The following is a 57671-nucleotide window of genomic DNA, read 5'->3' as shown; positions in this document are numbered from 1 at the left end:
TTGGTTCTGATGAAGTAGGTACTGGAGATTATTTTGGACCAATGACAGTTGTTGCTGCATATGTAGATGCAAAACAAATTCCACTTTTAAAAGAACTTGGTGTAAAAGATTCTAAAAACTTAAATGATGCTCAAATTACTGCCATTGCAAAACAACTTCTTACCGTCATTCCTTATAGCTCTCTCGTGCTTCATAATGAAAAATATAACGAGCTATTTGATAAAGGAAACAACCAGGGCAAACTAAAAGCTTTACTGCATAATAAAGCGATTATCAACTTATTAGCGAAAATTGCACCGACAAAACCAGACGGTATCTTAATCGATCAATTCACACAACCTGATACATACTATAAATATTTAGCAAACCAAAAACAGGTACAGCGTGACAATGTTTATTTTGCTACCAAAGGCGAAAGTATACATTTAGCTGTTGCAGCGGCATCTATTCTAGCTCGTTATTCATTCGTAAAACAATTTGATGAACTCAGTAAAAAAGCAGGTATGCAACTTCCAAAAGGTGCAGGCAAACAAGTGGATATTGCTGCCGCTAAACTCATTCAAAAATTAGGAAAAGAGCGTCTTCCTGAATTTGTGAAGCTTCACTTTGCTAATACAGAAAAAGCGTTTCGTTTATTGAAAAAATAGCTATATTTTAGTATCGACAATATGTAAACGAACTAAACAAAGAGAAAAGAAGTCTTATTTCTTTTCTCTTTTATTTTTTGTTATAATTAGAATATACAGAAATACCCACAACTTTAAACTCATATATAAAGGGTGATTTCATTGCTATTTTTACAAATAATTTTAAACATTTTGATAGGAAATCCATACGAAAAACAATTAAAGATTCGTGAGAACATACGATTACTAAATGAACACCCCGAGTTCAATTCAATATTGGAACGATATGGAAGATCTGTTTTACTAAAATTCCGAGTGAGAAAACATATTAGTAAATATGATGCCCAAACATTGATTCATAACCCAATACAACTTAAAAAATTTTGCAATGAGCTTGAAGATATTATTAAAAAATAACATCTTGATAACAACTAAGGAAAGACAGCAACGATAAAAAACTATTCAGTTTAAATGGATATTTTGAATAAAAAGGAGCCATGTGAAATGACTCATACGAAAGTAAAAAAATCACTATACATACTCGTCCATTTTATCAGTCCTCTTACTTACTTTATTATTTCCCTTATCTGAGGCATCCTTTTCACTTCTAAACCTCTTACGGAAAATATAACAGATAGTCTATGCATTATGGCGATATATTGCTTGTTCGTTAGCTTATTATGGTTTTTCTATTTTGAACACTTAGACAAAGACATAGATAAAATGATAAAAGAAATAAAAATAAAAACATATAAAAGGAGTCATTCGAACGAATGACTCCTTTTATATGTTAACTTCGCTTCTGTTTCTTATTTGATGAAGGTACTTTATAAGCACCTGTTTCATGCGTCGTTGTTCCTTGCCCTTCTACTTCTGGAGAACCTAAAACTGCTCGTGAAGGATCTTTTTTCACCTTTTTACTCATTCCTATTCACCCCTTCACGTTACTTTTTGCTTTTCAATAAAAATCTATACGAAAAAGCGAGAGGGCCTTCCTCTCGCTTTTTTCATATTTTAAAACTCCGCAGAACCTGGCGTTCTTGGGAATGGAATTACGTCACGGATATTCCCCATACCAGTGATGTACATTAAGAAACGTTCAAAGCCTAGACCGAATCCAGCGTGTTTTGTACCGCCGTATTTTCTAAGTTCTAAGTACCACCAGTAGTCTTCTTCTTTCATGCCTAATTCTTTGATTCTGTCTACTAAAACATCCATTCTTTCTTCACGTTGACTTCCGCCGATTAATTCGCCGATGCCAGGAACAAGAAGATCAGTAGCAGCTACTGTTTTACCATCATCGTTCATACGCATGTAGAATGCTTTAATATCTTTTGGATAGTCTGTTACGAATACAGGACGTTTAAAGACTTGTTCTGATAAATATCTTTCATGCTCTGTTTGTAAATCAATGCCCCATTCTACTGGGTATTTGAAGTCAGCACCTGATTCTTGAAGTACCTTAATTGCTTCTGTGTATGTGATGCGACCAAAGTCAGAGTTAATGACATTGTTCATGCGCTCAAGAACTGTTTTATCAACAAATTTGTTGAAGAATTCCATTTCTTCTGGTGCATGCTCTAACACGTATTTCATTGCATATTTTAGCATATCTTCTGTAAGATCCATTACATCTTCCAGTTCAGCAAATGCAATTTCCGGCTCCACCATCCAGAACTCAGCTGCATGACGAGTTGTGTTTGAGTTTTCCGCACGGAATGTAGGTCCGAATGTATATACATCACGGAACGCTAATGCATAAGCTTCAGCAGGAAGTTGACCACTTACTGTTAAGTTTGTTTCTCTACCGAAGAAGTCTTTCGAATCGTCTACTTGTCCATCTTCTCCTTTTGGTAGGTTGTTCATGTCATGTGTTGTTACGCGGAACATTTCACCTGCACCTTCTGTATCGCTACCAGTAATAATTGGTGTATGAACATGGACAAAGCCGCGCTCCTGGAAGAACTTATGAATCGCGTAAGCTGCGATAGAACGCACACGGAACGTTGCAGAGAATGCATTTGTTCTTGGACGTAAGTGAGCGATTGTACGTAAGTATTCAAACGTATGGCGTTTCTTTTGAAGTGGGTAATCAGAATCTGATAAGCCTTCAATTTCGATTTTTTCTGCTTTAATTTCAAATGGTTGTTTTGCAGTAGGTGTTGCAATGAACTTCCCTTCTACTCTAATAGAGGAGCTAAGCGGTAATTTTGTAATTTCCTTAAAGTTATCTAATTCTGTATCAAAAACGATTTGTACACTTTTAAAGAAGCTACCATCATTTAATTCGATAAAGCCAAATACTTTTGAATCACGTAAGTTACGAATCCAACCAGATACTTGCACTTTTTGATCTACATATTTATCTGTTTCTCTGTACAGACTTTTTACTAATGTGTTTTCCATAGTGAATGTCTCCTTTACGAATATTTAAATACAAAAAAACCTTTCATCCATAAAGGGACGAAAGGTTAAACTTCGCGGTACCACCCAATTTGTCATAAAGACCAACTTTCATTCGTATGTAATCCATACTTTCCAATTTGTAACAGGTCGGACTCCCGTCTAAGTCTACTCTTGAACAGTAACATTCAATTTCGGTTAGCAACTCCAAGGTGTTCTTCATATATACCGCCTCACCAGGCTCTCACCGTCCCTGATTCGCTATGGATTATAGTATATACTACTTTTCCTTATCATCGTCTTTCATTTTGTTAAACTAAAATTAATGTACTACATTCGCGGGAAAGATGCAAGACGTCAGAAAATATATCAGCTATTTTTCTATTGTTGATTCGATATAGAAAAATAGCTGCCCAACATCATTCATATAAGGTAAAATTTTAATCAGCGGGGAGCTTCATCCCCATTGATGATGAGCTCTCACCAACCCGGCTGTTACTGCCCTAAAATAGCGAGATAAAAAAATTGCCGGATTGATTCCGGCAATTTTTTTATTATTTACGTAACTCCGCACCAAATCTCTCTTCTACCACTGCTAATACACGGTTATGTGCTTCTGTTACTTCTTCGTCTGTTAATGTGCGTTCTGGATCAAAGTAATTCATAGAGAATGCAAGTGATTTCTTACCTTCTTCCATTTTTTCACCTTCGTATAGATCAAACAACGTTACTTCTTTTAGAAGTTCTCCGCCCGCTTCTGCAATAACTTTCTTCATTTCACCAGCTTTTACATCTTTTGCTACAACAACAGCCATATCACGTGTCATAGATGGAAAACGTGGAATTGTTGAGTAATACGTTTCTTCTACCTCTGCACTAAATAGTTTTACAAGAGAGAGTTCGAATACAAATGTATCTTTTACATCTAATTGTTTTTGTGCTTCTGGATGCAATTGACCGATAAAACCAATTACTTCGCCATGTAATAAGATATCAGCTGTACGACCTGGATGCATACCTTCACGTTTGGCTGGTGTATATGTGATATGATTTGTAACGCCAAGTACGTCAAATAATCCTTCTAATACTCCTTTTACAACAAAGAAGTCAACCACTTTCTTTTCACCTTGCCATGCATGATGAAGAGCAAGACCTGTCATAACACCCGCAAGATGCTGTTCTTCTTTTGGAAGCTCTCCTTCTGCTGTCGGTAAAAAGATAGAACCTACTTCATATAAAGCAACGCTATCATTTTTACGAGCAAGGTTGTAAGAAACTGCTTCTAACAATTGTGGTACTAAACTTAAACGAAGCTGACTACGCTCTTCACTCATTGGAAGTGCCAAGTTCACAGGAGTTTTTTCATTTGGTTCAACGATATATTGTTTCGCTTGATCCGCACTTGTTAATGAGTACGTAATTGCTTCGTATAAGCCAGCCCCTTCTAGGAAGCGGCGCACTTTACGACGTTTTGTTTGTGCTTCTGTTAACTGCCCACGTGTCATTGTACCTTTTGGAAGTGTTACTGGAATATGATCGTATCCATACAGACGTCCCACTTCTTCCACTAAGTCTTCTGCAATTGTAATGTCAGGACGACGAGACGGTACATTTATATGGAATGCTCCTTCTACTTCTGTGAATGGAAACTTTAAGTTTGTGAAAATTGTCCCCATTTCACTTGCAGTAATGTCTGTACCTAATACACGGTTGACTTTTTCTACTGTAATTGATACTGTATGTTCTTTTACTTGTAGGTTATCAACTTCTACTACACCTTCTAACGCTTCACCACCAGCGTATTTCACCATTAGAGCAGCGGCATGTTGAATCGCTTCAAACGTGCGTGTTGGGTCAATTCCTTTTTCAAAACGTGCACTTGATTCACTGCGAAGACCTAAATCTTTTGATGCACGGCGCACTGTTTGACTTGTAAAGTATGCAGCTTCAATTAGAACGTTGACTGTACCATTGGTAACTTCAGAATTTGCCCCGCCCATTACACCTGCAATACCTACTGCTTCGTTTCCATTTGTAATCACAAGGTGATGTGCTTGTAATGTACGTTCTTGATCGTCTAATGTTTGAATCTTCTCGCCCTCTTTTGCAAGACGAACAACGATTTGTTTTGAACCTAATTTATCATAATCAAATGCATGTAATGGTTGACCATATTCCATTAAAATGTAGTTTGTAATATCAACTACATTGCTAATCGGACGAATGCCAGCTGCCATAAGACGTGTTTGCATCCACATTGGCGACGGACCAATCTTTACATTTTTCACCATTTTTGCAATGTATAATGGATTCTCTTCTTTTGCTTCTACACTCACAGCAATATAATCCGATGTTTTTTCTGCTGACTCTTGTAAATCAATAGCTGGAAGTTTTACTTCGCGACCGTAAATAGCAGCTACTTCATAAGCAACACCTAACATATTTAAGCAATCCGCACGGTTTGGTGTTAAACCAAGTTCAAGAACTTCATCGTGTAAGTTTAGAATTTCAAGTGCATCCGCCCCCACTTCAACGTCACTTGGGAAGATGAAAATACCATCTGCATAATCCTTTGCAACTAGTTTCGCATCAATGCCAAGCTCTTGTAGAGAACAAACCATACCATGAGACGCTTCACCACGTAATTTTGCTTTTTTAATTTTGAAGTTACCAGGAAGAACAGCGCCAACTTTCGCAACTGGTACTTTTAATCCTTTTGCAATGTTAGGAGCACCGCAAATAATTTGTACGGGCTCTTCTTCACCGATATCGATTAAACATTTACTCAATTTATCAGCTTCTGGGTGTTTTTCACATTCTAATACGTGACCGACTACAACACCTTTTACACCTTTATTTAGTACTTCAACGCCTTCTACTTCAATACCACTTTTCGTGATTTTGTCTGCTAACTCTTGTGCTGTTACATCTTTAATATCTACATACTCTTGTAACCAACGATATGATACGAACATACTTATCCTCTCCTTCCCTTACGCTCGTTTGAATTGTTGTAAGAAACGTACATCATTTGTATAGAAATGACGAATGTCATCTACGCCGTATTTCAACATTGCGATACGCTCTGCACCCATACCGAATGCAAAACCTTGATATTCTTTTGAATCATAACCAGCCATTTCAAGTACGTTCGGGTGAACCATACCTGCGCCTAAAATTTCAATCCAGCCAGTTCCTTTACAAGTGCCGCAACCTTTACCATGACACATCATACAAGAAATATCCATCTCTACAGATGGCTCTGTGAATGGGAAGAAACTTGGACGAAGACGAATTTCACGATCTTCACCGAACATCTTTTTCACGAATACTTGAAGTGTACCTTTCAAATCACTCATACGAATATTTTTATCAATTACAAGACCTTCAATTTGCATGAACTGATGTGAGTGTGTCGCATCATCATCATCACGGCGATATACTTTACCCGGACAAATAATTTTAATCGGACCTTTTTCTTTATTGTTTTCCATTGTACGTGCTTGCACAGAAGATGTATGTGTACGTAGTAACGTTTCTTCTGTAATATAGAATGTATCTTGCATATCACGTGCTGGGTGATCTTTCGGTAAGTTTAATGCTTCGAAATTGTAGTAGTCTTTTTCTACTTCTGTTCCTTCAGCTACTTCATAACCCATACCGATAAATACATCTTCAATTTGTTCAACAACAGCTGTTAACGGATGGTGACAACCTGTTTCAACAGGACGACCTGGCAGTGTAACATCAATTGTTTCAGAAGCTAGTTTCGCTTCCATTACTGCTTTTTCTAAGTTGCTCACTTTTTCTTCTAGACGAGTTTGAATTGCTTCACGCACTTCATTTACTAATGCTCCCATACGTGGACGCTCTTCTGGGGATAATTTCCCCATGCCGCGTAATACTTCTGTAATCGGGCCTTTTTTACCTAAATACGCTACGCGTACGTCGTTTAAACTCTTTAGCTCTTTTGCTTCTTCAATAAGCTTTAACGCTTTTTGCTTTAGCTCTTTTAAACGTGCTTCCATTTGGAACCCTCCTAATTTTAAAAATAAAAAAACCTCGCTCCCAAAAAGGGACGAGGTAAATTCGCGGTACCACCCTAAATTGACAGAACAAGTCTGTCCACTTCATTAGTTATAACGATCAATTCTGACCGGAACGCCTTTACATATACATGGTCCTGGCGTCAACTCCAGAGGTGAATTCACTTCCGTCTACCATAAGAATGCTTTCAGTCTAAGGCATTCTCTCCCTATATGGCGATTTTGAAAGTTACTCTTCTCTATCAATGTTTTTCATTCTATTCTTTTTATTATATGTTCAACTTATTATAAGAAGTTTTTTAACGATTCGCAACCGGGCTTTGTAAATAATACGTTAAAATTCCAGCAGCTACTGCTACATTTAGCGACTCGGCCCCGCCATAAATCGGAATATATAAGTTTTGATCACATTTTGCAAGAATATCTTGGTGCACACCATTTCCTTCATTTCCTACAATTAATGCGAAACTTCCTGTTGGTGTTATTTCGCCATATGGAACACCATTTTCTAGCGCTGTTCCGTATACAGGAACGTTATGTGTTTTTAACTTGTCTATCCATTCTTCTAAATTCCCTTTGACAACTGGCAAATGAAAAATAGAGCCTTGTGTAGAGCGGAGCACTTTACTATTATAAGCGTCTACACATCCTTCTCCAAGTACAACAGCATGAACACCTGCTGCATCAGCCGTGCGAATAATTGTCCCTAAATTGCCTGGATCTTGAAGACCATCGAGCAAAAGAAATTTCCCATTTGAAAGCTCTACTTCTTTTTCTTGTTTCTCGCAAACTGCAAATACACCTTGTGTTGTTTCTGTTTCCCTAAGCACCTTTACAATCGGTTCAGGGACAATATACATTTCGACATCAGAAACGATCCAATCTTTCGGAAGGTCCGTTTGATCTGAAACGATAAGTTCTGTAACAATGTCTGCTTTTAAAGCTTCTTCTACTAAATGGAATCCTTCTACAAAGAATAGTCCTTTCTTATCGCGTTCTTTTTTTGTTTGTAACTTTTTCCACTGCTTCACACGCGGATTTTTTACTGAATCAATATTTTTCATTCTATGCATTCCCTCTCTTCTTGTCTTCTCATTATAGCCTATTTTTCATACATATTTACATAAAAAAGAACAAAAACTAATGGCAGTTTCAATTCCGAAAATGAGGTGACTGAAATGAACTTTAATTTACGCGGGGCAGTATTAGCAAATATAGCTGGTAATACACAAGATCAATTACAAGAAACGATTGTTGACGCTATTCAAAGCGGCGAAGAAAAAATGTTACCGGGACTTGGTGTTTTATTTGAAGTAATTTGGAAAAATGCAGATGAAAATGAAAGGCACGATATGCTCGAAACACTAGAACAAGGATTAAAAAATAAGTAATATCACAAGCCTGTCTCCAAAAAAAATTTTTTTTGGAGACAGGTGTTTTTTACCTTGTATACAAAATCATCGTATATCGGCGATTTTTCAAATATATCGGCGATTCGACACAAGATATCGACCAGTCGACAAATTCCGTCATCTTATTACTACTAAAAATAATAAAAGCCCGTCTCTTTCCTCTAAATCTTTCTACTTTACTAATACTGCTTAATGGAGTACAATGTTCAAAATATATTTTAATCGGTTAAAAAAGGAGTAAATGTTTTATGCGCCACGTTACACTTGAACAAATTTTCGAACATCATATTACACAAAAGTACGTAAGCCGTTCTGGAATGGTTCATGCGATTGCCGTCGCTTATCATGCGTTTCACTTAGCGAAAAAGCATCACGCCTCAGTCGATGCGGCAACAAAGGCTGGCTTTCTTCATGACATCGGACATCATACATGGTATAGCGATGGAAAATGGGACTATGAATTATATAAAAAGAATGATATCCATGCAATTAAAGGAGCGGAAAGAGCTCATAAATTGTTGATTCGATTAGGAGAACACCCTAGACTTGCAAAAGAAATTTCCATTGCGATTCTTCTGCATACAGACTCTTTCCTAGTAAAGCAAGAGATTGAAAGAACACCTCTTCAACAGGTTATTAAATGGGCGGATGAAGCAGATGAAGAGCCGGGTGGAGCACATCATTACCGAACAATTTCTTATGAAAAAGCATTGAAAGCTATTCAACAATTAGATCAAATGGTAGAGCGTGAATTACAAACACAACAAACGAAATCCAATAAAAAAATAGCGCAAATTTGTCAATAAATAAGAGGTATCACTGCATAGCGATACCTCTTTTATTATTTTCCTGTTTTATCTTTTTTGGAACAGGACTACTAAGCGGCTTATTTATATTACTCCCACTGGCGATTTATACTGAAGGCATTTCAAATAAAAAGACAATTACTCTATATGAATCTCTTGGAAATGCTACAAGCATTTTTATCATAAAAATAAATTTATTTTTAATCATATCTAAAATAACCCTAACATTGTAAAATATAACTTATTAACTAGAAGGAGATTTTATATGGATATTTTGGCTTTTGTATGGATTTTCTTTATGCCTATCCTCGTAATGTCAGGCGTGATTGGTGGAATGTTTTTAATAATAGCAGGCGTGAATTATCGGAAGTTACTCGTGGTCTTAATGGGATTGCTCTCTTTTTCCTTTGTGGTACTCCCTTTTGTTTTCTGGGGCATGGGGATTGATAGTGATAAATTTCTTCGTATTCCAACCGTTCTATATTGGATTCTATTCTCTTTAACTGGTTTGTTAGCAGGAGTCAATGGCATACAATTAAAAGTGAAAAGTATACGCAATATGGGATTCATTATTTTTTCTACAGGAATGTTAGGTGCTATTTTCTATTATTTGATGTCCCTACCTAATTCATTCTCTATATAACAGAATCGTTTACAGTTATTGCTCATCAACTTCTCGTTACAGATTAACTATAAAAAAGCAGGGACATTAATTCCCTGCTTTTCGATTTGGCTTATTACCTGATTTCAAGAAGAATGATAATACCCAGGCAATACCCGCTAATATGGTTGCAATTAAGAACGCATCATTAATACCGTTAATTGCAGATAGCTTTGAAATTTGTCCGTATAATAGTTGCGTACTCATCACATCTCCAGCTTGTGCGGAACCAGCTAAAGCTGCTAAGCTTTGTCCCATTCCGTGTACTTTATCAACTAAAATCGGATTTGTCGTTGTTAACATATTTCCGTAATCTGCTACGTGATAGTTTGTTTGCTGCGTCATAATTGTAATTAAAATCGCTGTACCAATTGAACCGGCGACTTGTCTTGACGTATTTTGTGTTGCTGTACCATGCGAAATCAATTTCATCGGCAACGCATTCATACCAGCTGTCATAATTGGCATCATAATAAACGACATTCCGATTGAACGTATGATGTAGTCTCTCATGATTACACTATATGGTGTCTCCATTGTTAATTTCGTAAATTCATATGTTGCATATGTTGTAATTGCTAACCCAATGATTGCTAAGGGACGAATGCCATACTTATCAAATAGTTTCCCTGCAATCGGTCCCATAATCCCCATAATTAATGATCCTGGAAGAAGCAGTAGACCGGATTCAATTGGCGTAAAACCACGAATATTTTGCAGATAGACAGGAAGTAATAACATACCTCCAAATAGCGCCATTGTTACAATTGCGTTAATTAACAATGTGAAAGTAAATGTTGGATACTTAAATACATGTAAATCCAACATTTTATTATCCGTCGTCATTTCTCTCCAAATAAACAATGCAAGACCAATTGTACCGATGATCAGAGAAACAACAACTTCTGTACTGCTCCAACTATTATTGCCGGCTTCACTAAATCCATATAATAAGCTACCAAGTCCAATACTTGAGCTAATTACACCAAATAAATCCAATTTCGCTTTCGATACTGGCTGTGCTAGTGTAAAGAATTTTAATGATAATAAAGTAATGATTAGGCCAATCACAAACATCACATAGAACATTAAGTTCCAGCTGTAATTTTCAATGACCCAACCTGTTACAGTCGGTCCAATAGCTGGTGCTAAAATCATCGCTACCCCTAATAATCCCATCGCAGCTCCTCGCTTATGGGGAGGGAACAGTGTCATAAAAATATTCATACCAATTGGCATTAAAACACCTGCACCAACTGCTTGAATTACACGGCCTATCATCATCATCGTAAAGTTTCCAGATATAGCACAAATAATAGAACCTACTGTAAAAAATACCATTGCTGCTATAAATAAATTACGATACGTAAAGCGCGATACTAAAAAGGCACTGATTGGGACTAAAATCCCGTTTACAAGCATAAATCCTGTAATTAACCATTGCGCTGTTGAAGTTGAGACATTAAATTCATTCATTAATGGTGGCAAAGCAACATTAATAATCGTTTGGTTTAAAATCGAAACAAACATGCCAAGAATCAATACTGTCACAACTGCTTTTACATTTACATTTTCTATTGGCAAATGCTTTTTGGGTACTTCTTTCTTAGCTGCTTCTAATTCTACAAGATTGGAAGCTTTTTGTTCCGGTTGCTTCGTTTCTATTTTACTTACGGCTGGGACCTTCTCTTCTCCCGCGTTTGTTTTTTTCTTTCTAAAAAGACGATTTACCAGGAAGAAGACGATAATACAAAATATAGCATATCCTACTATTAAAGATGAGGACATTTTATCTCCCCCCCTTATTTATGAATACGAACTGTCACATTCATTCCAGGAACAATATTTACTGACTTACTGTGGTCTAAAGAAATTTTAACCGGTACTACTTGTGTCACTTTTGTATAATTTGCTGTTGAATTGCTTGATGGTAACATCGAGAACGTATTTGCTGTTGTTAAACCAATTTGTTCTACTTTTCCTGTTAATGTTGTATCAGGATACGCATCAACATATACATCTACTTCTTGTCCTTTTTGTACATCATCAATATCTGTTTCTTCAATGTTTGCTGTTACCCATAGATCATTCATATCAAATGCGTATGCAATTGGGCTACCTGCCCCAACAAAAGCATTTGTTGTTGCATTAGATTGTACAACTGTTGCACCTTGTGGAATTGTCACATCCATTGTTTGTTCACCATTTGAACCTGATGTCGTAACGGCACCTAGTTTATCATTTTCATTGTAGCTTTTACCTACTTCTGCTTGCCATTCTGTTAATTTCCCTGCTACTGGTGATGCAATTGGAATTACTTTCCCATCAATTTTCGCATTCTCTGTCTTTAAATAGTTTTCGGATTGGTTGTAGTAGTAGTAACCACCGATACCGCCGCCAACTAATACGATTAATGTGATGATGTTGATCATCACCATTCTTCGAAATTGATTCATTGCTTTTCTCTCCTTATATCGAATATAATTTTTCTCTAAACGATTTCTATCCTTTTGTTTATATTGTTTAATTATTAATTATATTAACAATTAAACAAAAAAAGCACACCTTTTGCATGATAAAGTAAGCTTTTCTATCCATCATACGAGTGGTGCTGTTTTCTAAAGGAATATCGTTTATAATTATAAATAATTATTTCAAATCTACAACCGACAAATTAAGCATATATGTTGTTTACCCAACATTTAATTATGTATATGTTGATTAAATAAATAAAACTCAACAAGGAGAAACAAAAATGTCTATTAAAAATACAAATGATCCACGTGTAAAACGAACGAAACAGCTCATACAGGATGCTTTTATTACTTTAGTAGGCGAAAAAGGTTTTGAAAATGTAACCGTGCAGCACATTGCGGAACGCGCTCCTGTTAATCGTGCTACTTTTTATAGTCATTATCATGATAAATACGACCTGCTTGAAAAAACGATTACTGAAATGTTAGAAACACTAACTGAAGCAATTAAACCAAAAAAGCGAAATAAAGAAGATTTTCAGCTCACATTTGATTCACCACACCCAAGCTTTTTAGCTCTATTTGAACATATCGCAAAAAACGAAAAGTTTTATCGCGTTATGCTCGGTGATCAAGCAGCTGGCAATTATGCATATAAAATGATGAAAACCATTCAAACTCATTTAACTTTAAGTTTATCCATCGCACAGCCAAATGATGAAAAACTTATCGTTCCACGTGATATTCTTATTAGCTATATCACTGGCGCTCACCTTGGCATCATTATGTCTTGGCTCAAAAAGGGAATGATTTACACACCTCACTTTATGGCACTTCAATTAACGCGTTTAATCATTTTAGGAGTACATACTGCAGCTGGATTAGAGCGCCCTTTTTAAATAACAAAAAGCGAAGAGACATCTCTTCGCTTTTTGTTTAATCAAATGTAATATTATGTACAGCCTCTTTATCAAGACGTTTAATCACTTCTACAATGAGTTTCACTGCATTTTCATAATCGTCACGATGCAACATAGCAGCATGAGAGTGAATGTAACGAGTTGCAATTGTAATTGCCATAGATGGAATACCATTTACAGAAATATGAATCGCCCCTGCATCAGTTCCGCCTCCAGCTACAAAGTCGTATTGATATGGAATATCTAGCTCATCAGCAACATCCACTACGAAATTACGAAGCCCAGTATGACCAATGACAGATGCATCATATAAAATGATTTGTGGCCCATCTCCCATTTTACTTTGCGCTTCTTTTTCTGTTACTCCCGGTGTATCGCCAGCAATTCCAACATCTACTGCAAACGCAATGTCGGGTTTAATATAGTTTGCTGACGTTTTCGCACCGCGCAGTCCTACTTCTTCTTGAACTGTTCCAACACCGTATACAATGTTTGGATGTTTTTCATCTTTTAATTGTCTTAATACATCAATCGTAATAGCACAACCAATGCGGTTATCCCACGCTTTTGCAAGCAGCAGTTTTTCATTTTTCATCACTTGGAATTCGAAATATGGTACAACTTGATCTCCTGGTCGTACGCCCCATTCCATTGCTTCTTCTTTGCTAGAAGCACCGATATCGATGAACATGTCCTTAATTTCAACTGGTTTTTTACGAGCTTCTGCTGATAAAATGTGTGGTGGTTTTGAACCAATTACACCTGTTATATCCCCTTTGCACGTTATAATTGTTACACGCTGTGCAAGCATAACTTGTGACCACCAGCCACCTACCGTTTGAAAACGAAGAAAACCTTTATTATCGATTTGTGTAATCATAAAGCCCACTTCATCTAAATGACCAGCTACCATAATTTTCGGACCGTTTTCTTCTCCTACCTTTTTAGCAACTAAACTTCCTAAATTATCTGTAGAAAGTTCATCCGCAAACGGTTCAATGTACTTTTTCATTACTTCACGTGGCTCACGCTCATTTCCCGCAATACCGCGCGCATCTGTTAGTTCTTTCAGCATTGTCAATGTTTTATCTAACTTTTGCATTGTCAATCCCTCCTTTTTCTTCATTTAACCTATTATATAATAAGTAAATTGAAATATTCAAAAAAACAAAGTGAAACTTTAATCAGTGGAGATTTTCTTTATGCTCCACTGATTATAAGCCTTCATCCATTAATATCCTTGCGTTTGACGTTGATGATTCACTTTATTTTTATCCAAATATGCTTTTTCAATTTCTTCTTGACTAAATTCAAGAACTTGTCCAAGACGAAGATAGCTTGTAAATAATTCGATATAGTTTGTAATAGACGGTTGATCCGTGAAACGAATTACTTTTGCATATGTGTCTAAGAAACTTTCCACCTGTGTTTTATTCGTTTGTGCACATTTATAAAATAGAAAGTTCTTATCAATTCCTAAATCAATACCAATTGATAAAATAAAATGTAAACCATCTACATATTCTTCTAGTATGACTTCACGTTCAGATGCTGGCTTTGTACTCCAATATTTAAAACAACGCGTTTCATTTGCAAGTTCTCCAATTTCAACAAGGAGCGCTAACATTTTTTCTTTTAATAGCTTCTTCGGCTGTAAGTCATGTTCTTTTGTAATATGATCATCTAATTCTTTTTGCAATTTAAATAGCTGTAGTAAATCCATTCCATCGTCCTCCTCTAACATCGCACAAAGACAATGTTGTTTCATCTCATATTTCACATAAGCTAAAAGCCCTACCCTTATTACCTATTTCGCTTTCTATTCCCTTATGAAATATCTTGTCCTTAAATCATGAATACATTTCAATCATCAGTAAATGATATGATAATACTTCTATATTATCTTTACATTATAACAGTGTCGTTTCTACTAGAAAAGATACCTTTCAGAAGCAATAAAAAAGTTAGAGAAGTCCCTCTTGACGTTTTATTACATAATTATAAAATTTATACACATTTTTCCGTTTATTCCATCAAGATGACGTGTTTCTATCATCGCTTCTACTTTTTCTTCCTCATCAAGTTTTTTGCGAGCTCTACTAAGGCTCCTTTTTCATATATCTACTTCTTTTCTTCATTTCCAGATAGGTTAATCTTAGGAACACATAAAAAAACCTTAGAAGAAAATCTTCTAAGGTTTTCAAGCAATTATTTTAAGTTGTTTTTTGCAACTGTTGCTAATTCAGCGAAAGCTTTTTCGTCATGAACAGCTAAGTCAGCAAGCATTTTACGGTTAACTTCGATACCAGCAAGTTTTAAACCGTGCATTAAGCGGCTGTAAGAAAGACCATTCATGCGAGCTGCTGCGTTAATACGAGTGATCCATAATTTACGGAAGTCACGTTTCTTTTGGCGACGGTCACGGAACGCATATAATAAAGACTTCATTACTTGTTGGTTAGCAACTTTGAATAAAGTATGTTTAGAACCGTAGTAACCTTTCGCTAATTTAATCATTTTTTTACGACGTTTACGAGTAACTGTACCACCTTTTACTCTTGGCATAATATTACCTCCTAGTGTGTTCTATATATCAACCGAACTTATTTTAAGTTGTCAAGCATTTGACGGATACGTTTGTAGTCACCAGCACTTACTAGACCAGCTTTACGTAGTTTACGTTTCGCTTTTGTAGACTTATTTGCAAATAAGTGGCTAGTATAAGCGTGATCACGTTTAAGTTTACCAGATCCAGTTTTTTTGAAACGCTTTGCAGCGCCGCGATGAGTTTTTTGTTTAGGCATAGGTATTTCCTCCTCTATCTATTACTTATCGTTTTTCGGTGCTAAAATTAAGAACATGCTACGTCCTTCCATTTTAGGCTTAGATTCAATTGTTCCTACTTCAGCACAAGCTTCCGCGAAACGATCTAAGACACGTTGACCGATTTCTTTATGAGTAATGGCACGTCCTTTAAAGCGAATAGATGCTTTAACTTTGTCGCCTTTACCTAAAAATTTAAGAGCGTTGCGAAGTTTTGTGTTAAAGTCATGTTCATCAATTGTTGGACTTAAACGAACTTCTTTCATGCTAATTACTTTTTGATTTTTACGCTGCTCTTTTTCTTTCTTTTGTTGCTCAAAGCGGAATTTACCATAATCCATAATGCGGCATACTGGCGGTTTCGCATTTGGAGCAACTAATACTAAATCAAGATTAAGATTTGCAGCCATATCTAAAGCGTCATTACGAGACTTAATACCAAGTTGATCACCATTTGCACCAACTAAACGTACTTCACGAGCACGAATTTGCTCGTTAATCATCATATCCTTGCTAATAGTAAGCCACCTCCAAGATTTTCTCAGAATATGTTTGCAGTCATAGAACCCGAACAAAAAAAGTGCGGGCATACGACACCCACACTTGTACTATCTTACGTAAGAAATACATTTACCTGTTAACTGCGAATGCGTCAATCAGGTGAGAAGCGGGTGCTTCTACTTGCTCTACAAAACAATATTCTATTATCCTTGATGAGTTTACCATAGGATATAATGTCTGTCAAGAAGACACGTTTTCCTAACAACAAGAAACATTGTAACAAACAACACGAATACATGCAATACTTTTTTATGATTAGTATCATTTCATTACTATATGTATTCAGCAAGAAAGTCGCGGCATGCCGCGACTTTCTTATCGTTTCCCTTCAACTTTAATCATATCAACAAAGGCATCTAATGCAATTGTTTCTGATTTTTGTTCACCATATTTACGTACATTCACGCCATTTTCAGCAACTTCATTATCACCTACTACAAGCATGTATGGAATTTTTTGCATTTGTGCTTCACGGATTTTGTAACCAATTTTTTCTTCACGTGTATCTACTTCAACACGAATACCAGCACGTTGCAATTCTTCTTGCACTTTCTTCGCATAGTCTAAGTGCACTTGCGGAGAAACTGGAATAACTTGTACTTGAACTGGTGCTAACCAAGTTGGGAATGCACCTTTATACTCTTCAATTAAGAAAGCAACGAATCGTTCCATAGTAGATACGACACCTCGGTGAATAACTACTGGACGATGTTGTTTTCCGTCTTCACCAACGTAAGTTAATTCAAAACGCTCTGGAAGTAAGAAGTCTAATTGAACTGTTGACAGTGTCTCGTCTTTTCCAAGTGCAGTACGAACTTGAACATCAAGTTTTGGACCATAGAATGCCGCTTCACCTTCAGCTTCATAGTATTCAAGTCCCATTTCGTCCATTGCTTCTTTTAACATTCCTTGTGCTTTTTCCCACATTTCATCATCCGCATAGTACTTTTTAGTATCTTCTGGATCGCGGTAAGATAGACGGAATGAATAATTTTCTAAACCAAAGTCTTTGTATACTTCTAAAGTTAAGTTCACAACACGTTTTAACTCTTCTTTAATTTGATCTGGACGGACGAAGATATGTGCATCATTTAAAGTCATTCCACGTACACGTTGTAGTCCAGATAACGCACCAGACATTTCATAACGATGCATTGTTCCAAGTTCTGCAATGCGGATTGGTAATTCACGATAACTGTGAATGTCGTTTTTATAAACCATCATATGATGAGGACAGTTCATTGGACGAAGAACTAATTCTTCATTATCCATCTGCATAGATGGGAACATGCCATCACGATAGTGATTCCAGTGACCAGAAGTTTCGTAAAGTTCTCTGCTTCCTAATACTGGAGTATATACGTGGTTATAACCTAAGCTTACCTCTTTATCAACAATGTAGCGCTCAATAATACGGCGAATTGTTGCACCTTTTGGTAACCAAAGAGGTAAACCTTGTCCCACTTTTTGATTATTTGTAAATAATTTCAACTCTTTACCTAATTTACGATGATCACGTTCTTTTGCTTCTTCAAGCATACGCATATGTTCATCTAATTCTGCTTTCTTCACGAATGCAGTACCGTAAATACGTTGTAGCATTTTATTGTTGCTATCACCGCGCCAGTAAGCACCTGCAACGCTTAACAATTTAAACACTTTAATCTTCCCTGTAGATGGAAGATGCACACCGCGGCAAAGATCGAAGAATTCGCCTTGTTCATAAATTGAAATAACAGCATCTTCTGGAAGGTCGTTAATCAATTCTAATTTTAGTTCATCATTAATTTCCTCATAACGACGAAGAGCTTCGGCGCGAGGCACTTCATGACGAACAATTTCTAAGTTTTCATTTACAATCTTTTGCATTTCTTTTTCAATTTTTGGGAAATCTTCAACGGTAATTGCTTCTTCCATATCAATATCATAATAGAAGCCGTTTTCGATTACTGGTCCAATACCAAGCTTCACATCTTTATATAAACGTTTTAACGCTTGAGCTAATAGATGAGCTGTTGAATGGCGTAAAATATATAAACCATCCTCAGAATCTAATGTAACAATTGAAATTGCACCGTCTTTTTCAATTGGTGTACGAAGATCAAGCATCTCATCATTCAATTTTCCAGCCACAGCTTTTTTCTTTAAGCCTGGGCTAATAGAAGCTGCGATTTCTTCAGTTGTTATTCCTTTAGGAAACTCCTTAACAGCTCCATCAGGGAAAGTAATTTTAACTACATCTGCCATCACTGGTCACTCCTCTTCTTCTCAAAATAAAAAACACTCATCCCCATAAAAGGGACGAGTGTTGAATTCGTGGTTCCACCCTTGTTCCAATTAACTAAACTGTTAATTGCTCAAGTTCAACATAACGGTGTTGTCCGTTAGCAATTACTAGACAAACGTTCACTGCTAAAGTTCAGAGGTGGTAAGTAATAAACCCGTATTAGGAAGCTCACACCTTCATACTTCCCTCTCTGAAAATCGTAGTAAATTACTCATGTCCTCATCGTGACATTTCAATATATTTCGTTTATGTAGGTAATTATATGCTCAAAAACTTAGAAAATCAAGGGCGTCACCCTTATTTTTTATTTTTTTCATATTGTGCTCAAATTCATGTAATGCATACAACTGCACCCTTTCCTGAAATACATTTTGCAGGGTAATAATCACATTGTGATCCTGTTCCTTTGCGTACAAATAAATCTTTTTTGGTGCAATCGACAAAAGCGGTGCAATTACCTTCGTATCAACATAGATATCTTTTTGATTTACTAAATCTTCATCTATATACTGCACTAATTTCTCTTGTTTTAAACGTACTCCTTTTTCATTATAAAAAATAAAACTTTCATCAAATACAAGGTGCAAACAAGACAATCGGGATTTTCTATTACTTACTTGTTGCCTTAGCATTTCAATAAACATTTGATATTCCTGCTCCATTTTATATTCATCAATCGCGACTATAGCGAGTCGATTGATCCTCTCTTTATATGCGCGAAGACGAAATTGAACGTAGGATGAAAATGAAAAGGATAAAGGGTCTCTTAGCCAATCTTTTAACGAAGAAACAACTTGAGACTCCATCTCTTTCTGCGTTAAATCTTGTGCGACTCCTTTTCGTTTCCCCTTTAAAATCTCATGTGCCATATGTAAAATTTGGCGACACTCTTCTTGATCCTCATAAAAAAACTTCTCTTTCAAAATCGTACGGAGCCATTCATTTTGTTTAATATTCACAATAAAATAAAGAAGCACTGGAATCAGAACTTTTCTAATATAGTTCGATTCACATATCGGAATATGGATTACTACTTTCTTTTCACTTACATAAATACTCGTTTCTTTATATAAAGCTTCCGTCCTTTTCATAAGTTGTCGATATACATATACAGCTTCATTTTTTTCTTCGAAACAAATTTCAATCACTTTTGTCCCCCCTTTTATCCCCGTTCCAAACAAAGCCTTCTCTTACGAAGAAGCGAAAGAGTCTACCATCCGGAAAGCTTTTACTCTTCGCTCGATATTTCTTGCTAATTTTATATATATTAAGGGCAGGGGAAAAAAATGATACAAGCTCATATGAATTTTGGTTGCTTTAATAAAAAAAAGAGCAAGCATCCACTTACTCTTTTTGTCACGATTTGCTTCGCAACTCGTATTCTTGATCCGAATCGTTGCAATCTCATATCATAGGTATGAGATATGTTTACATATGACGACGGTTCTTACCACCAATTGCAACAGGTTTTGCTAGGTATTTAATCCGTTCCATAATCCGAGCCGCTTTCATCTCTTCCGCTTCTCCACGTTGCGTATATGTTAAATGATGTTCTAATTGTTTAAAATCAAAATTAGATGTAAAAAACGTTGGTAAGTTCTCTAGCATTCGGAACTGCAATATCGCACCTAGGACATCATCACGTACAAAGCTCGACATCGCCTCTGCTCCAATATCATCTAGCATTAATACCGGTACATATTTCACCGCATCAATTTTCTCGCTAATTGTATTGTTCTGTAATGAGCTTTTTATTTCGCGTAAAAATTCCGGTAAGTAGACAATCATCGAGCTTATCTTTCGCTGCGCTAATTCGTTTGCAATTGCTCCTAAAATAAATGTTTTCCCTACACCAAATGGCCCATAGAAATATAGTGCTTGCACCTTTTTCCCTGGTTCATATGCATTTAAAAATTCATTGGCAGCACGTATCGCTTCAAAACGATCTCCATCTGATAAATCAAGCGAAGACATAGAAGCTTGCAATATATCCTTTGGCATATATACACTTTGAATTAACTTTTCTTGTTTCTTTCTCTCATCGTAAGCCACTTGTCGAACGCAGCGATCATATTGAATGTCTATCATTTTACCTTGAATAATTAATTTCGGTTCATATCCTTGAATGATATTTTTACACGATTCTAAGTTCGGACAATCCGCACACCCAACACTTTGGCCAATGTATTCATATAGTTTCACTAAACTTCTCTCGATCATGGAAGTTGTTACTTCATCTTTATGTTCTTCAATAAATGCCTTTACACGCGGATGTTCCATAACTTCTGCTTTCAATATTTCATATCTATTTTTAAAGTTTTCATTTTGCATTAATTTTGCAAATGAATTTTGAATATGCTCCATTCTTTCACCTCAAAGAGCGTTCATTCTCCTCTATTAATCACGCTTATATTTTTTCAATTCTTCTTCTAATCTCTTTCGTTCTTCTTCTAGCTTGTTCGTTTTTCGTTTTGAACTTGCCTTTTTCTTATCTGACGATGATTCTTTTGATTCTGCTTTCAGCCAATCCGGTACCATTTCTTTTCGTACTGTTTTTGTCGATGGACGTCCCTTTTTCTTTGTCTCCGCCCATTCTTGATATTGACGATTTTCTTCTTTCGCTAAAGCCATCGCTTCTGATACTGTGCTTACTTTTTTCCTTGCCCAATGACCTGCAATCTTTTCAACATATGTTTTAGCAAGTTTCATATCAGAACGCAACATTACATAATAAATAAGAACATTCACAACTCCCGGTGCTAATTTTTGATTCAACATAACATCTTCTACAATTTGTAAATCTGCCTTTGTTGCCTCTGCGCCACCTGAAATTTCTTTTAATAACTGCTTTGGTGAAATTTCTTCTAATTGTTTTATTAACAACTCTTCTTGCGTAGAAGGTTCTTTCTCCGCCATTGTTCGTGCTGAATGAGGTTGTACACGTTCACTTAATACCGGAAGTGCTTGTCCATGTTCAAATTGATACCAATCACGAGCCCCTTTACGAAGACGTTCCATATCAATTGTTTGCATTTCCGTCATTGCACCAAGAACAATATTTTGCATGGATAACACATCCACTCCGTATACATAAGCTAGTGTAATCACGCATTCACGAACTTGTTCTGTAATTGATTTTTTAGGAACAAGCGCCGATAATCCTTCAACAAATAGTGAAAAATCAAAGAAATCATTCCAAATTGCAGGTGCATTTCCTGTTTCATTTTTCGGCATCACTGTTACCTTTGGAATACGAAGTTCTTCTTGTACATGTTCAAACTGTTCTGGATTAAACGAACCAAATACATCATTAAAAGAATGCGTAATATTCTCATATGAAGTAAAATCAAACGTTTCTTCTAAGAAATATTTTTTTACTTGGTTGTACTTCGTTCTACTTAACCTATTGTATAAGAAAATACTTAAAACAATATCATCAAAAAACTGTTTTGGAGATAATGGTGGTTGCAGTTCATATATAAACATACGAATGTCTTTTTCCTTTTTGATATAGACATTTAAAAGCCCAATTGCTTCTAGCTTTCTTCGTTCCTCATATATTTCAGGAAGCTGCATTTGCATGGTTACCATAAGAGAGTGGTGCGTATTCTCTTTACCAAACAAGCGATCTTGTTCCAACTCCCCCCATAGTGTCATGTATAAACTAAAAGCTTTGCTACCTACTAAAGGTTGGTATAGCATGGTTAATACTTTCCGGTCATAGCTATGCAACAACCCTTTTGCGCTTACTTTATAACGATCAATTGGCAATAGCTCCATCCATGACTGTTTTTCCATCCTTGAAATTCCTTTCTTTCATCCATTCTACCCTAACATCTACCATGTGTTCACCTTATAGAACTTCTTAGTGAAAAAGAGCTATTAGCTTACGCTTCTAGCTCTCCTGTCCCGTTATTCGCAAATCAGATTTTTGTCCCGCTATTTTAGGGCAGTAAAACTCCCACCTTAAGATTTAGAGAGAAACAAGGAAGATAACGGGCCATAATACCCAATCAGCGCGAGGTGAAAACCTCGTCTTATTCTCTCTCTTTTTGCAGTATATCTTTTAATTCTTCAATAAACACATTTAAATCTTTAAATTGGCGATATACTGAAGCAAATCGTACATAAGCAACATCATCGATATCCCTTAATGCTTCCATCACAATTTCACCAATCATATCGCTTTTTACTTCCGATATTCCTAGATTCCGAAGCTCACGCTCTACATTTTGCGTTACTTCCTCCAATTGCTTTAAAGATACCGGTCGTTTTTCACAAGCTTTAATTAAGCCACGTAAAATCTTTTCTTTATTAAATTCTTCTCGTGTACCTTCTTTTTTTACAACAATAAGAGGTGGTTCTTCCACTCGTTCAAATGTTGTAAATCGGTTTAAACAACTTTCACATTCTCTCCTTCTTCGAATAGAGCGTCCTTCATCTACTGGACGTGAATCCAGCACTCTCGTACCATTATGAAAACAGGATGGACAACGCAACGTATTCACTCCCTTACAAAATAATCTTTACTCTTTTTCATTTCTCTACACGTAAATATATATCCACATTATATAACTTATTTATCTGTGCTTACCACTTTAAACTTATTTTATATAAATTAAAAAAAGAGGTGTATTATACACCTCTTTACATTTTAAATCAATTATGTCCTTTTTTAAAGAGCTTTTGTTTCTCTTTGCTTAATTTCGAAGCTACCTGTACCTCGAGGAAGCTCGATGCTCTCGCGCGTTTTCGCATTTAAGCCTTCTGCAATATATTCTGCAGCAACATTTGGATCGATACGATCCCCGCAAGTATAAACATCAATACTCGCATAGCCGTGTTCTGGAAAGCTGTGAATTGTTAAGTGTGATTCCGAAATAATTACAACTCCACTTACACCCTGCGGTGCAAACTTATGAAAGGCAACCTCACGTACTTCAGCACCAGCTCTTAGCGCTGCATCCACAAACAATTGTTCAATAAACGGCATATCATTAAGCTTGTCGAAATCGCAATCCCAAAGTTCAGCGATTACGTGACGACCCATAGTGTCCATAGTATCCATTCTACAGTTCCCCCTTATAAATTTAATCTAACTGTTCGAATTGAAAACTAATTTGCAATTTGGCTTGCTCCACTACCACGGGGGAAAGTTAGTCCAGAGAGGTCCTAACCCTTTAAGTAGTGACTACGTACCTCAGCTCTTAAGTTTACGAGTGTTAGTATACTTTGTTTATTTTCATTTTGCAACAACAGTTTTTTTGATTTTTTGTCAAATTCTCTTCTTTACTTTTCCCAAAATGAAATAAACGATTCACAAATACAGTAATCACAATGTTTTTCAGTATGTATCTTACTTAATAATATATCCATATAACTTTTTCATTTTTTTGAAAAGGAAAAAGAAGGCAAGCAATTGCTTGCCTTCTCATTTTTTCACTTAAATATGTTGAACATTTTCTTGTTTTGCTAGTTCTGCAGTAACTAATTTCACAAGATCGACAACACGGCGAGAGTAGCCCCACTCATTATCGTACCAAGCAAGAACTTTCACTTTACGTTCAGCCATTACCATTGTGGATAAACCATCAATAATCGCTGAGTGTGTATTCGTATTGAAATCAATAGAAACTAAAGGCTCTTCACTGAACTCAATAATTCCTTTCATTGTACCATTTGCAACTGTTTTAAACGCTTCATTAATGTCCTCAACTGTTACATCACGTTTTAAATCAACTACTAAGTCAACAAGTGACACGTTTGGTGTTGGCACGCGAAGCGCCATACCGTGAAGTTTTCCATTTAAATGCGGAAGAACTTTCGCTAATGCTTTTGCAGCTCCTGTTGTTGTAGGGATGATAGACTGCCCACAAGCGCGTGCTCTTCGTAAATCTTTATGTGGATTATCAATATTTTTTTGGTCATTTGTATAAGCGTGAACAGTTGTCATTAAACCGTTTTCAATTCCGAACTGTTCATCTAACACCTTCACAACAGGTGCTAAACAGTTTGTTGTACAAGATGCATTTGAAATAACTGTATGTTTTGTTACATCTAATTGTTCTTCATTTACACCAACTACAACTGTTACATCTTCATTTTTACCAGGCGCTGTTAAAATAACTTTTTTCGCACCAGCTTCTACATGAAGCATCGCTTTTTCTTTTGCATTAAATTTACCAGTTGCTTCAATTACAACTTCTACACCTAGCTCTTTCCAAGGCAATTCTTTTGGATCGCGATTGTTTAGAAGGCGAATCATTTTTCCATCCACTAGTAAATGATCTTCAAATGCTTCAATTGTTCCATCAAACTTTCCATGAATTGTATCATACTTAATCAAATGTGCTAATGTTTCCGCTGGATAGCTTGCATTAATCGCCACAATTTCGAATGCGCTTTCTTTTATTGCCTGACGAAATACCATTCTTCCAATACGTCCAAAACCATTAATTGCCACACGAATCATAATATGTTATCCCCCTTGAATGCGTTATACTATTTATCTCCAATCCCAATAATAGTATAACATAAAAAGGGAATATGTCACTAAACATTTTCATTAATTTCAAAATTTTTTAGTTAATCATGCTCCATTCCTTTAAAATCCGCTGCAATTGTTCTTTTGTCTCAGCAATTGTGCCATCATTATAGATCACTTTATCTCCTAATGTTATCTTTTCTGCTAGCGGCATTTGTGAATGAATCCTCACTTTCGCTTCTTCTTCTGAAAAACCATTTCGCTTCATTAAACGTTCTAACTGTATACTCGGTGAAACTGCTACAACTAAAACATAATCTACAAGATTTGTTAAATTCCCTTCAAACAAAAGAGGAATATCTAACACAACCGCTTGTACTCCTTCTTTTATGTACCGATCCTTTTGTTCATTCATCTCTTTGCGTACAGCAGGATGCACAATTCCATTTAATTGCATTCGTTTTTCTTCATTATGAAACACAATACTCCCAAGCTTTTGACGATTTAATTCTCCATCCTCCTGTAATATTTCTTTTCCAAAAACCTCTACAATTTTGTTATATGCTGGTTTCCCTTGTTCTACAACCTCTCTTGCAACAATATCCGCATCAATAACAGGAATGTTACATTCACGTAACATTTGCGAAACGGTGCTTTTTCCGCTTGCAATACCTCCTGTTAGTCCAATTACAACTGTCATTCGTTTTCCTCCTTAACAATAAGGCGTGAAACTCATGTTCCACGCCTCTATATTTTCCAAAGTCCAATAATAATCAGTAACACTCCAGGCAGGAAAGTAAATCTTTGTAACCACCGCATATTTGATAACATTGTGCCCATTTGCATGCCAATAAATAAAAATAACGAACTCATCACTGCGACTAGCATCGCCATCATCACTGGTGCATAGCCTAATAAAGATGCGCCTATTCCAGCCCCAAATGAATCTACTGAAAGTGCAATACCAAGTAATAAAGCCTCTCCAGCAGAAATTGTCCCTGACCTGTCAAAATCAGCAACAGTTGGTTTTCGTAAAATTTGAATAACTAATCCAAGAGAAGCAATTTCTAATTTCCAAACTTTTTCTTCTTGCTTTATTTCCTCTTTTTTATCGCCTCGAAAAAACTGATATAACACCCACGCACCAATTCCGACAAGAACAAACCCGCCGATGCGTGTTGCAATCATGGGCGAAAATACTTTCGCAATCATATTTCCGATTCCCATAGAAACAAGCATTACTGCTGCTGAGCATATCCCAATGATTATAATGGAGCGCAGTGGAATCCGCACGTTCCTCAGCCCATACGTAAGCCCTACACTACAACTATCCAAACTTAATGTAAAAGCTAATAAAATAAGAGAAAAGTAAAGAGACATCGGCAAGCTCCTTCCTATACACAACTCTGCTGTATGTATATGATAGATGCCTATCCGATGTTCACTTTCTTAGTTTCTCGGCTGACAATGCGGGCAATAATGCGTACCGCGTCCACCAACTACTATTTTTTCAATGGCTGTCCCACATGTTACACATGGTTCACCTTTTTTTCCGTATACATTCAACAGATTTTGGAAAGAACCAATTTCTCCTTGTGAATTGATATACGATCGAATTGTGCTGCCACCCCGCTTCACTGCTTCTGTTAATGTTGCTACTGTTGCAGCATGAATCTTTTCGATTTCATTTTTTGCAAGAGATGAAGCTTCTCGTTCTGGATAAATACCGGAACGGAACAACACTTCATCTACATATATATTTCCAAGCCCCACTAAAAGTCGCTGATCTAATAATGCAACTTTTATTTTGCGGTTTGTCTTTTGTAATTTCTTTTGCAAATACTCCACTGTTAGCTCAGGGTCAAATGGTTCTGGTCCTAAATCAGCAAGCGGCATCTCTTTGTATTCCTCTCCCTTTGTAAAAAGATGCATCGTTCCAAACTTTCTTACATCTTTATAATGGAGCTCTGTACCATCCGTAAATTGAAAGCGTACATGTGTATGCTTATCAACTGGGTCATCACTTTTACAAAGGAAATATTTCCCTTCCATGCGCAAATGTGAAACAATTACATAATTTGTTACATACAAAAGAAGAAATTTTCCTCTTCGTTCAATTCGTTCAATCGTTTCCCCCCGCAACAGTTCTTTAAAAAGCTCTGCATCATCTGGTCGTTTCACTAATTTAGGATATGTTACAATTACATCTTTCATTGTTTTTCCTGTTACAAGATTTTCAAGTGTTCTTCTTACATTTTCAACTTCTGGTAATTCGGGCATTTTATCACTTCCTTATTTTGCATCATACCAAGTTGGCCCGTATGAATAATCAACCTTTAGCGGAACAGCAAGTTCAATCGCATGTTCCATTACTTCTGGGACAAGCTTTTCAAGTTTTTCTATTTCCTCTTTTGGCACTTCAAAGATTAATTCATCGTGTACTTGTAAAAGAAGACGCGCTTGTAGTCCTTCTTCTTCTAAACGATCTGCCATAACGATCATTGCTTTTTTAATAATATCAGCGGCACTGCCTTGAATTGGTGTATTCATTGCTGTACGCTCAGCAAAACTACGCACATTAAAATTCCGACTTGTAATTTCTGGAATATAACGACGGCGATTTAATAAAGTAGAAACATATCCCTTTTGTTTCGCTTCTTGGACAATTTCATCCATATACTCTTTTACACCAGGGAAGCTAGCAAAATACTTCTCGATAAATTCTCCTGCTGCTTTTCGTGTAATTCCTAAGTTTTGTGAAAGTCCGTAATCGCTAATGCCGTACACAATCCCAAAGTTTACTGCTTTTGCTTGTCGTCTCATATTTGCTGTTACTTCATCTTTTTCAACACCAAAGACATCCATTGCTGTCTTTGTATGAATATCCATATCATGCTGAAATGCTTCTATTAATCCTTTATCTTTTGCAATATGTGCCAGTACACGTAATTCGATTTGTGAATAATCAGCCGCATACATAACCCATCCTTCTTGTGAAGGAATAAAAGCCTGGCGAATCTTTCTTCCCTCCTCTAAACGAATCGGGATATTTTGTAAATTCGGTTCTGTAGAACTTAAGCGCCCCGTTTGTGTTAATACTTGATTAAAACGAGTATGAATTTTAGATGACTCATCATGAACAACTTTTAGTAGACCTTCAATATACGTTGAGTTCAATTTGCCAAGTTGACGATAATGTAAAATCTTTGGAATAATTTCATGATGATCCATCAACTTATCTAGTACATCAGCTGATGTAGAATATCCTGTCTTCGTCTTTTTAATCACTGGTAAATTCAGCTTCTCAAATAGAACAACACCGAGCTGCTTTGGCGAATTAATATTAAATTCTGTACCAGCAAGCTCATAAATTTCTTGCTCCATTTCCTTTAGTCTACCAGCAAGTTCATCTCCCATATTACGCAAGCGCTCTGTATCAACTTTCACACCTTTTACTTCCATGTCAGCTAAGACGCACGCTAGCGGCATTTCAAGGTTTATGAACAGTTCATATTGTTTATTTTTCTCTAATTCATCTATAAATGTTTGTTTTACATCATATAAGACATGTACTTTGCGCGCTACGTGTTCCGCAACAATTTCCTGCGCCGGAACAGCACGTTTTGCTCCCTTACCATACACTTCTTCATCCGATTTCACCGCATGTGTTTCTTTCATTTTTGCTACCGTACGGAAATCTTTGTCTGTATCAGCTGGGTCAAGTAAATACGCAGCGATTAATAAATCAAAATCAACCCCTCTAATTTCTACGCCTTTCCATTTAAGTGCTACAATGGCACGTTTAGCATCAAATGTATACTTTCTCATTTCTTCATCCTTCAGCCATTTTATGAACGCCTCAGACGCAAGAGCTATATCCGTTGGGATGAAATAACAGCCATTGTCATTTTGAATACCAAATCCTTGAATGTCTGCTTTATGATAATTCTCTTCTTGCACTTCTACAATGATTGCACTATCTTGCTGCAGCATCTCTTCTGTTACTTCTTCAGCAATTTCAAATGAAATATCATCTAATTCAGCTGAAACAGCTTCTTCAGAAGGAGCCCCAAGCTTATTTAATAAAGACGTAAAACCTAGATTTTCAAAAAGAGGAATAATGTCGCCTGCCTCATATCCTTTATATTCAATATCATCTATATGCACAGTAATAGGTGCATCCGTAATAATTGTCGCAAGTTCTTTACTCATAAATGCTTGCTCTTTATGTGTCTCTAATTTTTCTTTTAACTTCTTACCGCTCACTTGATCTAGATTTTCATATACAGCTTCCACTGTCCCAAATTGCGTTAACAGTTTAATCGCCGTTTTCTCTCCAACACCTGGAACGCCAGGAATGTTATCCGATTGGTCCCCCATTAGCCCTTTCATATCAATAATTTGTTTTGGTGATAAGTTATACTTTTCAAAGAGTGCCTCTTTTGTATACTCGTCCACTTCTGTAATTCCTTTACGCGGAATACATACACGTGTATGATCAGAAACGAGTTGAAGTAAATCTTTATCTCCGGAAATTACTTTTACCTGTGCCCCTTGTTCACTTGCTTCTTTCGCTAACGTCCCCATAATATCATCAGCCTCGTAGTCTTCTAATTCATAACGAGGTACACGAAAAGCATCTAACAATTCGCGAATGAAGGGGAATTGCTCTGAAAGTTCAGGTGGCGTTTTTTGACGTCCCCCCTTATAATCACTAAATGTCTTATGGCGGAATGTTGTCTTCCCAGCATCAAATGCCACAAGCATATGCGTAGGCTTTTCTTCTTCCAATATCCTCATAAGCATCATTGTAAAACCATAAATTGCGTTCGTATGTATCCCCTTATCGTTATTTAAAAGCGGTAGTGCGAAAAAAGCACGATATGCGATATTATTTCCATCAACTAATACAACTTTTTTTTCCAAATTTGAAACCTCCCCATACAAAATTGAACTGTTCTTTCCCATATAAAAAAACCGTTCTTTCCTTCTCTCTATATTAACACGACTAAGAGAGAGAAGAAAAATAACGGTTTTCCTTATTACATAAAAATATAATATTTCACAGAAAAGGGAAGTGACGAGAACAGAGCATCTATTCTCGTCCCAATTTACTACTCCTTGGATGAAGGGGTTTTCATGTATTATATTAACAGGTCTTTGTTAATCTTTAATGAAGCTATTGTTAATATAATGTAAATATCCCTCAACCAAAATCTAAAGATTTACTTTTGGTAAAGCGACCGTAAACATTGTCCCTTCCCCTACTTTACTTTCTACAGTAATCATTCCGTGATGAGCTTCCACTAAATGTTTAACAATAGATAGCCCAAGCCCTGTTCCACCTGTATTTCGGCTTCGCGCCTTATCTACACGATAAAAACGCTCAAAGATTCGTGGGATTTCTTCTTTACTAATCCCAATTCCTGTATCAGCTACTTGCACGTAGGCATTCTGTTCGTCCTCAAATAATGAAACAGAAACGGTTCCACCAACAGGCGTATATATAATTGCATTATGAACTAAATTAATAAAGATTTGCTTCAAGCGGCTGGAATCTCCAATAACAGATACATGCTGCATAGCATCCATCTGTAACACAATCTCTTTATCTTGTGCCTTTTTATCTAACACCATTTTAATATCTTCCAGCAAGTCCTTTATATCCACATTTCCCATATTTAATTTAAAGCCTTGTTGCTCGATTTTCGACAAATCTAACAAATCTTCAATCAAGTCTTGCATACGCTCACTTTCTTTTAAAATAATGTGTAAGAAATGCTCACAAAATTTTTGATTCTTCATTGCTCCGTCAAGCAATGTTTCTGAAAATCCTTTAATAGAAGTAATTGGTGTTTTCAATTCATGAGAAACATTCGCTAAAAAGTCTTTTCTCATTTGCTCAAGTTTCTTTAATTCGGTTATATCATGAAATACAAGTACAATCCCTTTCCACTCATGATTCGTCCCAATAATAGGTGCGCCATATACTTCAAAATGCTTTCGTTCAATATCAAGCGGCAACAGCACTTGTTTGCGTACTTTCACTTCTGTCATAAAGATCTCTTCTACCAGTTCAATAATCTCAGTGTGATGAAACGATTCATAATATAAACGATCCAAATACTCTTCATCTGTAACATGAAAAATCTCTTTATACGAACGGTTTACAAGACTAATATATCCTCGGCTGTCAATTAAAATCATACCGCTTCCCATATTTTCAATCAGCGTATGTAAGCGATCTTGCTGCATTTCTTGCTCCAACGTCATCTCTTGTAAATTACGGGCTAAAATATTAATTGCTTTGCTTAACATTCCTGTTTCATCAGAATGACTCTCATACGCTCTTGCCTTATAATTTCCCTTAGCCAACTCAATAGCTACTTTTGTAACAGATTCTATCGGGCGAATATACTGTCCAGTAATTTTCATTCCAAGAAAAATAACTACAAGACAAGCAATTACAAATCCAACAATTAATAGTCCCCATGTTTTTTGATGAACATCTTTTAAAGGTTCAATTATACTTTTCACGAGAATATATCCTTGCTTTCCTTGCGCATCTTGTACAAATACAGCATGGTAAAATACATTGCTCTGCTTTGATTCTTTTGTAATGACCTTACTTTTTTGACCGGCTGTTTCAGAAGTAAGCTCCTCAATCATTTTTTGATCAAACACCGGCTTATCACTCTTACTATATTGAACCTTTTTCGCTTCATCAACAAAGAGGATCGAAATCGGTATTTGTTCTTCTAATTCGGTAAAAACATTCTGTGCATGTAAGACCTTATCAATACCTAACTCTTCTACTAATAAAGCAACATACCTTGTTTCCTTTATCGTCCTCTCTTTCGTATGCTCGATATAATAATTCTCAAACAACGTCTCTAACAGTACACCAAGTCCCACTAAAATAAAAATAATAAGCGAAACAAATGTAAAAAGAAGCCTGGAGCGAAATTTATTCATCTCCTTTTGGCTCCTCTAATTTATAACCTAATCCTCGAATTGTCTTAATATACGCTGGTTTTTTTGTATTGTGCTCTATTTTATCGCGCAGATGACTAATATGAACATCAACAATTCTCGTATCACCAGCGAAATCATAATTCCATACCGCGCTTAATAATTGATCGCGCGTTAATACTCGCCCTTTATTCCTCGCAAGATAAACAAGTAATTCAAACTCTTTCGGAGTAAGTTCTAATTTTTCTCCTCTGAAATATGCCTCATAAAATTCTGGTAAAATCTTTAGTTCAGAAATCATAATGCTATTTTCATCTGGCACTTCCGGAATTTGTTCTTCCTGCAACTTTGTTCGACGTAAAATTGCCTTCACTCGTGCAACAACTTCCCTCGGGCTAAACGGCTTCGTCATATAATCATCTGCTCCAAGCTCAAGCCCTAGTACTTTATCAAATTCATCATCTTTTGCAGTTAGCATAAGAATAGGTGTCATAACGCGCTGCAAACGTAACTCCTTACATACTTCCATTCCATCCATCTTTGGAAGCATTAAATCTAATATAATCAAATCTGGACGCTCTGTTGTCGCCTTTTGAAACGCAACTTCACCATCCATTGCTGTGATCACTTCAAAACCAGCCTGCTGTAAATTAAACTCAATTAAAGTTAGGATAAACTCTTCATCATCAACAACTAAAATTCGATTGCTCATTCTCTTCCTCCAAGTAATAGACTTGAAACCTTCTTCATCCTAGTATTTTCCCCGTTATTCTCATCATACTAGAAAACAAAGCCCCTCTCAATAGAATTGTCCATTCGGAAAACCTTATCGTTACAAAGTTGAATCGATAAACTTAAAAACAGCACGACACCGTTCCTATCGAATGGAGGAACAGGCATATGGCATTTTCATTCTTTTTGAAATTGGCGTGGTTCTCTCATTTCAAAATGGTTAGGAGAAGGCCATTCTACTTGGAGACACCATGTTATGCTTATACCGTACTATGAATTATGTTCAAGTTTTGAACGTGTACATGCAAATGATGAAGGTATATTTATTATGAGGATAAGCGATCCATTAGAAAATCACGGTTGGTGAGGGCTCATAATGAAAGAGACTTGACTATGTAACTTACCTATCTTAAAATGAATTCCATAAAATATAACTATATATTGATATAACGTTTTATGAGGTGCCTTTGTAATGAATCAAAAAAGATTGATATTATCCAGTATAGCCTTCTTATTTGTTGCTACATTTGTTATCGGATTTTCTAACTGGGAGACATTACACTCCTTCTTATCTGATTTTGGAGAAGGATTTGTAGCAGGATTTTTTAACTAAATGACTGCTATATGAGCATACGAAAAAAGTAGTACTCGTCCAGTGAGGCAGCACTACTTTTTTCTGTCAAACTAATTTGGCTTGTAGATTAGAAGTTATCTAATGTTTTTTCTAACATGGACACCGATTGGTAAGGAGGCGTTACTGTTAATCTTCCTTTCACAACCACTTCTTTACTTTCGTCATAAGCAAATACACGCATATCAATTGTATGTTCTTCTTGGGAAACCTCTATCACTTCAAAATGAATTTCTAATGTTTCATAATGATGAACTGGTTTGACAAACATAAGATCCTTCCTAACAACATGACTTCCTGGACCTGGTAAATATTTTGTAACTGCTGTTGTAATCATTCCTGTTAACATCATGCTCGGTACAATCGGCTTTTCATATGGAGTTTGGGATGCATAATCATGCTGAATATATAAAGGATTCGCGTCATTTGTTAAACCTAAATACAATAATAAATCTTTATCTTCTATTTTCTCAGTAATGGATAACTTCTCTCCTACTGTAATTTCATCCATTCGACGACCGATTTGAACTTTTTTCTTTAACATGTCACATTCCCCTCCGATTTCCACCTTATTATCCCACTAAAAGCGATTTTTATCCGAAGCGTTGCAATAACGAAGGCAATGTCTGTTACAATTCTATCGTTCTACTATAGGACATGAAGATTGATAACGTTTTCAAATTATCTCAAAAAAACAATCTACTAAATAGCGGAAAAAGATTCGGAACCCGAATCTTTTTCCTAGCACATATTTAACTTAAGAAAGAATTTCCATAACGTTACGCACAGATTCAACTGAACGATCTAACGCCATTTTTTCTTCTTCGCGAAGCTCTAACTCAATCACTTTTTCAATACCGTTACCACCTAAAATTACTGGTACACCTAGGTAAAGATCACGATAACCATATTCCCCTTCAAGATATGCAATAGCTGGTAACACACGGCGCTGGTCTTTTAGGATTGCTTCCGTCATCTCAACGAGAGAAGCAGCCGGTGCATAATATGCACTACCATTTCCTAATAGATTTACAATTTCACCGCCACCTTTACGTGTACGCTCCACAATTGCATCTAAACGTTCTTTCGAAATGAGTGTTTCTAGCGGTATACCACCTGCATACGAATAGCGAACAAGCGGTACCATATCATCACCGTGACCCCCAAGAACAAATCCAGTAATATCTTTAACAGAAAGGTTCAATTCTTGTGCGATAAATGTACGGAAACGAGCTGTATCTAATACACCAGATTGACCAATAACGCGTTCTTTTGGAAATCCTGCTTCTTTAAATACAGAATATGTCATTGCATCAACTGGATTTGTTAACACAATAATAATTGTATCTGGTGAGTGTTTTGCAATTTCTTTTGTAACACTTTTCATAATTTTAGAATTCGTCGCTACTAAATCATCGCGGCTCATACCCGGTTTACGCGCGATTCCTGCTGTAATAATTACAACGTCAGAATCAGCAGTATCTGCGTAATCAGATGTACCGATAATGTTAGCATCAAAACCTTGGACAGGGCTTGCCTCTAACATATCTAACGCTTTCCCTTTTGTTGGATTTTCAAGCTGTGGAATATCCACTAGTACAACATCTGCAAGCTCTTTTTGAGCTAATAAGAACGCCGTTGTTGCTCCTGTAAATCCCGCACCGATGACTGATACTTTTTTGCGTTTGATTGTCATACGTTCACCCCCGCTTTTATTATGCGTTTTTAATTACTGCTACGTCCATATTGTTAATAAGAGCATCAGCAAATTCAGAACATTTCACTTCAGTTGCACCATCCATTAGACGTGCGAAGTCATATGTTACCACTTTTGAAGCAATTGTTTTTTCCACTGCCCCAGTTACTAATTTTGCTGCTTCATTCCACCCTAAATGTTCTAACAATAATACTCCTGAAAGAAGAACAGAAGATGGGTTTACTTTATCTAAGCCTGCATATTTCGGAGCCGTACCATGAGTAGCTTCAAAAATTGCATGACCAGTCACGTAGTTAATATTTGCACCTGGAGCAATACCAATGCCACCTACTTGAGCTGCAAGTGCATCAGAGATATAGTCACCATTTAAGTTCATTGTTGCCACAACATCAAATTCACGTGGACGTGTTAAAATTTGTTGTAAGAAAATATCTGCAATAGAATCTTTTACGATGATTTTACCAGCTGCTTCAGCTTCTGCCATCGCTTTATTTGCTGCATCTTTGCCATCTTTTTCAACAATACGATCATATTCTGCCCATGTAAATACTTTATCACCAAACTCTTGTTCAGCAACTTCATAACCCCAATTTTTGAAAGCACCTTCTGTGAATTTCATAATATTTCCTTTATGAACTAATGTAACAGAGGAACGTTTTTCGTTAATTGCGTATTGAATTGCAGCACGAACAAGACGCTTTGTCCCTTCTTCTGAAATTGGTTTGATACCAATTCCTGATGTTTCTGGGAAGCGGATTTTATTTACACCCATTGTATCTTTTAAGAAAGCAAGAACTTTTTCTGCTTCTGGAGATCCTTTTGCATATTCAATACCAGCATAAATGTCTTCTGTATTTTCACGGAAAATAACCATATCGGTATCTTCCGGACGTTTTACAGGTGAAGGAACACCTTCAAAATAACGAACCGGACGTAAACATACATATAAATCTAACTCTTGGCGAAGCGCTACGTTTAAAGAACGAATTCCACCACCAACAGGAGTTGTAAGCGGACCTTTAATCGCAATTAAATACTCACGAATTGCATTTAAAGTTTCCTCTGGTAACCATTCACCCGTTTGGTTGAATGCTTTTTCCCCTGCAAGCACTTCTTTCCAAATAATTTTCTTCTCACCATTATAAGCTTTCTCTACAGCCGCTTCTAATACACGAGATGCAGCTGCCCAAATATCCGGTCCAATTCCGTCCCCTTCGATGAAAGGAATAATTGGATTGTTCGGTACATTCATAACACCATTTGTTACAGTAATTTTTTCTCCTGTCGTCACTGTGATAACCCCCATGTTTGAAATTTCATATGTATGAGACTGAGGGAATAACCCTCAGTTCAAACCGTTAGTCAAATTAAAATATTCCAATCATTACTTCTTTCCTAAACAGTCAGACTTTTAAAGGTTTATTTCTACTATCGAAATAGTGCTTTTTACTTAGCGTTGTGCTAGCGGAACGTATCTTTGATGCGTCGGTCCACTATATTCAGCACGCGGGCGAATTAAACGGTTATTTTCATATTGTTCTAAAATATGAGCTAACCAGCCTGACATGCGGCTAATCGCAAAAATTGGTGTAAATAAATCATGGTCAATTCCTAAACAATGGTATACAGAAGCAGAGTAGAAATCGACATTTGGCGGAAGAGCTTTTTCTCTTGTTACAATCTCTTCTATTTTCACAGACATATTATACCATTTCTCTTCTCCTAAAAGCACGCATAATCTCTTAGACATTTCACGTAAATGTTTTGCACGTGGATCACCATGTTCATATACACGATGACCAAATCCCATAATCTTCACTTTATTTTGAAGCGCATTATGAATATAGGATTCTACATTTTCTTCTTCACCAATTTCTTTTAGCATCTTCATTACATTTTCATTTGCCCCGCCATGAAGAGGCCCTTTTAGCGCGCCAATCGCTGCTGTGATACCAGAATATACATCTGAAAGTGTAGCAACACAAACGCGCGCTGTAAATGTAGAAGCGTTTAATTCATGGTCTGCATGAAGGACAAGCGCCTTATCAAAAGCCTCAATTTCAACTTCATTCGGTTCACGATTATTTAGCATGTATAAGAAGTTTGCTGCTAATGATAAATCTTTTCTTGGTTCAACAACCTCTAAACCTTTACGAATTCTTGCGTATGCTGCAACAATTGTTCCGACTTGAGCTTGTAATTTAACCGCTTTCAAACGATTGAACTGTTCATCCATGATTTCAGCGCTCTCATCATATAATGCTAGCATGGAAATCGCTGTTCGTAAAACTGACATCGGATGCGCAATCTTTAAGTCTACTTGCTTTAAATATGTGAAAATCTCATTTGGAACTTCCAAATAATTGGATAAAGTTTCCTTGAATTCCACTAATTCAGCTTCATTAGGCAATCTGCGATTCCATAATAAGTATACGACTTCTTCAAATGTAGCGTTTTCTGCTAAATCATCAATATTATACCCAACATACGTTAATGTATCATCAATAATTGAGCTCACAGATGATGTTGTTGCTACTACCCCTTCTAAACCTCGAATAACAGTCATGACACTCTCTCCTTTTCCTGAAAATTCTCCCAACCTTGTATCCACTTGCGCTCCTTCTAAATTATGAACGCCCGTTCACTCTTTAGACAAGCAAAATGCACGATCATGCAACTTGTTGTGATATCCCCATCATGTAAGTTCTATTGCTTTATTTGTCTAAAGCATGAGCGTGAGTTTCTCCCCGACTCCTCACACTTAGAACTACAGATGGTGAGGAAAACTAGTTTCGAAGAGTTTATGATAAAAACAACATAAAACAATATCACTAAAAATTGTTTTATGTTGTTTTTATTTTATCTGGTGTAAGTCTTTGTTGTTATGTAACCTTTTTTAGTTTCTATCCTTATTATAAACAATTATCTGACTTTTGTGAATGGAAAGAATTCAAAAAATTTATATTACTATAAAATTTTTCACTTAAACATCTGTATAATGTTCATGACTGCATAGGCAATTCCAGCTCCGATTAACGGTCCTACAGCTACCCCATTAAATAGAGCAACTGCAATAATAGTTCCAAATACAAGTGCAGTTGTAATATGTGGATCGTTCGTTAGCAACTGCAAACCACCCTTTGCCAATAGCGCAACCGCTATTCCTGAAGCTAAAGCAATCCATGCATAATAAGATTTCGTCGCTTCACCCAGTTGCTTAAAACCAATTTCACCTGTCGCAATTGGAACAAGAACCGCTATTGTAATGACTGTTACTCCGAGATTAATCCCTTTCGTTTGTAAATAGGGTAGAATTTTATCTCCCAAAAATGTCCACTTTAATACAAATAGCACACAAATGGCTACAATTAATGATTGATTTTTAGCAATTAACCCAATAATAAGCAGTATGAATAAAAATAACGTTGATTGACTAATCATGATTATACTTCCTTTCTGAAAATAATGAACCTGTTTCCAAACAAAAATACTGTTAAACACATCGTTATACCAGATATAAAGTCTTTATCCTAAGTACTTTATGGACGATACAAATGTTGCATACAACTTTTACGTTTTGAAAACTTAAGCCAGAATGAATAATAAGTATACAGCCATAAAGTGAAACTTTAATCAGTAGGAGTTTCTTCATCCCCACTGATTATGAGCCCTCACCAATCGGGCTGTTACGGGCAGCCCTACTCCCACCTATCTTCCTTGCTACTCTTTGAACCTTGAGGGGGAGTCTTACTGCCCTAAAATAACGGGATAAACCAGATTCCTTTTCTTTCTTTTCTGAAAAGAAACAGGTAAAATAAAAAGAAAATAAAGTGAGGTTCTTACCATGTGAAAATAACTTTTCTGTTTGGTTAATTCTTATCATCAAGCTTTTACGAGAGGGTGGTTTGCCGTTTTCGTTGTATCCTAACACTCGCAAATAGCAGGATAAATCCATCATTCCACTATAACACAATACAATTTGGAATGGGAGGTAAGCATCTTTGAATCGTAACTCACTATATATCTTATTACGATTGATCTTAGTCATTATGATAACAATAATCGGGTTTTATGTTCTCATCTATATTGCAGGACTCATCTATCCATTTATTATCGCTCTAGCATTTGCTTATTTGATTAATCCAGTCGTAAATTTTCTGAACCGAAACCTACACTTTCCTCGTGCATTATCGGTACTCGTCAGTTTAATTCTCGTTTTCGGCGCTATCGTTGGGCTCGTCACATACCTTGTGACAGAAGTTATTTCTGCCACAACTTACTTATTGCAAATTGTTACCGACAAGTTTCCGACTATCGTTCAATATGCACAACAATTTGCACTTAACAATATTATGCCTCTCTATGACGATTTAATTTCTAAATTTAATCATCTTGGAGAATCTCAACAACATACCATTACACAAAACATTCAAAATCTGGGCACGGAAGCTACAAAGCAAATGAAAGATTTATTAACCGCTATTATTAGTGGGTTAACAAACTTTATTAGCGCACTTCCAACTACGTTAACTGTGCTTGTTTTTATTCTCTTAGCAACTTTCTTTATTAGCTTTGATTGGCATAGACTTGCTCACAAAACAAGACATTTTCTTCCAAACCGAGTACACGGATATGGAAAGACCATTTTTGTAGATTTAAGAAAAGCGTCATTTGGATTTGTGAAAGCACAACTTACCCTTGTATCGATGACAACGATTATTGTATTGGTTGGTTTATTAATTTTACGAGTACCGTACGCAATCACAATCGCATTAATAACTGGTATTGTAGACTTACTTCCTTATTTAGGAACAGGAGCTGTCTTTGTTCCTTGGGTTATATATGTCTTTTTTACAGGAGATACAGCCTTTGCAATCGGCCTGCTCATTTTATATATCATCGTAATTGTCCAAAGACAAATTATGGAGCCAAAAGTCCTATCATCAAATATTGGACTTGATCCTCTTCCAACACTTGTTGCTTTATTCGTTGGATTTAAACTCTATGGTTTTTTAGGGTTAATTGTCGGTCCAGTCACATTAGTACTCTTAAATACATTGCATAAAGCACATGTCTTCCATGATTTATGGAGATTTATTAAGGGAACTCCCTTAAAATAATACCTTTCTTATGTAACACTTTTATTAGAAACAAAAAAATCAGGGACTTAGTCATCTATCATGGCTAACCCCTTATTTTTTTGCATAAAATATCATGAATTGAGGATGATTTTGTATTTTAATTCTATTTTCAGTATTTTTATCATCACCTTTTCTTCCTTTTTCTACAAATGAATAAATATACATCTTATAATTCGACAAAAAAATAACTCACAGAACCCCCTCGTTCTATGAGTTATTTTTGTACAATAATTGTTGTATTTCTTCTCAATTTCCACTCTAGCCATCTCATTACTATCTGCTTCCATACCTTTCGCGTCACTGGCATGATGAAAACAAGACCAATTACATCTGTTACATATCCAGGCACTAACAAAAGCACTCCACCTGCCAGAATAAAAATCCCATCTAATACAGCATCTCCCGGCATCTCTCCTCGGTTCACTCTAATCCTAATTTCCCTAAGTACCTTAAAGCCCTGTTGTTTCGCTAAATAAGCACCTAAAGCAGCTGTAACAATAATCATAACAAACGTTGGCCATACACCAATCAAATGACTTGAAGCAATCAAAACCGTCACTTCAAGAGCTGGTATTAAAATAAATAAAACAAGAAGCCATTTCACTTGTCTATCACTCCTTTCACCTGCCTCTAGCAAGCTGCACAATCTTCCAGAAGAACCAGTCCCCATATCCCTAATCCCTTTTCTTTGTAACACCCCTCATCAATCGAAGTTTTACTAATTTCCTTTTAAGTTGTAAAAAAAAGAGAAGGATCCTCATCCTTCTCTCCATATTACTTGTTATAGCACTTCCGCATGTCCATTATAAACAATTCCGCGAGCTGCATCAACTGTTACTTCTTGGCCATTTTTTAAAGTTTCTGTTACACCATTTACACCAACGATAACTGGAATACCAATTGAAACACCTACGACAGCTGCATGGCTTGTTAAACCGCCTTCTTCTACAACTAAAGCTGCCGCTTTTTCAATTGCAGGAATCATATCTTTATCAGTACTTGTTGTAACTAGAATATCTCCTTCTTTTACGTTCGCAACAGCTTCAGTTGCTGTTTTCGCTACAACCACTTTACCTTTTGCCGCTTTACGACCAATTCCTTGTCCTTTCGCGATTTCTTCGCCAACAACATGAATTTTCATTAAGTTTGTTGTACCCGTTTCAGCAACTGGAACACCAGCTGTAATAACTACAGTATCACCAAGTCCAATTAGACCAGCATCCATACCTGTTTGAATAGCAGTATCTAACATTTCATCAGTAGACGCCGCACGTTTACTAGCCATAAACGCTTGTACACCCCAAACAAGTGCAAGACGACGACATACTTGCTCATCAGATGTTACAGCTACGATTGGAGATTTTGGACGGTATTTCGAGATCATTTTTGCAGTATAGCCACTTTCAGTTGGAGCAATGATTGCAGCTACATCAAGAGCGATTGCTGTATGTGCAACAGATTGACTAATCGCATCTGTAATTGTTGGTGTAAGCTCTTTAATACGTTTCTTAAATATATCTTTATATTGTAATGACTTCTCAACGCGTGTTGCAATATTCGCCATCATTGTTACTGCTTCTACTGGATATTGCCCTGCTGCAGTTTCACCTGAAAGCATGATTGCATCTGTACCGTCAAAGATTGCATTTGCTACGTCACTTGCTTCCGCACGAGTCGGACGTGGGTTACGTTGCATAGAATCTAACATTTGTGTTGCAGTAATAACTGGTTTGCCTAATACGTTACATTTTTTGATTAGACGTTTTTGTACTAATGGCACTTCTTCTGGTGGAATTTCTACACCCATGTCACCACGAGCTACCATTAAGCCATCAGAAACTTCTAAGATTGAATCGATATTATCGATACCCTCTTGGTTTTCAATTTTTGGTACGATTTGGATATGCTGTGCATTATGTTCTTCTAATAATTCACGAATTTCTAACACGTCAGCCGCTTTACGAACGAAAGATGCTGCGATGAAGTCAACGTTTTGCTCGATACCGAAGATGATATCTTTTACGTCTTTTTCAGTAATACCAGGAAGCTTAATGCTTACGTTTGGTACGTTTACACCTTTTTTATTTTTTACAATACCACTGTTTAGTACTTTTGTACGAATATTTCCATCAACTTTCTCGATTACTTCTAGCTCGATTAAACCATCATCGATTAGAATGCGAGAACCTGGATTTACATCGTCATATAAACCAGCATAAGTTACTGAGAACTTTTCTGCAGTTCCTAATACTTGCTCAGTAGAAATAACTACTTCTGAACCAGTTGTTAGCTCAGCTTGTCCGTCTACGAAGTCATGTGTACGAATTTCTGGACCTTTTGTATCAAGCAAGATGGCAACTGTTTTACCAGTCTTTTTAGACGCTTCACGAATGTTTTTAATACGTGCTCCGTGCTCTTCATGGCTACCATGAGAGAAGTTTAAACGAGCAACGTTCATACCAGCCTCAATTAACTGTTCTAATTTTTCAATACTTTCACTAGCAGGACCTATAGTACATACAATTTTTGTTTTGCGCATATTGCACCTCCGAAATTTCTGAAACCGTTCCCAAATATCCGACATTACGTCGATTAGATGGATAATTCTTTAGATAATTGATACATATCTATATCAATTACATGTTTTTGAGCTAACGCTTCGATAATATCATGATCAACGAGTTTGTTGTTTTGGATACCAACACAACGTCCGCCCTTACCTTCCATTAATAATTCAACTGCTCTTGCGCCAAGGCGACTCGCTAACACACGGTCTTGTGCACTTGGTGATCCACCACGTTGTACATGACCTAATACTGTTACACGAGTATCAAAGTTTGTCGCTTCCTCAATTTTCTTACCGATATCAATCGCACTTCCAACACCTTCAGCTACAACGATGATACTATGTTTTTTACCACGTTCGCTACCGCGTTTTAAACGAGCAATTACATCATCCATATCATATTCTGCTTCTGGAATCAAGATTGTCTCTGCACCATCAGCTAAACCAGCCCATAATGCGATGTCGCCAGCGTGACGCCCCATTACTTCAATAACGTATGTACGTTCATGAGATGTAGCTGTATCACGAATTTTATCAATTGCATCAATAACAGTATTTAAAGCAGTATCGAATCCAATTGTAAAGTCTGTTCCAGGAATATCATTGTCGATTGTACCTGGTACACCTACACAAGGGAATCCTTGCTCTGTTAGTTTTTTAGCTCCTTGGTAAGAACCGTCTCCACCAATAACAACAAGTCCTTCAATGCCATGTTTCTTTAATTGTTCGATTCCTTTTTCACGAACAGCTGGATCTTTAAACTCAGGGCATCTTGCTGTATATAATTTTGTACCACCACGGTGGATAATATCGCCAACAGAACCAAGTTCTAATTTTTCAATGTGACCAGAAATTAGTCCAGCATATCCATGGTAGATACCATATACTTCAATATCATGGTAAATCGCTTTACGAACAACTGCACGAATAGCAGCGTTCATACCAGGTGAATCTCCACCACTCGTTAATACACCAATACGTTTCATTTGTACTCACCTCATAAAGATTATTTGCCTTATAATAAAATAACATGAAGAAATATAAAAATACAATGGAGAAGATGTGTCTTTTCACAATAAAAACGTGCATTCGCGAAAGGGAACGCACGCCTTTATTATTTTACCCAAATGGAAGCGTTTGAAAACGAAACTTGCCCAATTTTCATATATTTTTCATAACGTTTTTCAATTAATTCGTCTTTCGAAATACCACTTAATTGTTCAAACGTTTTCTGCAACACAACATTGATATTTTCTGATTGTTTTAAAATATTACGGTGTGCTCCACCTCTTGATTCTGGAATAATTTCGTCAATTACACCTAATTCTTTCAAATCAGCTGCTGTAATTTTCAGTGCTTCCGCAGCATCTCTCGCTTTTGTCGCATCTTTCCAAAGAATAGTCGCCGCACCTTCTGGACTAATTACAGAATAAGTAGAATTTTCTAGCATATAAATGTAATCCCCTACTCCAAGACCTAAGGCACCACCGCTACCACCTTCACCAATAACAATACAAATAACAGGAACAGTAAGTCCCGCCATTTCAAATAAATTGCGAGCGATTGCTTCACTTTGGCCACGTTCTTCAGCCGCTTTCCCTGGATAAGCACCTTTTGTATCAATAAAACAAATAATCGGACGATTAAACTTTTCCGCTTGTTTCATTAAACGCAGCGCTTTACGATAGCCTTCTGGATGAGGCATTCCAAAATTACGGCGAATATTTTCTTTTGTATCTTTCCCGCGCTGATGCCCAATTACAGTTACAGGCATGCCATTATACTTCGCAATACCGCCAACAATCGCTGCATCATCACCAAAGAATCGATCTCCGTGACATTCGAAAAAATCAGTAAATAAGTGCTCAATATAATCAAGCGTCGTTGGTCTTTCCGCATGCCGAGCAATTTGAACGCGATCCCAAACCTTCATATTGCCGTATATTTCTTCCTCTAAATTTTCTAGCTTATCTTCCAAAATACGAATCTCCTCACTGAAATCCATCTGGCTGTGTTTCGTATATTCTTTTAGTTCACGAATTTTATTTCTTAGCTCAACAACCGGTTTCTCAAATTCTAGTTCTGCCATACAGCCATTCCCTCCCCTTGATGAACTTCTAAAATCTTGCGGAGTGACTCTCTCATCTCATTGCGATGCACAACGGCATCCAACTGGCCATGTTCTAACAAAAATTCTGCGGTTTGGAAATCTTCTGGGAGTTTCTCGCGCACCGTCTGTTCAATAACACGTCTACCTGCAAAACCAATCAGTGCACCTGGTTCCGCAAGATTATAGTCACCGAGTGAAGCGAAACTCGCTGAAACTCCGCCCGTTGTCGGATGCGTCATAACAGAAATAAATAATCCTCCAGCATTACTATATTTCTTTAAAGCTACACTTGTCTTTGCCATTTGCATTAGACTTAATATACCTTCTTGCATACGAGCGCCACCCGAAGCAGTGAAAATGATAAACGGCACTTGTAATTCATATGCCTTTTCGACTGCACGCGCAATTTTTTCGCCTACTACAGAGCCCATGCTGCCCATTCGAAAACGAGAATCCATTACAGCCACAACAACAAGCATTTCATCAATTGTTCCCTCACCTGTCACAACCGCTTCATTTAATTCTGTTTTCTTTCGATCGTTCTCTAATTTCTCTTCATAGTTTGGAAACTGAAGTGGATTTACAGAAACCATTTCTTTATCATATTCACGAAATGATCCTTCATCCAATATACTATCGAGACGTTCCCATGCATTCATCGGATGATGATATCCACAGTTCACACATACTTTTAAATTTTTCAGAAGCTCTTTTGTATACATAATTTTTTTACATTTTGGACATTTGGTCATAACACCGTCCGGTACATCTTTTCGTACTTGTTCTGAAGGAATTGCAGCGTACTTTTTCTTTTTCACGAATAAATCTCTTAGCACAATTTGACCCCCTTTGTTGAGAGCTAAGGTTAGGAAGAAAATGGGGCTAACACCAAAGATTGATGTTAGCCTTCTTTTCTTAATCTGTCTAATAACCTCTCTCTTTACGTTTAACTTTAACCGCTATGCAGTAGATTGTTTGTCATAACGTGTCATGGTCATTTCGACAAATTTTATACATTACGAGTGAAACTGTATTTTCTCTATCAATTCATCATAAATGTTCAGTGTCTCTTCTTCCTGTTTTGCTTCCAAAGCTTTGTAAAGTTTTCTATATACCTCTATAGAGTCTATTAACACTTTACAAGAAAGGGTTGCCACATAATCATTTACAATCATCCAAATGCGATATAGTAAATAGTTATCCACTTGTTCAATAAGTGTTTTGAAAAACGTTTGATGAAACGCTTGAATTGAACTTTCCTGTCTCTCAAGCGCCTGTTTTAAATTACTTAACACCGTAGAGAATGTATCATCTGCTAAATTACAGACAATCCGAATCATATCTTTTTCAATTAATCGTTTCGTTTGTAATAAATCCTGTCTAGTTTTTTCATCTTGCAATAAAAATGGTGCAATCAATTGAACGAGACCATTTTCATAGAAGTTACGAATAAACGTCCCTTCACCGCGCCTTGTTTCAATTAATCCTACCAGTTCTAAAGCACGCAATGCTTCTCGTACAGACGAACGCCCAACATTCAAACGTGCACTTAACTCACGCTCTGACGGCAAACGGTCACCTGCAACTAAACCATCCTCCTCCATAATGGAGCGAATTTTCTTTACAATTTCGAGGTATACTTTTGTATTTGATGATGTCAATTAAAACTCCTCGCTTATTCGTTACCAATCAACGCTAATCGTTTTGTTTTCTCAGCAACTTCATTTGGATCTACTTGGCGACGAGCTACCCCTGTCTCCATTGCAGCTTTCGCTACATAAGCCGCTACCTGAGGCGCTACACGCGCGTCAAATGGCGCCGGAATGATATAGTCTTCATTTAATTCATCAGCTGTTACAAGCTCTGCTATAGCCGCTACAGCTGCCATTTTCATTTCTTCATTAATTTGGGTAGCATGTACATCAAGTGCACCACGGAAAATGCCAGGGAATGCTAACACATTATTTACTTGGTTCGGGAAGTCAGAACGACCCGTTCCAACAACCGCTGCACCCGCTGCTTTTGCTGCTTCTGGCATGATTTCTGGAACCGGATTTGCCATTGCAAAGATAATCGCATCGTTATTCATCGTACGAACCATTTCTTCCGTTAATGCACCTTCTACAGATACACCGATGAATACATCCGCACCTTTTATAACATCCGTTAAAGAACCTTCTACACGGTCTTTATTTGTATATTTTGCAACTTCTTCTTTCACTGGATTCATACCAACAGGGCGGCCGTCGTAAATCGCTCCTTTACGGTCACACATAATAATGTCGCGCACACCGTAGCGGTATAAAAGTTTAATAATCGCAATACCCGCTGCACCTGCACCATTTGCCACGACTTTAATATCAGACATTTTCTTTCCAACTAACTTCAGAGCATTTACAAGACCTGCCACTGTTACGATAGCTGTTCCGTGTTGATCATCATGGAATACAGGAATATTCGTTTCTTTTTTCAAGCGTTCTTCAATAATAAAACAGTTTGGAGCTGCAATATCTTCTAAGTTTACACCGCCAAAGTTTGGCTCCATTAATTTTACAGTTTCAATAATTTTTTCTACATCGTTTGTATTTAAAGCAATCGGGAATGCATCTACGCCAGCAAAGCTCTTAAATAATACCGCTTTACCTTCCATTACAGGTAGAGATGCTTCTGGTCCAATATTCCCAAGACCAAGTACTGCTGTCCCATCTGTTACAACAGCTACCATGTTTCCCTTCATTGTATATTCATATACCTTACTTTTATCGTCATAAATTTCTTTACAAGGTTCTGCAACCCCTGGAGAATATGCAAGACTTAAGTCTTTTGCATTTTCTACTTTCACTTTTGATACAGTTTCTAATTTTCCTTGATGCACTTTATGCATGTGAAGTGCTTCTTCACGAAGTGTTGACAAACTATCCACTCTCCTCAAATTATTCTTGCTGCTATCAATTTTTCCGAGTGGTCTGACCACGAACACTACTACTATAATAATCGAACTATAGGGGCGTTGTCCATTATATTTTTACGACCACATTTTCTTTGCCGACAATTTCACGAAGTGTTCTTAAACATTCCTCGCTCGGATGGATTGACAAACTACGAGATAATTGTACCACTTTATGTTCCTTTTCATAATAAATTAGTACTTTCGCAAAACCTGAATAGTGAAATAATATTTTTGTAACTTGATTGAATAACTTCTTATCGTACTGCGAAGGTAATTTGACATAAATGGATGCTTCTTTCATTTCGTTATATACATCCATTTGTTCTAATGAATACAGCCCATTTATAATCCACTGTAATTTATTATTTCTAGATTCTACCGTTCCCTCAACAAGAACAATTTCTCCTTCTTGTAACCTTTCTGAAAAATGAATGTATGTCTCTGGAAAAACAACCGCTTCCATTTCATCATTCTGATCACAAAACGTAACAAATGCCATTTTTTGCATTTTTTTTGTGCGAATTATTTTCACTCTTGTAATGTAAACAATCGCGCGTTGTACTTTTCCTTTTTGTCTCATTGCTTGCGCAAGAGAAGGGATTTCTAATTCTTTTACTAAACTTGCATACTGAGCTGTCGGATAACTTGATAAATAAAAACCAAGCGTTTCTTTTTCCTTATTCAATTGTTCGATAAAAGACAACTCTTTCCCTTGCACGTAAACTGATTTTGGTACACTTTCTTCTCCTAATTCACGCGCAAGACTTGCGTATTCTAGAGCACCCTTTATGCTGTTAAACAAAGTTGTTCGTGAAACTTGAAAATCATCGAAACAACCAGACCAAACAAACGCCTCTAAATTGCGCTCTGTTACAAATTTCACTGGCATTCGAAGACAAAACTCAAATAAATCTTGAAACGGCGCTTTCTCTCTTTCTTCAATCAAAGCAGTCACTGTTGCCATCCCAATATTTCGAATGGAAAGAAGGCTATAACGAATCGCATTCCCTTCAATTTGAAAATGATAGCCACTTCTATGAAGTGATGGCGGCAAAACACAGAAACCTTTGCGTTTTGTTTCGCGTATATATTGCGTAATCTTATCTTCATTTCCAATTGCACTGGATAATAGAGCGGTCATAAACTGAAGTGGATAATTCGCTTTTAAATATGCAAGTTGATACCCAATCATACTGTAGGCCACCGCATGGCTTCGGTTAAAACCGTAATTTGCAAATCTAACAATTAAATCGTAAATTTGCTCTGCAGATGTTTGATCATATCCATTTTGTAAACAACCTTGCACAAAATGCTTTCGCTCTTCCTCTAAAATATCTCGACTTTTTTTACTGACTGCACGGCGAAGTAAATCCGCTTCTCCAAGTGAAAATCCAGCTAATTTAGAAGCAATTTGCATAATTTGTTCTTGATAAACAATTACACCATATGTACTCTCTAAAATCGGTTTCAAATCTGGATGTAAATATTGAATGTTTCGTCTTCCATGTTTAGATTCAATAAAGACTGGAATTTGTTCCATCGGTCCTGGGCGATATAAAGAGTTGACGACAACGATATCTTCAAATTCATTTGGCTTTAACCCGCGAAGTACATTTCGCATTCCACCTGATTCAAGCTGAAATACCCCTGTTGTATCTCCTCTTCCGAGCAATTGAAATGTCTTTTCATCTTGGAGCGATACATTCCTTATATCAATTTGTTTTCCAGTCGTTGTTGTAATAAAAGTAAGAATATTTTCAAGCAATGTTAAATTGCGCAACCCTAAAAAGTCCATCTTTAGGAGTCCAAGTTCTTCTAAAACATCCGCTGGATATTGCGTTACATATACGTCATTATGCCCCTCTTGAATCGCAATACTTTTTGTTAGGGGCTCTTGACTCATAATAACGCCAGCTGCATGGATAGACGTATGACGCGGTAATCCTTCCACACGTTTTGCAATTTCAAACACACGTTCATGCAAAAGATTTCCTTGAATAAAATCACGAAGTGCTTCTGACTCCTCATAAGCTTCTTTCAATGTAATCCCAAGTTTCGATGGAATCAGTTTAGAGAACAAATCAATATCTCGAGGCGGCAATCCCATTACACGAGCAATATCACGGATTGCTGCTTTTGCAGCCAGTGTTCCGAACGTAACAATTTGAGCAACACGAAGCTGGCCGTATTTATCCTTTACATAACGAATCATTTCATCGCGTCTTACATCAGGAAAATCAATATCAATATCCGGAAGTGTAACACGTTCTGGATTTAAAAATCTTTCAAATAATAAATTGTATGCAATTGGGTCAATATCTGTAATCTCTAGTACATATGCGACAAGTGAACCCGCTGCCGATCCACGTCCTGGCCCTGTTAAAATCCTATTCTCGTGTGCATATTTCATAAAGTCCCATACGATGAGGAAATAATCACTGAACCCCATGCGAGAGATAACTTCAAGTTCATGATATAAACGGTTCACATGTACCTCTTTTGGCGTTCCATAGCGTTTATATAGCCCCTCTTCGCACATTCGGCGCAAATAAGCATCGCTCGTTTCATTAGTAGGAACAGGAAATTTCGGTAATTGATTCACATGAAATGGAATTTCTACATGGCAACGTTCTGCAATATGAATGGTATTACGAAGTGCTTCTTCCACATGAGAAAATAAGGCTTCCATTTCAGCGGATGATTTCAAATAGTACTGATCCGTTTTCAACCTTGGCCTATCCGGATCCGTCATTTTTGTACCGCTCTGGACAGATAATAAACATTCTTGCACAAGTGCATCGTTTTGATTAATATAATGAACATCATTTGTTGCCACGATTGGAATGTTCATATTTCTGACAAACTCTTCTATTTTTTCTTGCAACAATAATTCATCTTGAATTGCATGATGCTGCACACTCATATAAAAATGGCCAAACATATTTTGGTACGTGCGGGCAACTTCTTCTGCACGCTCATCTTTTCCTTGCAATAATAATTGTTCAATTTCTCCATCTTTCCCTGGTGAAATTGCGGTTAATCCTTTCGCATAATGGACAAGCCACTTTTTTGGAATTCCATCTTTAGACTTTGTCATAATGGTGCTAGAAATTTTCAATAGATTTTGATAACCTACTTCATTTTCAGCCAATAAAACAAGTGGATAAGCGAGTTCTTCTTCCTCATTAAAAACGGAAGCTGTTAATCCGATAATCGGCTTTATCCCCATCTTCTTACATGCTTTATAAAATGGAATAACTCCGTACATCACGTTTTCATCTGTAATTGCAAGAGCTGAAAACCCAAGTTCTTTCGCTCTAGCCACAAGTTCATCAATTTTACAAGCACTTTTTAACAAACTATAAACGGTTTGACATTGTAAATGCACAAACTTCACTGTTGTACCCTCTCTTTACCTATTTGACTACTTTCATTATAGGTGATGAGGAAAGGGGAAATCAAAACATACTTCTCACACTTTGTCCATATATATGATGAGGAAAGGGGAATGACAATGGACATAAGAGAACAAACTTTTTTCTCTCTTCTTATTATTAGTTACTTTATTGCCTTTGGGGTCCTACTCGGCGGCTCGTTAATCGGAGGAATTGGAGCATTTCTTATTGGCAAACCAGCCCTTACCTACATCAATCAATTCGCACAAAACTTACGAATTTGGGCACTGGTAGCGGCAATTGGTGGTACTTTTGATACATTTTATAGCTTTGAGAGAAGTTTTTTTGAGGGAGATATGAAAGATATTGTGAAACAAATTTTACTTATCTTCTTTGCAACAGGTGGCATGCAAACTGGTCTTATTATTATTAAATGGTTAACACAGGAGCATGTATGAGAGTTCCCAGCGCTTCTACTGCCAAACGATGGTATTTATTTTTAGCTGGTGCTGCTGTTGGCGGTGTAATTAGCTGGTTTATCTTCCTCTACATATATGGCATCTTCCAGCAAGAACAAGCTAGTCAAATTGCAGAACAAAAATACATTATAAATAAACAAGAAGAAAAACTACGTGTGCTTCTTGAAGATCAAGATAAACTGAATAAGGAGAATAAACGACTCTTAACAATTCAAGAAATTAAAATAAAAATTATCAACGGGGAAAAATATGACTTAGACAACCTTACACTTGAGAACATGACTACTTCTATTCATAACGACCTCCAGCATCTTTTAACGAAAAATATTCAAAGTATCGCTAAAAATAAAGAACTGCTCAAAAAATTAATTGAAAATAAAACCTATAAACATTATGACCGTATGTATCGCTTTAAAGTCGACATGATTTCTTTTGATACTGTACTTGAAATTAGTGTTCATATAGAAAAAGAAAAGTAGAGCCTTTTCGCTCTACTTTTCTCCTCAGTCTATTGAAATAATTCCAACAACGATAGCATTCCCTCTACTTACTTGCAAATGACACGTAAATCTTCAAAAAGACGATCTGCTTCTTCCCAAGAAGATACTTTCGCACCAGAAGCCATCGGATGTCCCCCACCATTATATTGCATTGCTAAAGTATTAATAACAGGTCCCTTTGAACGAAGACGAACACGAATAACATCGTCCTCTTCTAAAAACAGAACCCATGATTTCAATCCATCAATATTACCAAGCGCTCCTACAACACCAGATGCTTCTGAAGGAAGCACATCAAATTGTTGTAATATTTCTTTCGTTAACTTAATGTAGGCCGCACCTTCTTCTGTCATCGTAAAATTTTGTAAAATGTAGCCGTTTAAACGAGCGATTTTCTCTTTCGTTTTATACATCTCATCATATAATTCAGTAAATGTAACACCCATTTCGACAAGTTCACTGACATAGCGGAACGTTTTTGCGGTTGTATTCGGAAATAAGAAACGTCCTGTATCTCCAATAATTCCTGCGAAAATAAGACGCGCTGCTTCCGCTGTCATTTTTAAGCCTTTCTCTTTCCCATAAGAATAAAACTCGTAAATTAATTCACTTGTAGAGCTTGCTGTTGTATCCACCCATGTAATATCCCCGTACGGGTCTTCATTTGGATGATGATCAATTTTAATTAACATCTTCCCTTTTGTATAGCGCTGATCACAAACACGTTCCTGATTGGCTGTATCACAAACAATAACAAGTGCATTTTCATATACACTATCTTCAATCTCGTCCATTACTCGTAAATACGATAAAGACGGTTCATTGTAACCAACCATATAAATATTTTTTTCTGGAAACGATTCTTGTAACATTGTGCCCAGTCCACATTGAGATCCTAGTGCATCTGGATCTGGACGCACATGACGATGAATAATAATTGTATCAAACTCTTGGATTGCCGCTAAAATTTGTTCATGCATATGTATAATCTCCTTTGTATCAATCGATATTTATATACCCTATTTTCACTTTATTCTCCATTATAGCGGAAAATATTTCATACATGCGAACAATTCCTTTATAATATAAATCAGAAAGTTTAGATTTTTCACTTATACTTGTCATTCTGCGGAGAAACAGAATATGCAAAATAATGGAGGATTGTATTATGCCAGTATTAGTCTTTTGTATTATCATCTCATTTATGTTGTATCTTTTCTATAAAACAAAATATTTTCGTACAAACCGTCCAATGGAGAAAGGCTGGCTTTCCGGAAAGTCGGCAATGGCACTCGGTTCATTTGTTGCTTTATTTGGTTTCAATCAATTTTTCCTAGAGCTTTCTACTGCCCGAATCATTGTCGGCGCATTATTTCTCTTATTTGGCATTGCAAGTATTTTAAATGGCTTCCGTCAATATAAGCATTTCTTACCTCTAGCTGTAAAAGAAGCAGAAGCCTATAAAACAATGTAATGTAAAAAAGCATCGGCTATTTGAGCAGATGCTTTTTTATTTCTTTTCAATTTCACAATCGATCTATACAACAAAAGCTGAATGTACATACAATAGATTTCCTTGCATGTGAAAGTGCAATTATTCCGCTTCAAACGACATTTTTTATACGACTCTTGCTATGAAAGTCCTGCACGCTTCTTTTTTCATTCTATTTATCGATCAATTAACTGCACCATAAGCAGTGCTTTCCCCACAACATTTCCTTCATGATGTACTTCGACATCAACTTTTCCAAATTTACGACCAATTTCTAATACCTTTGGATGAACTGATACGATATGATCAATTTGGACCGGTTTTACAAAGTAAATCGTTAAATTTTCAACGATTAAATCACTCTTCTTTTGCGCTCGAATCACACGATTGGTCGCCTCTGTTACAATCGTTGTAAATACACCATAAGATAACGTTCCTAATGAATTCGTCATTTGTGGCGTTACTGAAAATTGATAATTTTGTTCATGTTTTGTTTCTTTTTGATTTACAAATTGACTTGTTACGATATCATCAATTGTGTCTCCTACTTGTGGCTGACGCTGAATCATTTGCAATGCCTGAAGTACATCTTGACGACTAATAATTCCCTGCAGTTTGCTTCCTTCATCCACCACAGGAAGCATTTCAATTCCTTCCCAAACCATCATACGTGCTGCCGCAGCAACAGACATTTTTCCATTCACTGTAATCGGTTGCTTTGTCATGACCTTCTCAATCGGTGTTTCTTTTGCAACCCCAATCATATCTTTTGACGTTACGATTCCTAATACTTTTTTATTGTCATCGATGATTGGATAACGTCCATGCATCGTTTCTTTATTATAAGCATGCCATCTCTCCACTTTATCATCTGGCTTTAAATATAACGTTTCTTCAATTGGTGTTAAAATATCTTCAACAAGTACGATTTCCTTTTTAATAAGCTGATCGTAAATCGCGCGATTAATTAGTGTCGCCACCGTAAATGTATCATAGCTACTTGAAATAATCGGCAACCTCAATTCATCTGCTAATTTCTTCACATAATCTTCCGTATCAAACCCACCTGTAATTAATACAGCAGCTCCTCTTTCTAGTGCAAGCTGATGCGCATTTGTACGGTTCCCAATAATCAATAAGTTCCCAGCTTCTGTATAGCGCATCATCGCTTCTAATTTCATTGCGCCAATTACGAATTTATTTAATGTCTTATGTAATCCTTCTCTCCCACCTAACACTTGGCCATCGACAATGTTAACGACTTCTGCATATGTCAGTTTTTCAATATTTTCTTTCTTCTTTTGTTCAATTCGAATTGTTCCCACGCGTTCAATCGTACTTACATACCCTTTATTTTCTGCATCTTTAATTGCGCGATATGCTGTTCCTTCACTGACACCTAAATCCTTCGCAATTTGACGGACAGAAATTTTATGCCCTACTGGCAAGTTATTAATATGCTCTAAAATTTGGTTATGTTTGGTAGCCAAATGGTTTCACCATACTTTCTTTTCCCTAAATTCTTCATGTATTGTATGTTTAGTATACTATATTTTCAAAACTGTTACACACTCTCTTTATATATCTGTACTATTTTCCATATAACAAATGAATTCTTACACCTATTTTTCATACATAAAGAAACCCTTCACTTGTTCAATCAAATGAAGGGTTTCTTTTCTATAGTGTAATACTTTCTCCCACTTCTAATACTCTCCCTGTACAGTTTGTTAGTTTTTCAACAAAGCGATGTGGGTCTTGTTCAATAACCGGGAACGTATTATAATGCATCGGCACAACTGTTTTCGCATCAATCCATTTCGCTGCTAACGCGGCATCTTCTGGTCCCATTGTAAAGTTATCACCAATTGGTAAAAATGCTAATTCAATATCATTACGATCTCCAATTAATTTCATATCAGAAAATAATGCTGTATCTCCTGCATGATAAATTGTTTTCTCCTCTGCTGTAAATAAAATCCCAGCTGGCATTCCTGTATATGTAATCGTCTTATTCTCTTCATCGATGTAGCTAGAACCATGGAATGCTTGCGTAAACTTTACTTTTCCAAAATCAAATTCATGCGCCCCACCGATATGCATTGGATGCGTCTTCACACCTTGCCATCCTAAAAACGTCGCTAGTTCAAAAGGAGCTACTACAATCGCATCATTCCACTTTGCAATTTCGACTGTATCACCCACATGATCTCCATGGCCGTGCGATAAAAGAATCGCATCTACCTTTACATCTTCCGCTTTTAAATCTGTTTTCGGATTTCCTGTTAAAAATGGGTCAATTACAATCGCTTTTCCATTCGTTTCAATCTTTACAACTGAATGCCCGTGATAAGATATTTTCATTGTTACATTCCTCCTTACTCACACCTTTTATTCTACATGATTTCACAATTTCCTGTCTTTTCTAACATCTATTTACTTGTCATAACTCTTTCATCCGATGTAAAGTTATATATGTAACTGAAATCTCGGAGGTGTCGATCGATGAATACTAGATTAGAAAAATTCATGCACTGGCTACAAGAACAAGACGTAGAAGCAGCCTTCTTAACTTCTACACCAAACGTTTTCTACATGACGAACTTCCATTGCGAACCGCACGAAAGACTACTCGGTCTATTTGTATTCCAAGAACAAGAACCTATTTTAATTTGTCCGAAAATGGAAGAAAATCAAGCACGAAACGCTGGATGGACACACGAAATTATTGGATTTACTGATACTGACAGACCGTGGGATATGATTGCAAAAATATTGAAAGACCGCAGTATCAAAGCAAATGCAGTTGCAATTGAAAAAGAACACTTAAATGTGGAACGCTATGAAGCATTAACAGAATTATTCCCAAATGCAACTTTTCACTCTGCAGAAGAAAAAGTGCGTGAGCTTCGTTTAATTAAAGATGAAAAAGAACTTTCTATTTTACGTGAAGCTGCTCATATGGCTGATTATGCTGTCGGTATTGGTGTAGAGGCCATTAAAGAAAATCGTAGTGAATTAGAAGTACTAGCCATTATCGAACATGAACTAAAGAAAAAAGGTATACATAAAATGTCATTCGACACGATGGTCTTAACTGGAGCGAATTCAGCTCTACCTCACGGTGTACCAGGCGCTAACAAAATGAAGCGCGGTGACTTCGTTCTATTCGACCTAGGTGTAATTATTGATGGTTACTGTTCTGATATTACACGCACAGTCGCATTCGGCGATATTTCTGAAGAACAAACGCGTATTTATAACACCGTACTATCTGGACAACTACAAGCAATTGAAGCATGTAAACCGGGCGTTACACTCGGTGCTATCGACCGCGCTGCCCGTTCTGTTATTGCAGACGCTGGCTACGGAGACTTCTTCCCGCATCGCCTCGGCCATGGCCTTGGTATTAGTGTACATGAATATCCAGATGTAAAAGAAGGAAACGAATCTCCATTAAAAGAAGGCATGGTCTTCACAATT

52 protein-coding genes, 1 pseudogene and 4 other annotated features (2 of these 57 cut by a window edge) are annotated in these 57671 nt (G+C 36.7%); of the genes and pseudogenes, 12 read left to right on the top strand and 41 right to left on the bottom strand.

The features are described from left to right. Positions 1–647: the 3' portion of a ribonuclease HIII gene (rnhC, locus tag MR059_RS03275; RefSeq protein WP_041810062.1), read on the top strand. 292 nt of this gene lie to the left of the window's left edge; 647 of the gene's 939 nt are visible here — the last part of the coding sequence; the start codon falls outside the window, past its left edge; its stop codon occupies positions 645–647. Between the two features lie 483 nt (positions 648–1130). After that, positions 1131–1403, top strand: a pseudogene (locus tag MR059_RS03265) (hypothetical protein). A 13-nt stretch (positions 1404–1416) separates the two neighbouring features. On the opposite strand, the gene MR059_RS03260 reads toward MR059_RS03265, so the two are convergent. From MR059_RS03260 to MR059_RS03240, 5 genes are all read right to left on the bottom strand, one after another. Beyond that, positions 1417–1551 (bottom strand): YuzL family protein, encoded by a 135-nt coding sequence (locus MR059_RS03260; protein ID WP_012095704.1) that lies wholly within the window; start codon positions 1549–1551, stop codon positions 1417–1419. A gap of 89 nt (positions 1552–1640) precedes the next feature. Beyond that, entirely contained in the window at positions 1641–3032 is a 1392-nt protein-coding gene (gene asnS / locus MR059_RS03255; protein ID WP_012095705.1) for an asparagine--tRNA ligase, read from the bottom strand. Between the two features lie 50 nt (positions 3033–3082). Continuing rightward, positions 3083–3335 (bottom strand) — a binding site (T-box leader). A 248-nt stretch (positions 3336–3583) separates the two neighbouring features. Continuing rightward, positions 3584–6004, bottom strand: coding sequence for a phenylalanine--tRNA ligase subunit beta (gene pheT, locus MR059_RS03250; protein ID WP_012095706.1), 2421 nt, complete (start codon positions 6002–6004; stop codon positions 3584–3586). Positions 6005–6022: 18 nt separating this feature from the next. Continuing rightward, positions 6023–7057 carry a phenylalanine--tRNA ligase subunit alpha gene (pheS, locus tag MR059_RS03245; RefSeq protein WP_012095707.1) on the bottom strand — a complete coding sequence of 345 codons (1035 nt, stop codon included), beginning with the start codon at positions 7055–7057 and terminating at the stop codon, positions 6023–6025. A 43-nt stretch (positions 7058–7100) separates the two neighbouring features. Then, positions 7101–7330: a binding site (T-box leader), on the bottom strand. A 44-nt stretch (positions 7331–7374) separates the two neighbouring features. Then, positions 7375–8139 carry a TrmH family RNA methyltransferase gene (locus MR059_RS03240; RefSeq protein WP_012095708.1) on the bottom strand — a complete coding sequence of 255 codons (765 nt, stop codon included), beginning with the start codon at positions 8137–8139 and terminating at the stop codon, positions 7375–7377. 114 nt (positions 8140–8253) lie between these two features. Between MR059_RS03240 and sspI the strand changes: the two genes are divergently transcribed. From sspI to MR059_RS03225, 3 genes are all read left to right on the top strand, one after another. Further along, the gene (sspI, locus tag MR059_RS03235) at positions 8254–8466 is read left to right on the top strand and encodes a small acid-soluble spore protein SspI (RefSeq protein WP_012095709.1); all 213 of its coding nucleotides are present in this window, start codon (positions 8254–8256) and stop codon (positions 8464–8466) included. Between the two features lie 269 nt (positions 8467–8735). Then, positions 8736–9293 (top strand): HD domain-containing protein, encoded by a 558-nt coding sequence (locus tag MR059_RS03230; protein WP_012095710.1) that lies wholly within the window; start codon positions 8736–8738, stop codon positions 9291–9293. A 265-nt stretch (positions 9294–9558) separates the two neighbouring features. Further along, positions 9559–9936: a hypothetical protein gene (locus MR059_RS03225; RefSeq protein WP_012095711.1), complete on the top strand. Its 378-nt coding sequence runs from the start codon at positions 9559–9561 to the stop codon at positions 9934–9936. Positions 9937–10002: 66 nt separating this feature from the next. Here MR059_RS03225 and MR059_RS03220 read toward each other — a convergent pair whose 3' ends face one another. Then, entirely contained in the window at positions 10003–11742 is a 1740-nt protein-coding gene (locus MR059_RS03220) for a DHA2 family efflux MFS transporter permease subunit (protein ID WP_012095712.1), read from the bottom strand. A gap of 14 nt (positions 11743–11756) precedes the next feature. Continuing rightward, positions 11757–12410 carry an HlyD family secretion protein gene (locus MR059_RS03215; RefSeq protein WP_012095713.1) on the bottom strand — a complete coding sequence of 218 codons (654 nt, stop codon included), beginning with the start codon at positions 12408–12410 and terminating at the stop codon, positions 11757–11759. 299 nt (positions 12411–12709) lie between these two features. Here MR059_RS03215 and MR059_RS03210 point away from each other — a divergent pair, with 299 nt between their 5' ends. Then, positions 12710–13327: a TetR/AcrR family transcriptional regulator gene (locus MR059_RS03210; RefSeq protein ID WP_012095714.1), complete on the top strand. Its 618-nt coding sequence runs from the start codon at positions 12710–12712 to the stop codon at positions 13325–13327. A gap of 37 nt (positions 13328–13364) precedes the next feature. Here the strand turns inward: MR059_RS03210 and MR059_RS03205 are convergent, their stop codons facing one another. The 18 genes from MR059_RS03205 to MR059_RS03120 form a co-directional block, all read right to left on the bottom strand. Next, positions 13365–14450 carry a M42 family metallopeptidase gene (locus tag MR059_RS03205; protein WP_012095715.1) on the bottom strand — a complete coding sequence of 362 codons (1086 nt, stop codon included), beginning with the start codon at positions 14448–14450 and terminating at the stop codon, positions 13365–13367. 129 nt (positions 14451–14579) lie between these two features. Continuing rightward, positions 14580–15071, bottom strand: a complete 492-nt coding sequence (locus tag MR059_RS03200) for a dUTP diphosphatase (RefSeq protein WP_041810065.1) — start codon at positions 15069–15071, stop codon at positions 14580–14582. 485 nt (positions 15072–15556) lie between these two features. Then, entirely contained in the window at positions 15557–15913 is a 357-nt protein-coding gene (rplT, locus tag MR059_RS03195) for a 50S ribosomal protein L20 (protein ID WP_012095717.1), read from the bottom strand. Between the two features lie 38 nt (positions 15914–15951). After that, on the bottom strand, positions 15952–16152 hold the full coding sequence (gene rpmI, locus MR059_RS03190; RefSeq protein ID WP_012095718.1) for a 50S ribosomal protein L35: 201 nt from the start codon (positions 16150–16152) through the stop codon (positions 15952–15954). 21 nt (positions 16153–16173) lie between these two features. Continuing rightward, positions 16174–16677, bottom strand: a complete 504-nt coding sequence (infC, locus tag MR059_RS03185) for a translation initiation factor IF-3 (protein ID WP_109090154.1) — start codon at positions 16675–16677, stop codon at positions 16174–16176. 62 nt (positions 16678–16739) lie between these two features. After that, positions 16740–16860, bottom strand: a sequence feature (ribosomal protein L20 leader region). Between the two features lie 187 nt (positions 16861–17047). Next, positions 17048–18979: a threonine--tRNA ligase gene (gene thrS, locus MR059_RS03180; protein ID WP_012095720.1), complete on the bottom strand. Its 1932-nt coding sequence runs from the start codon at positions 18977–18979 to the stop codon at positions 17048–17050. A gap of 47 nt (positions 18980–19026) precedes the next feature. Continuing rightward, positions 19027–19254 (bottom strand) — a binding site (T-box leader). A 31-nt stretch (positions 19255–19285) separates the two neighbouring features. After that, entirely contained in the window at positions 19286–20167 is an 882-nt protein-coding gene (gene ytxC / locus MR059_RS03175; RefSeq protein WP_048724075.1) for a putative sporulation protein YtxC, read from the bottom strand. 280 nt (positions 20168–20447) lie between these two features. Further along, positions 20448–21383 carry a primosomal protein DnaI gene (dnaI, locus tag MR059_RS03170; RefSeq protein ID WP_012095722.1) on the bottom strand — a complete coding sequence of 312 codons (936 nt, stop codon included), beginning with the start codon at positions 21381–21383 and terminating at the stop codon, positions 20448–20450. Positions 21384–21416: 33 nt separating this feature from the next. Then, on the bottom strand, positions 21417–22817 hold the full coding sequence (locus tag MR059_RS03165) for a replication initiation and membrane attachment family protein (protein ID WP_012095724.1): 1401 nt from the start codon (positions 22815–22817) through the stop codon (positions 21417–21419). Between the two features lie 239 nt (positions 22818–23056). Continuing rightward, entirely contained in the window at positions 23057–23518 is a 462-nt protein-coding gene (gene nrdR / locus MR059_RS03160) for a transcriptional regulator NrdR (protein WP_012095725.1), read from the bottom strand. A gap of 176 nt (positions 23519–23694) precedes the next feature. After that, on the bottom strand, positions 23695–24078 hold the full coding sequence (speD, locus tag MR059_RS03155) for an adenosylmethionine decarboxylase (protein WP_176371956.1): 384 nt from the start codon (positions 24076–24078) through the stop codon (positions 23695–23697). Between the two features lie 384 nt (positions 24079–24462). Then, positions 24463–25491, bottom strand: coding sequence for a glyceraldehyde-3-phosphate dehydrogenase (locus MR059_RS03150; RefSeq protein WP_012095727.1), 1029 nt, complete (start codon positions 25489–25491; stop codon positions 24463–24465). 109 nt (positions 25492–25600) lie between these two features. Then, a complete protein-coding gene (coaE, locus tag MR059_RS03145) occupies positions 25601–26203 on the bottom strand; it encodes a dephospho-CoA kinase (protein WP_012095728.1) in 603 nt (200 codons plus the stop codon). A 47-nt stretch (positions 26204–26250) separates the two neighbouring features. Beyond that, positions 26251–26883, bottom strand: coding sequence for a sporulation membrane protein YtaF (gene ytaF / locus MR059_RS03140; protein WP_012095730.1), 633 nt, complete (start codon positions 26881–26883; stop codon positions 26251–26253). Between the two features lie 69 nt (positions 26884–26952). Further along, positions 26953–27783, bottom strand: a complete 831-nt coding sequence (gene mutM, locus MR059_RS03135; RefSeq protein ID WP_012095731.1) for a DNA-formamidopyrimidine glycosylase — start codon at positions 27781–27783, stop codon at positions 26953–26955. Between the two features lie 12 nt (positions 27784–27795). Then, positions 27796–30429 carry a DNA polymerase I gene (gene polA, locus MR059_RS03130; protein ID WP_140388440.1) on the bottom strand — a complete coding sequence of 878 codons (2634 nt, stop codon included), beginning with the start codon at positions 30427–30429 and terminating at the stop codon, positions 27796–27798. Positions 30430–30720: 291 nt separating this feature from the next. Further along, a complete protein-coding gene (pnpS, locus tag MR059_RS03125; protein ID WP_087099275.1) occupies positions 30721–32478 on the bottom strand; it encodes a two-component system histidine kinase PnpS in 1758 nt (585 codons plus the stop codon). Beyond that, a complete protein-coding gene (locus MR059_RS03120) occupies positions 32471–33187 on the bottom strand; it encodes a response regulator transcription factor (protein ID WP_012095734.1) in 717 nt (238 codons plus the stop codon). The genes pnpS and MR059_RS03120 overlap by 8 nt, the downstream gene beginning before the upstream one ends. Before the next feature lie 492 nt (positions 33188–33679). Here MR059_RS03120 and MR059_RS03115 point away from each other — a divergent pair, with 492 nt between their 5' ends. Next, entirely contained in the window at positions 33680–33820 is a 141-nt protein-coding gene (locus MR059_RS03115) for a hypothetical protein (RefSeq protein WP_167527346.1), read from the top strand. Between the two features lie 88 nt (positions 33821–33908). Here the strand turns inward: MR059_RS03115 and MR059_RS03110 are convergent, their stop codons facing one another. The 5 genes from MR059_RS03110 to MR059_RS03090 form a co-directional block, all read right to left on the bottom strand. Further along, positions 33909–34382 (bottom strand): MaoC/PaaZ C-terminal domain-containing protein, encoded by a 474-nt coding sequence (locus MR059_RS03110; RefSeq protein ID WP_041810066.1) that lies wholly within the window; start codon positions 34380–34382, stop codon positions 33909–33911. 213 nt (positions 34383–34595) lie between these two features. After that, positions 34596–35534: a malate dehydrogenase gene (gene mdh / locus MR059_RS03105; protein WP_012095736.1), complete on the bottom strand. Its 939-nt coding sequence runs from the start codon at positions 35532–35534 to the stop codon at positions 34596–34598. 19 nt (positions 35535–35553) lie between these two features. Further along, entirely contained in the window at positions 35554–36846 is a 1293-nt protein-coding gene (gene icd, locus MR059_RS03100; protein WP_012095737.1) for an NADP-dependent isocitrate dehydrogenase, read from the bottom strand. A gap of 159 nt (positions 36847–37005) precedes the next feature. Beyond that, positions 37006–38154: a citrate synthase gene (citZ, locus tag MR059_RS03095; protein ID WP_242161599.1), complete on the bottom strand. Its 1149-nt coding sequence runs from the start codon at positions 38152–38154 to the stop codon at positions 37006–37008. Between the two features lie 380 nt (positions 38155–38534). Beyond that, the gene (locus MR059_RS03090) at positions 38535–38996 is read right to left on the bottom strand and encodes a DUF441 domain-containing protein (protein WP_012095739.1); all 462 of its coding nucleotides are present in this window, start codon (positions 38994–38996) and stop codon (positions 38535–38537) included. A 560-nt stretch (positions 38997–39556) separates the two neighbouring features. On the opposite strand from MR059_RS03090, the gene ytvI reads away from it, so the two are divergent. Then, positions 39557–40675 carry a sporulation integral membrane protein YtvI gene (gene ytvI / locus MR059_RS03085; RefSeq protein ID WP_087099276.1) on the top strand — a complete coding sequence of 373 codons (1119 nt, stop codon included), beginning with the start codon at positions 39557–39559 and terminating at the stop codon, positions 40673–40675. A 235-nt stretch (positions 40676–40910) separates the two neighbouring features. Here the strand turns inward: ytvI and MR059_RS03080 are convergent, their stop codons facing one another. The 8 genes from MR059_RS03080 to dnaE form a co-directional block, all read right to left on the bottom strand. Continuing rightward, positions 40911–41300 carry an FxsA family protein gene (locus tag MR059_RS03080; RefSeq protein WP_041810576.1) on the bottom strand — a complete coding sequence of 130 codons (390 nt, stop codon included), beginning with the start codon at positions 41298–41300 and terminating at the stop codon, positions 40911–40913. A 177-nt stretch (positions 41301–41477) separates the two neighbouring features. Further along, a complete protein-coding gene (gene pyk, locus MR059_RS03075; RefSeq protein ID WP_012095742.1) occupies positions 41478–43235 on the bottom strand; it encodes a pyruvate kinase in 1758 nt (585 codons plus the stop codon). A gap of 53 nt (positions 43236–43288) precedes the next feature. Beyond that, a complete protein-coding gene (gene pfkA / locus MR059_RS03070) occupies positions 43289–44248 on the bottom strand; it encodes a 6-phosphofructokinase (protein ID WP_012095743.1) in 960 nt (319 codons plus the stop codon). Positions 44249–44376: 128 nt separating this feature from the next. Beyond that, the gene (gene accA / locus MR059_RS03065; protein WP_012095744.1) at positions 44377–45351 is read right to left on the bottom strand and encodes an acetyl-CoA carboxylase carboxyl transferase subunit alpha; all 975 of its coding nucleotides are present in this window, start codon (positions 45349–45351) and stop codon (positions 44377–44379) included. After that, a complete protein-coding gene (gene accD, locus MR059_RS03060) occupies positions 45339–46208 on the bottom strand; it encodes an acetyl-CoA carboxylase, carboxyltransferase subunit beta (RefSeq protein ID WP_012095745.1) in 870 nt (289 codons plus the stop codon). Before accD ends, accA begins: the two co-directional genes overlap by 13 nt. Before the next feature lie 180 nt (positions 46209–46388). Beyond that, positions 46389–47033 carry a FadR/GntR family transcriptional regulator gene (locus MR059_RS03055; protein ID WP_048724065.1) on the bottom strand — a complete coding sequence of 215 codons (645 nt, stop codon included), beginning with the start codon at positions 47031–47033 and terminating at the stop codon, positions 46389–46391. A gap of 14 nt (positions 47034–47047) precedes the next feature. Further along, on the bottom strand, positions 47048–48256 hold the full coding sequence (ystJ, locus tag MR059_RS03050) for an NADP-dependent malic enzyme (protein ID WP_162208216.1): 1209 nt from the start codon (positions 48254–48256) through the stop codon (positions 47048–47050). Between the two features lie 133 nt (positions 48257–48389). Beyond that, complete coding sequence (gene dnaE / locus MR059_RS03045) at positions 48390–51719, bottom strand: DNA polymerase III subunit alpha (RefSeq protein ID WP_087099278.1); 3330 nt, start codon at positions 51717–51719, stop codon at positions 48390–48392. A gap of 117 nt (positions 51720–51836) precedes the next feature. Here dnaE and ytrH point away from each other — a divergent pair, with 117 nt between their 5' ends. Then, on the top strand, positions 51837–52175 hold the full coding sequence (ytrH, locus tag MR059_RS03040; protein ID WP_012095749.1) for a sporulation membrane protein YtrH: 339 nt from the start codon (positions 51837–51839) through the stop codon (positions 52173–52175). Next, a complete protein-coding gene (gene ytrI, locus MR059_RS03035; RefSeq protein WP_012095750.1) occupies positions 52172–52675 on the top strand; it encodes a sporulation membrane protein YtrI in 504 nt (167 codons plus the stop codon). The genes ytrH and ytrI overlap by 4 nt, the downstream gene beginning before the upstream one ends. A 68-nt stretch (positions 52676–52743) precedes the next feature. Here ytrI and MR059_RS03030 read toward each other — a convergent pair whose 3' ends face one another. Continuing rightward, positions 52744–53676, bottom strand: coding sequence for a DHH family phosphoesterase (locus tag MR059_RS03030; RefSeq protein ID WP_012095751.1), 933 nt, complete (start codon positions 53674–53676; stop codon positions 52744–52746). 188 nt (positions 53677–53864) lie between these two features. Here MR059_RS03030 and MR059_RS03025 point away from each other — a divergent pair, with 188 nt between their 5' ends. Continuing rightward, complete coding sequence (locus MR059_RS03025; RefSeq protein ID WP_012095752.1) at positions 53865–54170, top strand: YtpI family protein; 306 nt, start codon at positions 53865–53867, stop codon at positions 54168–54170. Between the two features lie 194 nt (positions 54171–54364). Here the strand turns inward: MR059_RS03025 and MR059_RS03020 are convergent, their stop codons facing one another. Beyond that, positions 54365–55678, bottom strand: coding sequence for a CBS domain-containing protein (locus MR059_RS03020; RefSeq protein WP_012095753.1), 1314 nt, complete (start codon positions 55676–55678; stop codon positions 54365–54367). A gap of 190 nt (positions 55679–55868) precedes the next feature. Further along, on the bottom strand, positions 55869–56552 hold the full coding sequence (locus tag MR059_RS03015; protein WP_242161526.1) for a metal-dependent hydrolase: 684 nt from the start codon (positions 56550–56552) through the stop codon (positions 55869–55871). 141 nt (positions 56553–56693) lie between these two features. On the opposite strand from MR059_RS03015, the gene pepQ reads away from it, so the two are divergent. After that, positions 56694–57671, top strand: partial view of a Xaa-Pro dipeptidase gene (pepQ, locus tag MR059_RS03010; protein WP_087099282.1) — the 5' portion only. The gene runs 120 nt beyond the window's last position; 978 of the gene's 1098 nt are visible here — the first part of the coding sequence; it begins with the start codon at positions 56694–56696; the stop codon falls past the right edge of the window.

Origin of the sequence: Bacillus cereus group sp. BfR-BA-01522 (assembly GCF_022662635.1) — a bacterium.
Taxonomy (GTDB): Bacteria; Bacillota; Bacilli; order Bacillales; family Bacillaceae_G; genus Bacillus_A; species Bacillus_A cytotoxicus.
Note: the sequence above shows the minus strand (reverse complement) of the source record. Positions and strands in the feature narration are given on the sequence as shown.

Coding starts and splice junctions, on each gene's coding strand:
- MR059_RS03090 (WP_012095739.1), bottom strand. CDS start 38,996: ATGATTAGTCAATCAACGTTATTTTTATTCATACTGCTTATTATTGGG.
- MR059_RS03115 (WP_167527346.1), top strand. CDS start 33,680: ATGAATCAAAAAAGATTGATATTATCCAGTATAGCCTTCTTATTTGTT.
- coaE (WP_012095728.1), bottom strand. CDS start 26,203: ATGACAGTTGTAATTGGACTAACAGGAGGTATTGCAAGCGGAAAAAGC.
- MR059_RS03240 (WP_012095708.1), bottom strand. CDS start 8,139: ATGAAAAATATTGATTCAGTAAAAAATCCGCGTGTGAAGCAGTGGAAA.
- MR059_RS03200 (WP_041810065.1), bottom strand. CDS start 15,071: ATGGATTTACTACAGCTATTTAAATTGCAAAAAGAATTAGATGATCAT.
- mdh (WP_012095736.1), bottom strand. CDS start 35,534: ATGACAATCAAACGCAAAAAAGTATCAGTCATCGGTGCGGGATTTACA.
- MR059_RS03205 (WP_012095715.1), bottom strand. CDS start 14,450: ATGCAAAAGTTAGATAAAACATTGACAATGCTGAAAGAACTAACAGAT.
- dnaI (WP_012095722.1), bottom strand. CDS start 21,383: ATGGAGCATATTCAAAATTCATTTGCAAAATTAATGCAAAATGAAAAC.
- MR059_RS03120 (WP_012095734.1), bottom strand. CDS start 33,187: ATGAGCAATCGAATTTTAGTTGTTGATGATGAAGAGTTTATCCTAACT.
- ytaF (WP_012095730.1), bottom strand. CDS start 26,883: ATGTCTCTTTACTTTTCTCTTATTTTATTAGCTTTTACATTAAGTTTG.
- MR059_RS03220 (WP_012095712.1), bottom strand. CDS start 11,742: ATGTCCTCATCTTTAATAGTAGGATATGCTATATTTTGTATTATCGTC.
- MR059_RS03225 (WP_012095711.1), top strand. CDS start 9,559: ATGGATATTTTGGCTTTTGTATGGATTTTCTTTATGCCTATCCTCGTA.
- mutM (WP_012095731.1), bottom strand. CDS start 27,783: ATGCCCGAATTACCAGAAGTTGAAAATGTAAGAAGAACACTTGAAAAT.
- pnpS (WP_087099275.1), bottom strand. CDS start 32,478: ATGAATAAATTTCGCTCCAGGCTTCTTTTTACATTTGTTTCGCTTATT.
- rpmI (WP_012095718.1), bottom strand. CDS start 16,152: ATGCCTAAACAAAAAACTCATCGCGGCGCTGCAAAGCGTTTCAAAAAA.
- speD (WP_176371956.1), bottom strand. CDS start 24,078: ATGGACACTATGGGTCGTCACGTAATCGCTGAACTTTGGGATTGCGAT.
- pheT (WP_012095706.1), bottom strand. CDS start 6,004: ATGTTCGTATCATATCGTTGGTTACAAGAGTATGTAGATATTAAAGAT.
- asnS (WP_012095705.1), bottom strand. CDS start 3,032: ATGGAAAACACATTAGTAAAAAGTCTGTACAGAGAAACAGATAAATAT.
- rplT (WP_012095717.1), bottom strand. CDS start 15,913: ATGCCAAGAGTAAAAGGTGGTACAGTTACTCGTAAACGTCGTAAAAAA.
- MR059_RS03210 (WP_012095714.1), top strand. CDS start 12,710: ATGTCTATTAAAAATACAAATGATCCACGTGTAAAACGAACGAAACAG.
- MR059_RS03230 (WP_012095710.1), top strand. CDS start 8,736: ATGCGCCACGTTACACTTGAACAAATTTTCGAACATCATATTACACAA.
- infC (WP_109090154.1), bottom strand. CDS start 16,677: ATGATGATTAACGAGCAAATTCGTGCTCGTGAAGTACGTTTAGTTGGT.
- MR059_RS03025 (WP_012095752.1), top strand. CDS start 53,865: ATGCCAGTATTAGTCTTTTGTATTATCATCTCATTTATGTTGTATCTT.
- MR059_RS03030 (WP_012095751.1), bottom strand. CDS start 53,676: ATGCATGAACAAATTTTAGCGGCAATCCAAGAGTTTGATACAATTATT.
- MR059_RS03015 (WP_242161526.1), bottom strand. CDS start 56,552: ATGAAAATATCTTATCACGGGCATTCAGTTGTAAAGATTGAAACGAAT.
- thrS (WP_012095720.1), bottom strand. CDS start 18,979: ATGGCAGATGTAGTTAAAATTACTTTCCCTGATGGAGCTGTTAAGGAG.
- MR059_RS03215 (WP_012095713.1), bottom strand. CDS start 12,410: ATGAATCAATTTCGAAGAATGGTGATGATCAACATCATCACATTAATC.
- MR059_RS03260 (WP_012095704.1), bottom strand. CDS start 1,551: ATGAGTAAAAAGGTGAAAAAAGATCCTTCACGAGCAGTTTTAGGTTCT.
- sspI (WP_012095709.1), top strand. CDS start 8,254: ATGAACTTTAATTTACGCGGGGCAGTATTAGCAAATATAGCTGGTAAT.
- pheS (WP_012095707.1), bottom strand. CDS start 7,057: ATGGAAGCACGTTTAAAAGAGCTAAAGCAAAAAGCGTTAAAGCTTATT.
- MR059_RS03110 (WP_041810066.1), bottom strand. CDS start 34,382: ATGTTAAAGAAAAAAGTTCAAATCGGTCGTCGAATGGATGAAATTACA.
- pyk (WP_012095742.1), bottom strand. CDS start 43,235: ATGCGCAAAACAAAAATTGTATGTACTATAGGTCCTGCTAGTGAAAGT.
- ytrH (WP_012095749.1), top strand. CDS start 51,837: ATGGACATAAGAGAACAAACTTTTTTCTCTCTTCTTATTATTAGTTAC.
- MR059_RS03165 (WP_012095724.1), bottom strand. CDS start 22,817: ATGGAAAAACAGTCATGGATGGAGCTATTGCCAATTGATCGTTATAAA.
- pfkA (WP_012095743.1), bottom strand. CDS start 44,248: ATGAAACGTATTGGTGTATTAACGAGTGGTGGAGATTCACCTGGTATG.
- ystJ (WP_162208216.1), bottom strand. CDS start 48,256: ATGCATAAAGTGCATCAAGGAAAATTAGAAACTGTATCAAAAGTGAAA.
- ytrI (WP_012095750.1), top strand. CDS start 52,172: ATGAGAGTTCCCAGCGCTTCTACTGCCAAACGATGGTATTTATTTTTA.
- accA (WP_012095744.1), bottom strand. CDS start 45,351: ATGGCAGAACTAGAATTTGAGAAACCGGTTGTTGAGCTAAGAAATAAA.
- MR059_RS03150 (WP_012095727.1), bottom strand. CDS start 25,491: ATGATTCGTGTGGCAATTAATGGTTTTGGACGTATTGGAAGAATGGTA.